Below are 56669 nucleotides of genomic sequence, written 5' to 3' on the forward strand. Positions count from 1 at the left end.
AGCGGCGGACCCAGTCCCCCGGGTAGGCGGGGGCGCCGATGCGCAGCAGTCGCCGCCCCATCGTGCGCCCCGCCTCGCGGATCTGGGCGGGGAGCGCCTGCGCGGTGACGAGCTCGTCCAGGTCCGCGACGGCGTCGAAATTCTCCGCCGCGTAGACCAGGCGGACCGCCAGCGCGTCCGTGAACGTGAGCTGCTGCTCCACGAACATCTCCAGCCAGGCGGCGAAGTCCTCCTCGCCCTCGACCCGGCCGTCGCTCATGTAGGTCTCCAGGCCCAGGGAGTGGCTGAAGGCGCCCGTGGGCAGCGCGGAGTCCGTCAGCTGCAGCATCCCCAGGAGGGCGACGCCGGACGGGACGCCCGGCGCCGCCGTGGAGGTGGTCCCGGCCATGTCAGTGGGTGTGCTCGGCATGGCGGAAGGGCACGTCCATGACGCGTTCCTGCCGCTCGTGGGGCACGTCGTGGGCGCGCAGGAAGTCCTCGACGGTGTGGTCGTACTGCACCACCATCGCGTCCCGGCCGAAGGGCCCGTCCGCGTCGAAGAACTGGGCCGGCAGGTGCCGGTTGCCCAGGCTGTGCGCCACGAACGCCATCTCGCGCAGCGATCGCGCCGAGATCACCAGCACGTCCGTGGACAGCACGCGCACGATCACGGCGTTGCCGCGCTCGCCCTCGTCGTCGACGGTCAGGATGTCGCCGTCCCGCAGGTCCGGGGACCCGGCGGGCAGACGCAGCCCGTACTCATTGCCGTGGTCGGTGCGCAGCCGCTGGATGCGCTTGACGAGGGCGGAGCCCTCGAGGTGCACCTGCTCCCGGTGGCGGTCGCCCACCAGGGTGGCGCCGGCGTCGTCGTGGACGTTGCCGAGGATCTCGGTGACGATCATGCGGTCCCCTCTCTCAGAACAGGAAGTAGCGCTGGGCCATGGGCAGGACGTCCTGCGGCTCGCACGTGACGGGCTCCCCGTCCACGCAGACCTCGTACGTCTCCGGGTCCACCTCGAGGCGGGGCGTCTCGCCGTTGTGGCGCATGTCCGCCTTGGTGAGGTCGCGGATGCCGTGCACGGCGCGGATGGTCTTCTGCAGCCCCAGGGCGCGCGGCACGCCGGCCCGGATGGACGCCTCGGACATGAAGGTGATGGCAGAGGTGTGCACGGCCTGGCCGTACGCGCCGAATGACCTGCGGTACCAGCGGGGCTGTGGCGTCGGGATGGAGCCGTTGGGGTCGCCCACGACCCCGTAGGCCATCTGCCCGCCCTTGATGACCAGGTCCGGCTTCACCCCGAAGAACTGCGGCTCCCACAGCACGAGGTCGGCGAACTTGCCGACCTCCACGGAGCCGACCGAATCGGCGATGCCGTGGGCGATGGCGGGGTTGATGGTGTACTTCGACACGTAGCGCTTGATGCGGTGGTTGTCCCCCGCGGTGCCCTCGTCCTCGGGCAGCGGGCCGCGCTGACGCTTCATGGAGTCCGCGACCTGCCACGTGCGGATCAGCACCTCGCCGACGCGGCCCATCGCCTGGGAGTCGGAGGAGGTCATGGAGAAGATGCCCATGTCCTGCAGGACGTCCTCGGCCGCGATGGTCTCCTGGCGGATGCGGGAGTCAGCGAAGGCCACGTCCTCCGGCAGGTCCGCGTTCAGGTGATGCGCCACCATGAGCATGTCCACATGCTCCTCGACCGTGTTCGTCGTGTACGGCAGGGTCGGGTTGGTGGAGGCGGGCAGGATGTTCGGATACTGCGCCAGCTCGATGATGTCCGGGGCGTGGCCGCCGCCGGCGCCCTCGGTGTGGAACGTGTGGATCACGCGGCCGTCGATCGCGGCGCGGGTGTCCTCCACGAAGCCGGACTCGTTGAGGGTGTCCGTGTGGATGGCCACCTGGACGTCGTACTCGTCCGCCACCTGCAGGGCGGTGTTGATGGACGACGGCGTGGCGCCCCAGTCCTCGTGGACCTTCAGGCCGATGGCGCCGGCACGGATCTGCTCGGCCATCGGGGAGATGGAGGAGCCGTGGCCCTTGCCGAGCAGGCCGAAGTTCATGGGCCAGTGCTCGAACGAGCGGAGCATGGTGTGGATGTTCCACTCGCCGGGGGTGATGGTGGTGGCCTTCGACGACTCGGAGGGACCGGTGCCGCCGCCGATCATGGTGGTCAGACCGGAGGAGAGCGCGGTCTCGATCTGGTCCGGGCTGATGAAGTGCACGTGGGTATCGATGCCGCCGGCGGTGAGGATCTTGCCCTCGCCGGAGATGACGTCGGTGGCCACCCCGATCACGATGTCTACGCCGTCCATGGTGTGTGGGTTGCCGGCCTTGCCGATGGCCACGATGTGCGCGTCGCGCACGGCGATGTCGGCCTTGTAGATGCCGGTCCAGTCGATGACCACGACGTTGGTGATCACCAGGTCGGGGACGCCGACGTCGCGGACGAGCTGGCTGTTCTGGCCCATCCCGTCGCGGATGACCTTGCCGCCGCCGAAGACGGCCTCCTCGCCGGGCGTGGTCAGGTCCTCCTCGACGACGGCGAACAGCTCGGTGTCCGCCAGGCGGATCGCGTCGCCGGTGGTGGGTCCGTAGAGGCTCGCATACTGCTCTCGGCTGATCTCGAAGCTCATGGTGTGTCCTCTCTGCGGACTCAGCGGGTCTCGTTGTCGAAGCCGGCGCGTTCCTTCAGCGGCGACGGGGCGTCGCCCGCGGCGGACTCGTGACGGGCCGGGGTGGCGGGAGCGGCGGGCGCGGCGTGGAGGCCGGCTGCCTCGTGGGGGTCGAGCGAACCGTCGACCATGTCCCGGAAGCCGTAGACGACGCGGTCGCCGCCGAGGGGGATGAGCTTGACGGTGGTCTCGTCGCCGGGCTCGAGCCGCACGGCGGTGCCGGCCGGGATGTCCAGGCGGCAGCCGAGGGCGGCCTGACGGTCGAAGTCGAGGGCGCGGTTGGCCTCGGCGAAGTGGAAGTGCGAGCCGACCTGCACGGGGCGGTCGCCCCGGTTGGTGACGGACAGCTCGACAGCCTCACGGCCGGGGTTGCAGACGACGGGGGCGTCGGCGAGGACGTACTCTCCGGGCTTCATGGTCTCCTCCTGGGTCCGGTTCAGCGGATGGGGTCGTGGACGGTGACGAGCTTGGTGCCGTCGGGGAAGGTCGCCTCGACCTGGACCATCGAGATCATGTCGGCCACGCCCTCCTGGACGTCGTCGACGGTGAGGATGGTGCTGCCCCAGCTCATGAGGTCGGCGACGCTGCGGCCGTCGCGCGCGCCCTCCATCAGCTCATAGGTGATGATCGCGATCGCCTCCGGATGGTTCAGCTTGAGGCCGCGCTGCTGGCGACGGCGCGCCAGGTCGGCGGCCACCACCACCAGGAGCTTCTCGAGGTCCTTGGGCTGCAGATGCATGTGTGCTCCTTCATGAGGTGTGCCCGGCGGGGTCGGAACGGCCCACGCACGGGCACATTTATACGCCTCGTTTCCTGGGAGGAAACCGAACGAGACTCTGAGAGGACGTCCACGTCAGAGCAAGAGCGCGGGAAATCCGGCGGCAGTGGGAGGCGGCTCACCCACCCCGGCGTCACCCCGGGCGCGACGACGGCCCCCACCTCAGCGCGGAGGTGGGGGGCCGTCGTGGTCGGCCGGGCCGGTCAGGCCTGGGCGAACCGGGCCTTCTGCGCCTCGAAGCGCTCGCGCACGACGGCGGGCAGCGACTCGCCGAACCGGCCGAGCCACTGCTCGATGAGCTCGTTCTCCTCGGCCCACTCCGCGGCGTCGACCTTGAGGGCGTCCTCGAGGTCCTCGGCCGACACCTCGATGCCGGACAGGTCGAGCGAGCCCGCGGCCGGCACGAGACCGATCGGGGTCTCCTCGGCCTCGGCCTTGCCCTCGAGGCGCTCCACGACCCACTTCAGGACGCGCGAGTTCTCGCCGAAGCCGGGCCAGGCGAAGCCGCCGTCGCGGTTGCGGCGGAACCAGTTGACCAGGTAGATGCGCGGCAGCTTCTCCGGGTCGGCCTTGCCGGACTCCCTGACCCAGTGGGCCAGGTAGTCGCCGGCGTCGTAGCCGAGGAACGGCAGCATGGCCATCGGGTCGCGACGCACGACGCCCACGGCACCGGCGGCGGCCGCGGTGGTCTCCGAGGAGAGGGTGGCGCCCTTGAGGATGCCGTCCTCCCAGTCGAAGGCCTCGGTCACCAGCGGAACGGTGGTCTTGCGGCGGCCGCCGAACAGGATGGCGTCCAGCTTCACGCCCCGCGGGTCGCGGTACTCGTCGGCCAGCATGTCCGTCTGCTCGATGGGCGTGCAGAACCGGGAGTTCGGGTGGGCGGCCGGGGTGCCGGACTCGGGCGTCCAGTCGTTGCCGCGCCAGTCGGTGAGGTGCTCGGGGACCTCGTCCGTCATGCCCTCCCACCACACGCCGCCGTCGTCGGTGAGGGCGACGTTGGTGAAGATGGAGTTGCCCTTGGAGATCGCGCGCATGGCGTTCGGGTTGGTGGACCAGCCGGTGCCGGGGGCGACGCCGAAGTAGCCGGTCTCCGGGTTGATCACGCGGAACTCGCCGTCCTTGCCGGCGCGGATCCAGGTGATGTCGTCGCCCAGGGTCTCGGCCTTCCAGCCCTCGATCGTGGGGTCGATGAGGGCGAGGTTGGTCTTGCCGCAGGCCGACGGGAAGGCGCCGGTGATGTGGTAGGACCGGCCCTCGGGGTTGGTCAGCTTGAGGATCAGCATGTGCTCGGCGAGCCAGGCCTCGTCCCGGGCCATCACGGAGGCGATGCGCAGCGCGTAGCACTTCTTGCCGAGCAGGGCATTGCCGCCGTAACCGGAGCCGAAGGACCAGATGGAGCGCTCCTCGGGGAAGTGCACGATCCACTTGGTCTCGTTGCACGGCCACGGCACGTCCTGCTCGCCCGGCTCCAGCGGGGCGCCCACGGAGTGCACGGCCGGCACGTAGAAGGCCTGCTCGCGGGACATCTTGTCCAGCACGTCCTGGCCGATGCGGGCCATGATGCGCATCGACAGGACCACGTAGGCGGAGTCGGTGATCTCCACGCCGTACTTCGGGTCCTCGGCGTCGAGGTGGCCCATCACGAACGGGATCACGTACATGGTGCGGCCGCGCATGGCGCCGGTGAACGCGTCGTCGAGGATGCCGTGCATCTTCGCCGGGTCCATCCAGTTGTTGGTGAAGCCGGCGTCCTCCTCCTTCTCGGAGCAGATGAAGGTGCGGTCCTCCACGCGTGCGACGTCGGCGGGATCGGAGAACGCGGCGAAGGAGTTGGGGAACTTGTCCTCGGCCAGGCGGGTCAGGGTGCCCGCCGCCACGAGCTCGTCCGCGAGGCGGTCGCGCTCCTCCTCGGAGCCGTCGACCCACTGGACGGAGTCCGGCTGCGTCAGCTCTGCAATCTGAGCGACCCACTCGCGCAGCTGGGCGTAGTCCGTGGGCGCGTCCGCCAGGGCGCGATCCGCGAACGAGGTGGTGGCGTTGTCAGCCATGGTGGAGAGTCCTCCCATTGGGGTCCGGGGCCGTTCCGTCCCGTCCACTCCGATGCGTGCACCGCCGAAGCGCGCACCACATCGTTGTGGCCGCACGGTCCTGCCATGGTACCCGAGCCCGGCTATCATGGCCGCGCCCCCGCCACACCCCCGACACAGACCGCCGCAGACCGTCGATTTGCACTTCGCCGGAGAGGTCCTGTAGTGTTCTACGAGTTCGAGCCGCTCCGGCGGATCGGATGATGCGCCCATAGCTCAGCTGGATAGAGCGTCTGTCTACGGAACAGAAGGTCAGGGGTTCGAATCCCTTTGGGCGCACGATCGGAAGGCCCCGCTCCTGCTGGAGCGGGGCCTTCGTCATGTCGGCGCGCCTCTGCCACGCGCGCCGCCGCGGAGGTCAGCGCCCCGGAACCACGAAGTGCGTCAGGGCGGCGTCGCGGCCGTCGAGCTCGGCCCACGGCTTCTCCACCCGGAACACCTGCATCCCGAGCGTCGGGTAGTGCTCGCTCATGCGCAGCGCCGCGTCCTGGTCCGAGTCCAGGCTCATCAGCCGCATGCCCAGCTCCTGCACCCACGGCATGTGGCCCACCACCAGCAGCCGTCGCGTGGTCTCCTCCGTCTCGTTGACGACGGCCAGGGCCCGCGCCGCGTCGGCGCCGTAGAGCCGCGGGTCCAGGTAGGGCGTGGGTGCCAGCTCGCCCAGGCGCTCGCACACCCACACGCACGTCTGACGGGTGCGCAGCGCATCGGAGCACACGACGGCGTCCGGGACGAGGTCGTGCTCGCGGAGCCAGTCGCCGGCGGCGGGCGCCTGGGCGTGGCCTCGCTCGGCGAGCGGGCGGGCATGGTCGTCGGCCGCGTCGGGCCAGCCGGCCTTGGCGTGCCGGAGGACGATCAGGGTCTTCGCGTCGGCGGTGCTCATGCGGCCAGGCTACGGCGACGGCCCCCGCTCGGGTGAGCGGGGGCCGTCGTCGGACACGGGCGGGCGCGGGTCAGATGCTGTACTCCGGCGCCGCCCACACGACCACCTCGGGGTGGCGGTAGAAGCGGTAGCCCTGGCCGCGCACGGTGCGCACGGTGTTCGCGAGGCGGCCGAGCTTGGCGCGCAGGCGGCGGATGTGCACGTCGATGGTGCGCTCGTTGGGCACCTCGTCGGCGTTGCGCCACAGGGCGTCGAGCAGCTCCTCGCGGCCGACGGTGCGCTCGCCGTTCTCCACGAGGTAGTTCAGGAGCTCGAACTCCTTGAAGGTGAGGTTCAGCGACTCACCGTCCAGCTGCACCTCGCGCCGGGACAGATCGATCAGCACACCGGGCTGGCGCGTGGACACGGGGGCCGGCGCCTGCGCCAGGTCGGGACGGGTGCCGCCCTGCACGGTCGGGTCGCCGAGCACCTGGCGCACGACCTCGATGTCGCGGCCCTCCGCGCCGGCGGGGGCCAGGGCGACGGCGGCGTGCGACTCCGCCCCGGGGACGAGGGACTCCACGTAGTGGCGCAGCTCATTGGCCAGCCGCGTGAGGGAGGTGCCGGCGGCCGAGGCGGCCAGCTCGTCCATGCCCACGTAGATGACGAACCCACGGGCCTCGTTCTCCCGGGCCACCGCCTGGGGACCCGGGATGCCGTTCGGCGCCAGGACCGGCGTCGGCGCCGTCTGGGAGTCGGGGGCGTCGGTGCCACCGGCCAGGCGCAGGCCTGCGCGGGCCTGGCCTCGGCGGGACATGCCGTCGGCCCGGCGCTGCGCGTTGCGGACGGAGATGTGCACGTATCCGGCGGACTGACCCATGGCCACCACTCCTCTTTCGGCTCATGGCCCCTCCACCGCTCGGTCGGTGCGGCGGACGAGGCGTCACATGACAAGAATGTGACTTCACCGAGGGGACTGGCAAGTAACGTTCGCACTTTTGTCTCATTATTTGAGAAGAAGAGTCCTGAATGTGCTCAACATCACTATTCGCGGATCGGAATAGTGTCGCGCCGTCGCTCGGCTCGCCCGCGTGACTCTCTCATTGTTCAACAGGTGGGAGCGCGCCGCAGGACCAATGAGTATGCGGAATATTTATGCAGGAGACTGCCAGGTTTTCCATGTGACGCCATGATGACGGGTCACAGCGGGTCGTGACGTCCACTAGATGGACGACACATTGGCGGCCCCGCTTGACGTCCCCGCCGGAGACGCTCCCGTGAGACGACCACGGCCCCCGCCGGGTGGGGGCGGGGGCCGTGGTCGTCTCGTGGCGGACGCGGAGGTCCGATCAGGTCATTCCGCCAGACCGTAGAGCCGGTCGCCGGCGTCGCCGAGGCCGGGGACGATGTAGGACCGCTCGTCCAGGCGCTCGTCGACGGCGGCCAGGTACAGGTCCACCTCGACGTCGCCCAGCGAGGCCTCCAACCGCTCGATGCCCTCGGGCGCTCCGAGCAGGCAGAGGCAGGTGACCCGCGCCGCGCCGCGCTGGTAGAGGAAGCGGATGGCCTCGATCAGCGTGCCTCCCGTGGCCAGCATGGGGTCCAGGACGAACACGTGACGCCCGGACAGGTCGGCGGGCAGCCGCTCCGCGTAGGTGACGATGTCCAGCGTCTCCTCATTGCGGGCCATGCCGAGGAACCCGACCTCGGCGGACGGCGCCATCTTGGTCATCCCCTCCAGCATCCCGAGCCCCGCGCGCAGGATCGGCACGACCAGCGGACGCGGGCGGGCCAGCCGGAAGCCGGTGGTCTCGGTCACCGGGGTCTCGATCCGCACCTCCTCCATGGCCACGTCGCGCGTCGCCTCGTAGGCGAGCAGCATCACGAGCTCCTCCGTGAGCTGCCGGAAGATCATGGACGGGGTCTTCTTGTCCCGCAGGACGCTGAGCTTGTGGGCCACGAGCGGGTGGTCGACGATGTGGACGCGCATGGCGCCCACGGTACCGCCCGCGCGCGCCCCTCCGCCCGTGCCCGCGCCCGCGGGGGCGCCGCCACCGCCGCTAGGCTGGCCGCGTGTCCGCCCCCGCCCCCTCCCCCGCGCCCACGGCCGAGCAGGAGCACGCGTGGATGGGCCTGGCACTCCGGGCCGCCCGCGCGGCCGGAGCGGCCGGCGACGTGCCGATCGGTGCCGCCCTCGTGGCCGGCGACGGGACCGTCCTGGCCGTCGTCGGGAACGAGCGCGAGCAGCACCACGACCCCACCGCCCACGCCGAGGTCCTCGCGCTGCGCCGCGGGGCGGAGCTGCGGGCCGCCGCCGGGGCGGGCGACGGCTGGCGCCTGACGGACTGCACCCTCGTGGTGACCCTCGAGCCCTGCCCCATGTGCGCCGGTGCGCTGCTGCTGGCCCGCATCCCGCGCGTCGTGTTCGGGGCGTGGGACCCGAAGGCGGGCGCGTGCGGCTCGGTGCTGGACGTGGTCCGCGACCCCCGCTTCAACCACCGGGTGCAGGTCCGCGCCGGCGTCCGTTCCGAGGAGAGCGCGGCGCTGCTGCGGGGGTTCTTCGCCGCCCAGCGCGACTGAACGCGCCCGCGCCCGACGACGGCGGGCGGCTGGTTTGGGCGCGCCGCCGCGGCTCGGGTAGGGTGTCCTGGTCTGGTGACGTGTCCGAGCGGCCGAAGGTGCAGCACTCGAAATGCTGTGTACGGTAACCCCGTACCGTGGGTTCAAATCCCACCGTCACCGCCAGATGTGAAGCCCGGGAGCCTCGTGCTCCCGGGCTTTCGCCATGCCGGGGCGGGTCCGGCCGCCGGCTCAGCGCGGCAGGACGGCGTCCAGGAACGAGGCCACCGCGGACCACGAGATGGTGGCGTGCACGGCGCTGGCCGGCACACCGTTGCGGAGCACCTCCGCGCTGCGGGTCTTCGCGGTCATCATGCCCAGGTCGTGGCCGCCCTCGGCCACCGAGTAGAACGCGGTGCGCAGTCCGGCGGCCTCGGCGGCCCGGTACAGCTCGAGGCTCTGCCCCCACGGGACCGTGACGTCCTTGCGCCCGTGGACGACCAGCAGGGGCGGCGAGTCCGGGCGCACGTGGGTGATCGGGGAGGCCAGCCGGGTCAGGCCGCCCGAAGCCAGGACCGGCACCCCCAGCATGTCCGACTTGGTGCTGCGGTCGTCGAGGTGGCAGTGCTTCAGCCGGTTCGCGCGGTTGTAGTCCGCGCACGCGCCCGGGAGCATCTGGCGGTTCATCGTCAGGAAGTCCGTGGGGCCGAAGAAGTCCACGATCGCCTGGACGCGGTCCTCCTCCGGGATCGCGTGGCCGCCGTCGGGCACCTCCCGGCCGGGCGGCGGCACCTGCTCCCGGTCCAGGTCCTGGCCACCCGTGAGGCCGGCCATGAGGGCGTTCCAGCCGCCCGACGACGAGCCGGCCACGGCCACCCGCCCCGCGTCCAGCTGCAGGCCCGGGGCGTTGCGCCGCACCCAGCGGACCGCCGCCGTCGCGTCCTCCACCTGGGCGGGGAACGTGCCCTGCTTCGAGCTGCGCACCGAGAACGCGGCGACGGCGTAGCCGTGCGGGACCAGGCCGCGGGCGACGTCGGCGCCGTCGCTGTAGCCGCGGTCGCTGCGCCAGCCGGAACCCGCGTTCCACACGAGGACCGGGAACGGCCCCTGGCCCGGCGGCCGGTACACGTCGATGCGTCCGGCGCGCCCGGGCAGGGCCGCGTACGTATGGCCGGTGGAGCTGCGCATGCCGTACAGGGCCGTCGCGTTGGCGCCCAGCGGCCCGGCGGGCGCGCCGGCCAGGTCGGTGACGACGGCCACCCCGCCCACCGCGAGGGCGCCGACCCCGAGGCCGAGCGCGGCGCGGCGGGACACCCGCGCAGAGCGAGCCGTCGACGTCATGGGCCCCCTTCCGGTGCGGGGCCGGGCACCCCGCCCCGGCGAGCGTAACCGAGCGGCGGGGGCCGACCCCCGTACCCTGTCCGCCGCCGGTGCGATCATGGGGCCATGTCTGTTCGGGTGCTGGCCATCGGCAAGAAGCATGAGGCGTGGGTCGTCGACGGGATCGACCGCTACGAGCGGCGCCTCAAGAGGCCCTACGACCTCTCGTGGCGCCTGCTGCCGCACTCCGCGCGGCAGGAGGAGGCGGCGCGCACGGAGGAGTCGGACCGGATCCTGGGCGCGGTCGGCGCGGACGAGCACCTGATCCTGCTGGACGAGCGGGGGCCGGCGTTCGACTCGCCGGGTCTGGCGCGGCACCTGCAGAGCCGGTTCGACGTCGGCGCCCCGGTGACGATGGTGATCGGAGGCGCGTACGGGGTGGACGCCCGGGTCCACGCCCGCGCGGACCGCGTCTGGTCCCTGTCCCCGCTCGTCTTCCCGCACCAGCTCGTGCGGCTGATCCTGGCGGAGCAGGTCTACCGAGCCCAGGAGATCTCCGCCGGCCGACCATACCACCACGCATGAGCGGGCCCGCGGAGACCGCAGCGGGCTCGGCCACGCCCGCGGCCGACGTCGTCCTGGGCCGGTTCACCGAGCCCACGCGCGCCTGGTTCACGGGCGCGTTCGAGGCCCCGACGCCGGCCCAGCTCGGCGCGTGGGACGCGATCTCCTCCGGGCGGCACGCACTGGTGATCGCGCCGACCGGCTCAGGCAAGACCCTCTCCTCCTTCCTCTGGGCGCTCGACTCGTTCGTGCGCGAGCCCGCCGCCGAGGGGACGGCGGCCACCCGCGTCCTCTACGTCTCGCCGCTGAAGGCGCTCGGCGTGGACGTGGAGCGGAACCTGCGGGCCCCGCTGGTGGGCATCACACAGACCGCCGCACACCAGGGCAGGCCCGTGCCGCGCGTCCGGGTGGGTGTGCGCTCCGGAGACACCCCGGCGGCCGAGCGACGGCGCCTGCAGCAGGATCCGCCGGACATCCTCATCACCACGCCCGAGTCGCTGTACCTCATGCTCACCTCGCAGGCCCGCGCGGCGCTGGCCGGGGTCCGCACGGTGATCGTGGACGAGGTGCACGCCGTGGCCGGGACCAAACGCGGCGCCCACCTGGCCGTCTCCCTCGAACGCCTGGACACCCTGCTGGACACGCCGGTGCAGCGGATCGGCCTGTCCGCCACGGTCGAGCCGGCCGCCGAGGTGGCCCGGTTCCTCGGCGGCACGCAGCCGGTGACGGTGGTGCGGCCCGCCTCGGCCAAGCGCTGGGACCTGACGGTCACGGTGCCGGTGCCGGACCTGACGGACCTCTCCTCCCCCGCCGCCGTCCACGACCTGGGCCCCGGCTCCTCGACGGGCGGGCTCGGCGACGAGGGCGCGGTGACGGGCGGGTCCATCTGGCCGCACGTCGAGGAGCGGATCGTGGACCTGGTGGCCGAGCGGCGCTCCACACTCGTGTTCGCCAACTCCCGGCGCCTGGCCGAGCGCCTCACCGGCCGCCTCAACGAGATCTGGGAGGCCCGCGCCGAGGCGGCCGCCGCAGCCGAGCACCCGGACGCCGTCCCCGGCTTCCGCACACCGGACCCGACCGGCTTCCACGGACCCGCCCAGGTGGCCGGGCAGACCGGCACCGGATCGGGCACCGTCTCCGACTTCGCCCGCGCCCACCACGGCTCCGTGTCCAAGGAGCAGCGCGCCATCGTCGAGGAGGCGCTGAAGACCGGCCAGATCCGCTGCGTCGTGGCCACGAGCTCGCTCGAGCTGGGCATCGACATGGGCGCGGTGGACCAGGTGATCCAGGTGGAGTCGCCGCCCTCGGTGGCCTCCGGTCTGCAGCGCGTGGGCCGCGCCGGCCACCAGGTGGGCGAGGTCTCCCGCGGCGTGTTCTTCCCCAAGCACCGGGGCGACCTCGTGGACACCGCCGTCGTGGCCGAGCGCATGACGGCCGGGCGCATCGAGTCGCTGCGGATCCCCGCCAACCCGCTGGACATCCTCGCCCAGCAGACCGTGGCCGCCGTCGCCGTCGCGGACCTGGACGCACAGGAGTGGTTCGACCTCGTGCGCCGGTCCGCGCCGTTCGCGACGCTGCCGTTCTCCGCCTACGAGTCCGTGCTCGACCTGCTGGCCGGCCGCTACCCCTCGGACGAGTTCGCCGAGCTGCGCCCGCGCATCCTGTGGGACCGGGAGAACGGCACGCTCGCCGCCCGCCCCGGCGCGCAGCGCCTCGCAGTCACCTCGGGCGGCACCATCCCGGACCGCGGCCTGTTCGGGGTGTTCCTGGCCTCCGACGGCGGCGCGGACGGCACCCCCGGCGGCGCGGCGGCCGGGGACACGGCCGAGTCGGCGGGCTCCGCGTCCGCGGGCTCGGCCCGCTCCGGCGGGCGCCGGGTCGGCGAGCTCGACGAGGAGATGGTCTACGAGTCCCGCGTGGGGGACGTCATCCTGCTGGGCGCCACGAGCTGGCGCATCGTGGACATCACCGCGGACCGCGTCCTGGTGCTGCCCGCCTACGGGCAGCCCGGCAAGCTCCCGTTCTGGCGGGGCGACGCCGCGGGCCGGCCGGCGGAGCTGGGCGACGCCGTCGGGCGCTTCCGCCGCGAGCTGGACGCGGACCCCGAGGCCGGCCGCACCCGCCTGGGGGCCGCGGGCCTGGACCCGTGGGCGCAGGACAACCTGCTGGCCTACCTGAAGGACCAGCGCGAGGCCACCGGGGTGCTGCCCACCGAGCAGACGCTCGTGGTGGAGCGGTTCACGGACGAGCTCGGCGACTGGCGCGTCGTGCTGCACTCCCCCTACGGCATGGCGGTGCACGCCCCGTGGGCGCTCGCGGTGGGGGCGCGGCTGGCGCAGCGGTACGGGCTGGAGACCGGCTCGGGCGCGGCGATGGCCGCCGACGACGGGATCGTGCTGCGCATCCCCCTGATGGACGCGGAGCCGCCGGGCGCGGAGCTGTTCGAGTTCACGGCCGAGGAGCTGGACGAGATCGTCACGGCGGAGGTCGGCGGGTCCGCGCTGTTCGCCGCCCGGTTCCGGGAGAACGCGGCCCGGTCCCTGCTGCTGCCGCGCCGTGATCCCGGGCGGCGGACCCCCCTGTGGCAGCAGCGGCAGCGGTCCGCGCAGCTGCTGGACGTGGCACGGAAGCACCCGCGGTTCCCCGTGATCCTGGAGACCGTGCGCGAGGTGCTCCAGGACGTCTACGACCTCCCTGCGCTCAAGGAGCTCGCGGGGCGGGTGTCCTCGCGGGCCGTCCGGCTCGTGGAGGTCACGACGACGGCGCCCTCGCCGTTCAGCCAGTCCATCCTGTTCGGCTACATCGCCCAGTTCATCTACGAGGGCGACTCCCCGCTGGCCGAGCGCCGCGCCGCCGCGCTCTCCCTCGACCCGGCACTGCTGTCCGAGCTGCTGGGCACGGAGGAGCTGCGTGAGCTGCTCGACGCCGAGGTCATCGCGGAGGTCGAGGCCCAGCTGCAGCGGCTCGCGCCCGACCGGCGCGCCCGCGGGACCGAGGGCGTGGCGGACCTGCTGCGCCTGCTGGGACCGCTGTCCGTGGCGGAGGCCGCGCGGCGCACACGCCCCGAGGGGGAGACGGAGGAGTCCGCGGACGAGGACGCCGTCGCCGGGATGCTGGCGGAGCTCGAGCGCGCCGGCCGCGCGTTCCGCCTGCGCCAGGACGGGGTCGAGCGGTTCGCCGCCGCCGAGGACGCCGCCCGCCTGCGGGACGCGCTCGGCACGCCGATCCCGCACGGAGTGCCCACCGCGTTCCTCGACCCGGTCGAGGACCCGCTCGGGGACCTCGTGGGCCGCTACGCCCGCACCCACGGTCCCTTCACCGCCGCTGAGGCGGGGGCCGCGCTGGGGCTGGGGGGCGCCGTCGTGCTCTCGGTGCTGCAGCGCCTGGCCACCGAGCGCCGCGTGAGCACGGGCGCGTTCCGGCCGGAGGGCACCCCCGGGGCCACCGGCCTGGACGCCGAGTGGTGCGACGCCGAGGTGCTGCGGCGGATCCGCATGCGCTCCCTCGCCGCGCTGCGCGCCGAGGTCGAGCCGGTGGACCAGGCCGCGTACGCCCGGTTCCTCGCCGACTGGCAGCACCTGCGGCCGCGGACGGGGCGCGACGGGGCCTGGCGGCCGCCGGCCACGCTCGAGGGCGTGGACGGGGTGGCCACCGTCCTGGACCAGCTGGCCGGCACCCCCTGCCCGCGAGCGCGTGGGAGTCCCTCGTGCTGCCCGCCCGCGTGCGGGACTACGCCCCCGCCCTGCTCGACGAGCTGCTGGCCACGGGCGAATACGTGTGGTCGGGCGTCGGGGAGGCCACCGGCAACGACGGCTGGGTGGCCCTGCACCCCGCCGACGCCGTGGACCTCACGCTGCGCCTGCCCGAGCCCGCGGAGGAGACACCGGCCGACGCCGCCCTGCGCGCGGCCGTGCTCGAGGTGCTCGCCGGCGGCGGGGCCTGGTTCTTCCCCCAGCTCGTGGAGCGGGTGCGGGCGGCGCAGGCGGCGGGCGACGACGGCGACGCGGGTGGCGCAGGCGGGGCGGGCGGCCCCGACCCGCACCGCGACCCGGCCGACCTGGCCCGCGGCCCCGCGGTGCTGGGCGCGCTGTGGGGCCTGGTGTGGGACGGCCGGGTCGGCAACGACACGTTCGCCCCTGTCCGCGGCCTGCTCTCGCTCGGCAAGACCGCGCACCGCACCGGCCGGCAGACGCCGCGGGCCCGCACCGCGCGGACGGGCGGGGCCGCGGGGGCGGCGGCCGGGCGCGGGCTCGGCGGGCGGCTGGCCGGGGTGCGCGGGCGGGGCCGGTACGCGGGGCTCACCTCGCCCGAGGGCGGCGCCCGGGGCTCGGCCGGCCTCACGGCGGGGACCGTCGGGCTCTCGGCCGCCGAACAGGCCCGCTCGGCCGGCCGCTGGTCCCTGCTGCCCGCCGCCGAGCAGGACCCCACGATCCGCGCCCACGCCACCGCCGAGCTGCTGCTGGACCGGTACGGCGTGATCACGCGCGGCTCCGTGGTGGCCGAGGAGGTCCCCGGCGGCTTCGCGGGGCAGTACCGGCTGCTCACCCGGATGGAGGACGCGGGCCAGGTGCGCCGCGGCCACTTCGTCGACGGGCTGGGCGGCGCGCAGTTCTCCACCGGCGCCGTCGTGGACCGGCTGCGCGGGTTCCAGCGGGACGAGGAGGACGCCGCCGTCGACACCGCCCCGCTCGCGCTCGCCCTGGCCGCGACGGATCCGGCGAATCCCTACGGCGCCGCGCTGGACTGGCCGTCCGTGCCGGCCGGGCCGGACGGCGTCGTGCCCACGGGCCATCGCCCGGGCCGGAAGGCGGGCGCCGTCGTCGTGCTGATCGCGGGGCGGCTGGCGCTCTACATGGAGCGCGGCGGGCGCACGCTGCTCGCGTTCACGGAGGATCCGGGCGAGCTGCGGGCCGCGGCGGAGGCGCTCGTGTGGGCGCTGCGGACCGGCCGCACCGAGCGGCTGAGCCTGGAGAAGGTCAACGGCGGGCCGGTGCTCGGCACGCCGCTGGCCGAGGCGCTGCTGGCCGCGGGGTTCTACTCGAGCCCGTCGGGGATCCGGTTCCGGAACTGAGAGCTCGACGCCGTCCGTCCGTCCGCAACGCGGGTTGAGTTGTCGCGGGTCCCGCCGTCGGACACCCGCGACAACTCAACCCGCATTGCCCGGGCGGCCCTGTCGCGGCGGCGGGTCCCGGGGGTAGGTTCGGCCCATGAGCATCGACGCCGCCCCGCCCGAGGACGTGGGCACCGCCCCCACGGGCACGTCTCCCGCCCCCGAGGCCCTCGAGGACTCCCTGCCGCACCCCTCGGACCCTTCCGTCACCCCGTTCCTCCTGTTCGAGGGTGACGCCGGTGCGGCCATGGACGCCTACCTCACCGCGTTCGTGGAGCACCTGCCGGTCACCGAGGTCCGCCGCGACCTCTTCGACGAATCCTCCCCGCGCGGCGCCGCTTGGGCGGGCAAGGTCCTGCACGGCGAGCTCGAGATCGCCGGCCAGCGGCTGCGCTTCTTCGACTCCTTCACCCCGCACGGGTTCACGTTCACCCCGGCCATCAGCCTGTTCGTCGAGCTGCCGGACGCCACCGCGGTGGACGCCATCCACGACGCGCTCCTCGCCGGCGGCGGCCGTGACTGCATGCCGCCCGACGACGACGGCTTCTCCCGCCGCTTCGCATGGGTCGGGGACCGCTTCGGCGTGACCTGGCAGCTCAACGCGGCCTGAGCCGGTGACGGCCCGTGCCTGAAGGCGACTCCCTCGTCCGCGTCGCGCACCGGCTCCGCCCCGTGCTCGAGGGCCGGGTCCTGACGCACGCGGATCTGCGCGTGCCCCGCCACGCCACCGCGGACCTGACCGGCTGGACGGTGGCCGAGGTCCTGCCGCGCGCCAAGTACCTGCTGATGCGGCTGACCCCGCCCACGGCCCGCCCCGGGGCCCGTCCGCTCACCCTGATCTCGCACCTGAAGATGGAGGGCCGCTGGCTCGTCTCGGCCATCGACGCCCGGTGGGGCGCCCCCGCCTGGCAGGTGCGGGCGGTGCTGGAGACGGCGGAGCACCGCGTGCTCGGCGCCCAGCTGGGCCTGCTCACCCTCGTGCCCACCGCCGACGAGGCCGCCGTCCTCGGCCACCTCGGCCCCGACCTGCTGGACCCGGCCTGGGACACGCCCGACGACGGCGCCGCGCTGCTCGCCGAGGGCGTGCGGCGGCTCACGGCCCGGCCCGAGCGGCCGGTCGGCCTGGCCCTGCTCGACCAGCGGCTCGTCTCCGGGATCGGCAACATCTACCGCTGCGAGACCCTCCTGCTGGCCGGCATCGACCCGCACCGGCCGATCGGCGAGGTCGAGGACGTCGCCGGACTCGTGCTGCTCGCCCGGGACCTGCTGCGCGCCAACGTCCCGCCCGCCGCCCCCGCCACGGGCGCCCGGCGCCGGACCACGGGCGTGCGTCCCAACCCGGGGCGACCCTTCGGGGTCGAGGTGCTGGTCCCGGCCGGTCCGTCACCCGGCACGGCACCCGGCCGGACACCCGGCACGGCACCCGGCCGGACGCCGTCGTACTGGGTCTACGGGCACGACCGCACCCCGTGCCTGCGCTGCCGCGGCCCCGTCCGCCAGGAGGACTACGGCTCCCCCGAGGACGACGCGCGGCGGCTGTGGTGGTGTCCGCACTGCCAGCGCTGACCCGGACGCACCCGAACGGTGGCCGCGTGTCCTCCCCGCTCCCTACGCTGAACCTGCCCCGACCCGAGGAGAAGTCATGGCCGACCCGTTCCCGAAGGACCCGGAGGGCGCCGTCGTCGCGCTCGTGCTGGCCGGCGGCACCGGCGGCCGCCTCACGCCGCTCACCGCGGCCCGCGCCAAGCCGATGGTGCCGCTGGCGGGCCAGTACCGGCTGATCGACGTCGTCCTGTCCAACCTGACCCACTCGCGCCTGCGGGACGTGTGGGTCGTGGAGCAGTACCGCCCCTTCACGCTGAACCAGCACCTGGCCGGCGGCCGGCCGTGGGATCTCGACGGCACCCGCCACGGCCTGCGGCTCCTGCCCCCGCGCAGGGCCGCGCCGAGGAGGGCTTCGCCCGCGGCAACGGGCACGCGATCGCCCAGCAGCTGCCGCTGCTGGAGCAGTTCGGCGCCGAGACCGTCGTGGTGCTCTCCGCCGACCACCTGTACCAGCTGGACCTGCGCCCCGTGCTGGCCGAGCACGCCCGCTCCGGCGCCGAGCTCACCGTGGTCACCACCGAGACGGACGAGGACCCCTCGCGCTTCGGCGTCGTGCAGGTGGACGACGACGGTGCCGTGACCGACTACGCCTACAAGCCGGAGGACCCGGCGGGCACGCTCGTGGCCACCGAGGTGTTCGTGTTCGACGTCGCCGCGCTCTCCGAGGTGGTCGGCGACCTCGTGGCGGGCGAGGACGAGGCGGCCACCAAGGACGAGGGCGAGACCGATGAGGACGGCGACCCCGTGGGCTCCTCCCTCGGCGACTACGGGGAGAGCATCATCCCGGCGTTCGTGGCGCGGGGGCGCGTGCGGGAGCACCGCCTCGTCGGGTACTGGCGGGACATCGGCACCCTGGACGCGTACGTCCGCGCCCACCGGGAGATCCTCGACGGCACCGGCCTGGACGTCGCTGCCGAAGGCTGGCCGCTGCTGACCAATCCGCACGCCGCTCCGCCGGCCTGGGTCGCCCCCGAGGCGACCGTCACCGGCTCCCTGCTCAGCCCCGGCTGCCGGATCGCGGGCGAGGTGACCGACTCGGTCGTGGGCCCCAGCGTGGTGGTCGAGGCCGGCGCCGTGGTGCGCGGGAGCATCCTGCTGGGCGAGTGCACGGTGCCCTCGGGCGCGGTGCTGGACACGGTGATCGCCGACGTCGGCGCCGCCATCCCGGCCGAGGGCGCCACGGGGCGCGCGGAGCCGGCCGACGAGGTCGTGGTCCTCGAGCCGGGCGAGCGCGGGCCCGCCTCCTCGGACGAGACCACCGGTTCGGGCGCCCCCGTCAGGGACTGATCGGCCGCGCCCTCCGGACCGGCCCGCCGGCCCGGTCTGCGGCGAGCACGGCCAGCTCCAGCATCAGGCGTCCCCGCGGGTCCTGCAGGCTGCACCCCGTCAGCTCCACCAGGCGCTTGGTGCGGTAGATGACGGTGTTGCGGTGGCAGATCAGGTCCTCCGCGGCGAGGGTCGCGGAGCCCGAGCGGCGCAGCAGCGCCCGCAGGGTCTCCATCAGAGTGGCGCGCTGGTCCGCGGGCAGCGCCCGGAGCGGTCCCAGCACCTCCTCCACCAGCAGCGCGGCGACCTCCGGGCTGGACTCCAGCAGCACCTCCGGCAGCCGATGGGAGGCCCAGGCGAGCCGCCGCTCGCCCGGCGGGAGCGTGTGCGCCGCCCGCGTCGCCAGCCGGAACGCCGCCGCCGTCTCGGGGATCCCCTGCCGGGCCCAGGCCACTCCCACCTGGCCCTCGACCAGCGGGCCCAGCGCCTCCGTGAGCCATTCCTCGTCCGTCGAGGGAGGCTCGACGACACCGTAGAGCGCCCCCTCGCGCACAGCCCAGCGGGACGTCGCCCCGAGTCGCCCCATGCGGTCCTCGGGGTGATGGAGCACGTCGCTCCCCGGGTCCTCGGCGAGGGCGACGACGCAGGCGAGGGGGGCGGTCGCCCGGACGCCCAGGATCTCCTCGGCCTGCTCCGCGTAGACGGGGTCCGCGCCCTTCCCCTCCAGCAGCCCGGCCAGGCAGTCCTCCTGACGGCGCAGGTCGCGCAGGGTGAGGCGCGCGGTCTCCCGCCGGTAGGCGGCGCTGAGGACCTCGCCCGTGACGCTCAGGTCCTCCCACAGCCGGCGCCCCGCCTCGAGGAGCTCCTCGGTCGTGATGTCGAGCCTGCCCTCGCGGACCCGCCGTCCCAGCTCCTCCCAGAGCAGCCGGTTGCCCGAGGTGTAGGTGGAGATCACGGTCTCCAGGGGCACCCCCTGGCGGGCGCGCTCGACGCCGGTGGCCCGCCACGTGTCGACCAGGCGCCCTCCCGCGCCCTCCCCGGAGGGCACGCCGGCCAGGCCCCGCAGGCCCCGACGGACGTGCTCCCGCGTGCTACGACGCAGCCTGGCCCGCAGCTCCGGCGTGGACCACGCCCCGCCCTGGTCGCCGCCCAGCGTGGCGGCGGCGATCTCGTCGGCGATCCGGTCGGCGTCCTCCAGCAGCGCCGACCAGGCCTCCCGCAGACGGCGCTCCGCGTCCCCGGACTCCTCGGGGACCCCTGCCTCCTGCACCATGCCGTCCTCCTCGCCGCCCCCGCCGGCGGCGTCCGGCCGGGCGGGACTCGTGTCCTGGCTGCACAACCGACTCTGTGCTCCGTGCCCATAGTGCCACTGTGGCGCCGGTCATACGGTGGGCGGAGACCTCGTCCGCACCCGGACCCATCCCACCCGAGCCCCCCCAGAGGAGCCGACATGAGCGAGACCCGCTCGGGCGTCCTGCCCGACCACGACATCTACCTCCTCGACGACGAGCTGACGGAGGAGCAGCGCGAGGTGCGCGACCGCGTCCGCGCGTTCGTCGACGCCGAGCTCATGCCCGTCATCAACGACTACTGGGAGCGCGCCGAGTTCCCGTTCGAGCTCGTGCCCAAGCTGGCGGAGCTGAACGTGGCGGGCACCGTCATCGAGGGGTACGGCTGCCCCGGCATGAGCCGCATGGCCGGAGCCCTGGTGTCGATGGAGCTGGCCCGCGGGGACGGATCCTTCAACACCTTCTTCGGGGTGCACTCCGGGCTGGCGATGGGCTCGATCAACGCTTTCGGCTCGGACGAGCAGAAGGAGCGCTGGCTGCCCCGGATGGCCCGGATGGAGATGATCGGCGCCTTCGCGCTCACCGAGCCCGACCACGGGTCCGACTCGGTGGCCCTCGAGACCACCGCCCGCCGAGAGGGCGACACCTGGGTGCTCGACGGCGCGAAGCGCTGGATCGGCAACGCCTCCTACGCCCACGTCATCGTCATCTACGCCCGCGACGTGGCCGACGGCCAGGTGAAGGCGTTCGTGCTGGAGCGGGAGCCGGACACGGAGTTCCCCGCCGGCTTCGAGCCGACCGTGATCACCGGCAAGATCGGCAAGCGCGCGATCCTCCAGCCGGACATCGTGATCTCCGGCCTGCGCATCCCCGAGGCGGACCGGCTCCCCGGTTGCTCCTCCTTCAAGGACGTCAACCGCGTCCTGAGCACGACCCGCGGCGGCGTGGCCGTCGAGACGCTCGGCCACGCCGTCGCCGCGTACGAGGCCGCCGTCGCCTACGCCGGGCAGCGCGTCCAGTTCGGCAAGCCGATCGCCGGCCACCAGCTGGTCCAGGGGCAGCTGGCCACCATGCTGGCCGACGTCACCAACATCAAGCTCACGTGCTTCCGCCTCCTGGAGCTGCAGGACCAGGGTCGCCTGACCGGCCCGATGGCCTCGCTCGCGAAGATGTCGGCCGCGCGCCAGGCCCGCCGGGTGACCTCCATGGCCCGGGACATCCTGGGAGGGAACGGGCTGCTGCTGGAGAACCACGTCGCCCGCCATCTGACGGACATGGAGGTCGTCTACACTTACGAGGGCACCGACTCCATGCAGTCGCTGATCGTCGGCCGCGCCATCACCGGCGTGTCGGCCTTCGCCTGAGACCTCCCCGCCCTCTCCCCGCCCCCCTTCCCGAAGGAGCACCACCATGCCTGAAGCCGTCATCGTCTCCGCCGTCCGCTCCCCCATCGGCCGCGCCCGCAAGGGGTCCCTCCGCGACCTGCGCGCCGACGACATGGCCGCCCAGATGGTCACCGCCGCCCTGGACCGGGTCCCCGAGCTGGACCGCGCCGAGGTCGAGGACCTCATCCTGGGCTGCGGCGCCCCCGGCGGGGAGCAGGGCGGCAACCTCGGCCGCGTGGTCGCGGTCTTGGCCGGCCTGCCCTCCGTGCCCGGCACCACCATCACCCGCTTCTGCTCATCCAGCCTGCAGTCCACCCGCATGGCGTTCCACGCCATCCGCGCCGGGGAGGGGGACGTGTTCGTCTCCGCCGGCGTCGAGTCGGCCAGCCGGCTGGACCGCGGCGCCTCCGACGAGGACACCCGCAACCCGGCGTTCCGCTCCGCGTGGGAGCGCTCGGCCCGCCGGGCCGAGGGCGACGCCCCCGTGTGGACGGACCCCGCCGAGGAGGGCGAGCTGCCGGACGTCTACATCGCCATGGGCCAGACGGCTGAGAACGTGGCGCAGCTGCGTGGCGTCTCCCGCCAGGCCCAGGACGAGTACGCCGTGCGCTCCCAGCAGCTCACGGAGAAGTCCCAGGCCTCCGGCTTCTGGGACCGGGAGATCTCCCCGCTCGTCCTGCCCGACGGCATCCGGGTCACCCGGGACGACAGCCCGCGCGCGGGCACCACGCTCGAGGCCGTTTCCCAGCTGAACCCCGTCTTCCGGCCCGACGGCACCGTCACCGCCGGCAACGCCTGCCCCCTCAACGACGGCGCCGCGGCGCTCGTCGTCATGAGCGACACTCGCGCCGCCGAGCTGGGGCTGACCCCGCTCGCCCGGATCGTGTCCACGGGCCTCTCCGCCCTCTCTCCCGAGATCATGGGCCTGGGCCCCGTGGAGGCGTCCCGGCAGGCGCTGGCGCGGGCCGGGATGAGCATCGACGACGTCGACCTCGTGGAGATCAACGAGGCGTTCGCGGCGCAGGTGCTCCCCCTCCGCCGAGGACCTGGGGATCCCCCTGGACAAGCTCAACGTCAACGGCGGGGCAATCGCGCTGGGCCATCCCTGGGGTATGACCGGAGCCCGGATCACCGCCACCCTGCTGAACTCGCTGCGCGAGCACGACAAGCACATCGGCCTCGAGACCATGTGCGTCGGCGGCGGCCAGGGCATGGCGATGGTCATCGAGCGCCTGTCCTGAGTCCTTCCCGCCCCGTCCGCACCCGCACCCGCACCGACCCTCCCGGAGGAACCCCATGACCGAGCCCCGCATCGCCGTCGTCACCGGAGCCGCGCGCGGCATCGGCGCCGCCCTGGCCCGACGCATGGCGGAGGACGGCTTCGCCGTCGCCGCCGTCGACCTCTCGGCCGAGGCGTGCGCCGACGTCGTCGGGCAGATCGAGGAGGCCGGCGGGACGGCCCGCGCCTTCGCCGCCGACGTCGCCCGGGAGGAGTCGGTCGCCCAGGTGATGGACGCCGTCGTCGCCGAGCTGGGTGCGCCCGCCGTGCTGATCAACAACGCGGGCGTGCTCCGGGACAACCTGCTGTTCAAGATGAGCGCCCAGGACTGGGACACGGTGATGGACGTGCACCTGCGCGGGCACTTCCTCATGACCCGCGCCGCCCAGCGCCATATGACGGAGCAGGGGTGGGGGCGGATCGTGAACATCTCCTCCACGTCCGCGCTGGGCAACCGGGGGCAGGCGAACTACGCCGCGGCCAAGGCCGGGATCCAGGGCTTCACCAAGTCCGTCGCTATCGAGCTGGGCCGCTTCGGGATCACGGTGAACGCCATCGCGCCGGGCCTGATCGAGACGGACATGACCCGGGCCACCGCCGAGCGGATCGGCGTCCCCTACGAGACGTACGTGGCCAAGGCGGCGGAGCAGATCCCCGTCGCCCGCACCGGCACCCCCGAGGACATCGCCGCCGCGGCCTCCTTCTTCGCCCGCCAGGAGGCCTCCTTCATCTCGGGCCAGGTCCTCTACGTGGCCGGCGGACCCAAGGCCTGAGCCCCCCACGAGGAGAACGCCATGCAGACCTTCGACGGACTGGACGAGTTCGAGCGGGCCGTGGGCACCCACCTGGGCCACAGCCGCTGGCGCACCGTCACCCAGGAGCAGGTGGACCTGTTCGCGGACACGACCGACGACCACCAGTGGATCCACGTGGACCCCGAGCGGGCGGCCCGGGGACCCTTCGGCTCGACGGTCGCCCACGGCTTCCTCACCCTCGCGCTGCTGCCCTCGATGGTGCGGGAGATCTACCGGGTGGAGGGGATGGCCATGGTCGTCAACTACGGATCGGACCGGGTCCGCTTCCCCATCCGACCCCCGTCGGCGCGCGCATCCGCGCCGGCGCCGAGCTCACCCGCCTGGACCGCGGCCCCCAGGGGGCGCTGGCCATGGTGACCACCACCGTGGAGATCGAGGGAGTGGCGAAGCCGGCCTGCGTGTCGGACTCGCTCTTCCTCCTCCGCCCGGGAAAGGACGCGTCATGACGTTCAACATCTCCGTGCTCCTGCGCGAGAGCGCCGCCGAGCACCCGGACCGCCCCTGCGTGATCCTGGGCGACCGTGCCTGGATCTACGCGGAGGTGGACGCCGCCGCCGACCTGGTGGCCGCGAACCTCAGCGGGCTGGGCCTGGCCCCGGGCACCTCGGTGGCGGTGCAGCTCCCGGACATCCCGCAGTTCCTGTTCGCCTACTTCGGCCTCGTCCGTGCCGGCTTCGTCATGGTCCCCCTCAACCCCCTGCTGACGCCGCGCGAGATCGCCCATCACCTGTCCGACTCGGACACGGCCGTGCTCATCACCGTGGATACGGCGGCCGAGGCGGCGGTCAAGGGCGCGGCCCAGGCGGGCGGGTCCGACGGCGGTCCGACGGTGTACGTGGTCTCCACGGGCGCCGGGGAGCGGCCCGCGGGGACCCGGGACTTCGCGGAGCTGCTGGCCCCCGGCCCCTCGGTGGACATGGCCCCCACCCAGGCCGACGACACCGCGGTGATCATCTACACGAGCGGCACGACCGGCCCCCCCCAAAGGCGCCGAGCTCACCCACTTCGGCATCTACATGAACACGACGGTCTCCGGCGCGCGCATCCCGATCCGGCCCGACGACGTGGTCCTGGCCGTGCTGCCCTTCTTCCACGTGTACGGGCTCACGAGCGTGCTGAACATCTGCGTCCGCCACGCCTGCACCATGGTCCTGCTCCCCCGCTTCGACGCCGCCGCCGCGCTCGACCTGGTGGAGCGCCACGGGATCACCCGCATCTCCGCCGTGCCGACCATGCTGATCGGCATGGTGGAGGACCCCGACACCGGGCGGGACCTCTCGTCCGTGAGCCAGGTGGTCTCCGGAGGCTCGGCCCTGCCCCAGGAGGTGCTGCGGCGCTTCGAGGCGAAGTTCCCGCGGGCGACCATCCTGGAGGGGTACGGCCTCTCCGAGTCGACCAGCTCGGTGGCGGTGAACGTCTCCCGGGAGGAGCGCCGCGTCATGTCCATCGGCAAGCCGCTGTGGGGCACCGAGTGCCGCGTGGTGGACGCGGAGGGACACCTGCTCGGCCCCGGGGAGGACCAGGTGGGGGAGCTGCTCTTCCGCGGCCCCACCATCATGAAGGGCTACTACCGCAACCCCGAGGCCACGGCGGCCACCCTCGTGGACGGGTGGCTGCGCACCGGGGACATGGGGTACCGGGACGAGGACGGGTTCATCTACGTGGTGGACCGCAAGAAGGAGCTCATCCTCCGCGGCGGGTACAACGTGTACCCCCGCGAGGTGGAGGAGGTCATCGCCACGCACCCGGCGGTCTCCGAGGTGGCCGTGGTGGGGCGTCCGCACCCCTCCCTCGGCAGCGAGGTGGTGGCGGTCGTGAGCACCCGGCCGGGCATGAGCGTGACCCCGGCGGGGGTCATCGAGCACGCCAAGGTCTCCCTGGCGGCGTACAAGTACCCGCGCGAGGTGGTCGTGGTGGACAGCCTCCCCAAGACCGCCACCGGCAAGATCCGCAAGCGGGACCTGGCGACCACGCTGGCCGAGCCGGCCTCCCCCGAGTCGCACTCCGCGACGCCGTAGCCGCCCGCGACGACGGCCGCGCTTCCCTGTCCTCCCCTCCTGGGAGAATCGGGAACGTGGCCGTCCCCTCCCCCCTTCCCCTGCGTAACGGCGTCAACGCGACCCGCCTGCGCCTGCCCGCCTCCGGACCCTGGGCGTCCGTCCAGGAGTACGTCCTGGACCGCTTCGGCCACGTGGACCCGGACGGCATCCGGCGGCGCTTCGCCTCCGGGCAGGTCGTGGCCGCGGACGGCGCCCCCATCCCGGCGGACACGCCGCTCGGCGTGCACGACGACCTCTGGTACTACCGGGACGTCCCCGACGAGGCCCCGCTGCCCGTGACGCACACGCTCCTGCACCGCGACGAGCACCTCGTGGTCATCCACAAGCCGCACTTCCTGCCCACCACCCCGGGCGGCCGCTTCGTCCAGGAGACCGCGCTGGTGCGGCTGCGCAACGAGCTCGGCCTCGATGACCTCGTGCCCCTGCACCGGCTCGACCGGGCGACGGCCGGCGTCGTGATGTTCTCCGCGAACCCGGCCACCCGCGGCGCCTACCACCTGCTCTTCGAGCGGCGGGCCGTGGCCAAGACCTACGAGGCCGTGGTGCTCCTGCCGGAGGCCCCCGACGACGGCGCCCGTCGCCCCGGCGCCCCGGCGGACCCCGTCCTGGGGCGGTTCCCGCTGACCGTGCGCAGCCGGATCCGAAAGGACAAGGGGATCCTGCGCTCCGTGGTGGAGGAGATCCCGCCGGCCGCCTCGGGACGCCGGGCGGGCGCGCCGGTGCGGATCCGGCGGTCGAACCGGCCCCACGCCGGGGCGAACGCCGAGTCCCGGGTGGAGCTGCTGGGCGTCGGCGTCTCCGCCGGGACGCTGGCGGGGCGGCGCGTGGCGCACCTGCGGCTCACCCCGCGCACGGGGCGCACCCACCAGCTGCGCATCCACCTGGCCGCCCTGGGCCTGGGCATCGCGTTCGACCCGTTCTACCCGGACCTGCTCGACCTCGCCCCGGACGACGTCACACGGCCCCTGCAGCTGCTCTCCCGGTCGCTGCGCTTCACGGACCCGGTGACGGGCGAGGAGCGGGAGTTCACCTCCCCCGCCGAGCTGCAGGAGCGACCGCGGTGACAGGCGGGGACCCGGCCGCCCTGATGGACGCGCTCGGAGCGTGGTTCCACCCGCTCACCGCGCTCCTCGTGGCCCTGGACGCCCCGATCCCGCCCGTCCCGTCGGAGGTGGTGGTCATCGGCTCGGGGGCGCTCGCGGCCGAGGGCCGGGTCTCCCCCGTGGCCGCGGTGCTGGCGGCGTGGCTGGGCTGCTGGGCCGGGGACGTCGGCCTCTACGCGCTGTTCCGCCACGGCCTCGCCGACCGCCTGGACCGCTGGGCGTGGTGGCGGCGGATCCACCGGGGGATCCGGAGCCTGCTGGTGCGGGTGGGCCCGGCGGGCAGCCTGGCGGGGCTGTCCGTGCTGCGGTTCGTCTCGGGCGGGCGGACGGCGTCGATGGCGGCGGCCGGGATCGGCGGGATCCGCTGGCCCGTGTTCCTGTGGCTGTCCGGGGCAGGCTCGCTCGCGTGGTCCGGGTCCATGGTGGGGCTCGGCTGCATCACCGGCCGGGCCACCGGCCTGCCGTGGTGGGCGTCCGCGGTGGTCGGCATGGTGTTCGGTACCCTTGCAGGGTTGATGATCGCGGGGATCATGGCCCACCGTCGCCGGGGCCGGAAGGGGTGAGCATGCAGGACGCGTCCTCCGAGTCCCGCGCCGCCCTCGAGCGCCTCCGGGGCGCCTCGGCGCCCCGTCCCGACGACGACGCGACGCGTGCCCCCGCCGCGCGCCCCCGCCGCGCCCTGGCCGCGCCCGGGGAGATCTCCCGCCGCGATCTGCGCCGTCACGAGCGCGCCCTGCGCTCGGGCCGACCCGAGACCGCCGCCGAGCGCCGCGTGCGCGAGGACCGCCGCGCGGACGTGCACCGCGCCATGGACCGCCTGCGCACTCCGGGCGCTCCCGCCGAACAGCGCCCACGCCGGGACCTCAGCGAGATCCTGGACCGCCTCGGCAGCCCGGACCTCGCCCGTTTCGCCGATCCGCTCGTCGGCACGGTCGAGCGCATCCTCCCCGCCCCGGGGCGGGACCCGGAGAAGGCCGCGGAGGCCGCACGTCGCCGCGCTGCAGCCGAGGAGCGCCTGCGAGCCGGCCGGGAGCGCGCCGCCGAGGCCGCCCGTCGCCGGGCCGCCGAGCACGAGCGGCTCGTCGCCGAGGCCGCCGCCGCGGCCCAGGCCCGCGATGCCGCCCAGGCTCGCGACGCCGCCGCCCTCCAGGCCCGCCTCGACGAGGAGGCCCGCCGGGCCCAGGCCGCGCGGGTGGCCCGCCGCCGCCGCGAGGAGGAGAAGCAGCGCCGTCGGCGTGAAGCCGATCGGCGCCGTCGGGTGGCGGCCGAGGAGAAGGCCCGTGCCGCCGTCGAGGCGGAGGCCCGCCGCCGGGAGCGGGAGGAACGGCGCCGCCGGGAGGCGGAGGTCGCCGCCGAGCGCGCCCGAGTGCAGGCAGAGCGGCGGGCCCGCGAGGAGGCCGCGCTCGCCGAGCGGGAGCGGCTGCGGCTCGAGGCGGAGGCGGAGGCGGAGCGCCGTCGGCAGGCGGCCGAGGCCGAACGCCGTCGCCTCGAGGCCGAACGCGTCGAGGCCGAGCGGCGCCGTCGGGCCGAGGAGGCCGAGCGGCGCCGTCGCGAGGCGGAGGAGGCCGCCCGCCTCGAGGCCGAGCGACGTCGTCGCCAGGCCGCACGCGTCCGCGCCCACACCGTGCTGCACGCCGAACGCGCCCTCGCCCAGGCCCGGCTCCTCGAGGACCGCGCCCGGGAGGCCGAGCGCCGTGCGGCGGAGGACGCCGCCCGCCGCCGTCGCGAGCACGAGGAGCGGGAGTCCCGCGCGCTCGCCCGGGCTGCGCGCGAGCTCGAGGGCCCCGAGGTCTTCCCGGCCGCCGCCGACCGGCCGCTGCTGTCCGACCCGGAGGAGCGGCTCACCGATGAGGAGCTGTTCGCCCGGGCCCGGGTGGCCCTGCCCGAGTGGCGGCGGCGGCAGCGGCTCTCCACGAAGGCGCAGGCAGTCCAGGCCGAGGCCACCGCCCACTCCTCGGCGGGGCCGGTCACGGGCGCCCTTCCCCTGATCCCCGGCTACACCCCCGCCCCGCCCGAGGAGCCGGCCGGCTCACCGACCCGCGCGGACCGGCGCGGCCAGACGCTGCTGACCGTCGCGTGGGCGCTGTTCGTGCTCTCCGGTGCGTGGGGCCTCGGTCTGGCCGGCCGCGTCCCGGGGCTCGGCGCCCTCGATGCCGGCGCGTACCCGCTCACCGCCGACGGCCGACACGGCCCCGGCGCGAGCGTGTTCGGGCTGTCCCCGCTGCACCCGGCGATCTGGCCGGTGCTGTGGCTGCTGACCGGGATGTACGTGCTCCGGCAGTGGGGGCCTGGCCAGGGCGCGTCGCCGCGGCACCGCCGCATCCGGGGCGCGGTCGCGGGGACCCTGCTGGCGCTGGCGCTGTGGTTCCCCCTGGCCGTCCTGGCCCCCGGGGGCCTCGACGTCGTCCCGTGGCTGCTCGCCCTGGTCCTCATGCTCCGTGTGGTCCGGCGGCTCGGCGCCCGCCCGGCGGCCCGCCGCCTCGCACGGGTGGCCGAGGACGGCGCGCTCGGCGTGCTGCTGGGCACCCTCCTCGCCGGCGCGCCCACTGCGGTGGGCGCCGCCCTCCACGCCTGGGGCGTGCACGTCGACTGGTTCCCGACCGAGCTGCTCGCCCTGCTGGTGCTGATGGCCCTGCTGCTGGCGGCCCTGCGCCTCGTGCTCGGTGGGCGCGGCCGCCTGGGTGTGGCCCTGGGCATGGCCTGGACCCTGCTCTGCCTCGCCCTGCCCCGCCTGCTGCCCAGCCCGCTCGGGGCGCAGCAGAGCGCATGGGTGGGTCTCGCGGCCGCCTTCGGGGCGCTCCTGCTGGTCACGGCCGCGGCCGTGCGCCGCTCCTGGGCCCGCCAGATCGAGCGCGACGCCGCCCGCCGGCCGCACCCGGCCGGCGCCTGAGCCCGGCCCCGTTCAGCGCCCGGGCCCAGCGGGCACCGGGACCCACCGACCGCCGTCGCGCCGGAGCACGTCCAGCCGGCCCGTCACGGCGACGCCGGACACCGCCTCCGCCATCCGCCGCGCCACCTCGGCGGCCTCGGCGTCCTCGCCGGCCCGGTGCGAGCCGTGCACCGTGAAGCGCAGCACGATCCGCGGGACGCGCGCCACGACCTCGATGTCCTTGGCCGCGAGCACGTGCGAGGCCTGGACGGCCGCCTCGGCCAGGTCCATGACCTCGTCGGGCCGGTGGCCGGGCAGGAGGTCGCCGATCTGCAGGCGGGCACGGTAGGAGGGCATGGGCCCAGGGTAGGGGTGGCCGCAGCAACGGTGACGACTTCCCTCGTCGCACGGGCCGGGCCCCTTCCGCCCGCCGCGGACGCGTGCCCTCCCGTGTCCGGACCCGCTCGTAGGGTGGGGCGCATGACTCAGACCGCCACCCCGCAGACCGACGCCCCCGCCGTGCCCGCGATCTTCGAACCGATCGAGATCAACGGCGTGCGCGTGCGCAATCGCCTGATCCTGCCGCCGATGTGCCAGTACTCGTGCGAGGCGCGCGACGGCGTCCCGCACGGCTGGCAGTTCCAGCACCTGGGCGCCCGCGCGGCCGGCGGCTTCGGGATCGTGGTGGCCGAGGCCACCGCCGTCACACCCGAGGGGCGCATCTCCCCGTGGGACACCGGCCTGTGGAACGACGAGCAGCGGGACGCGTGGGCGCCGATCGCCGAGTACATCGCCTCCGAGGGCGCCCTGCCCGCCATCCAGCTCGGCCACGCCGGCGCCAAGGCCTCCACCGTCCCCATGCACCCGGGCGCGCCCGCCGGGCAGCCGATCCTCGAGGGCCCCGACTCCTGGGAGACCCTCTCCCCCTCCGGCGTGGCCACCAACTCCATGGAGATCCGCACCCACGCGATGCGGGTGGACGAGATCCGGGAGACCGTCCAGGCCTTCGCCGACGCCGCCGAGCGCGCCGACCGTGCCGGCTTCGGCGCCGTGCAGCTGCACGCCGCCCACGGCTACCTCATCCACCAGTTCCTCTCGCCGCTGACCAACACCCGGACCGACGAGTACGGCGGGGACTTCGAGGGCCGCACCCGCTTCCTCAAGGAGGTCGTGGCGGCCGTGCGCGAGGTGTGGCCCGCGGACAAGGTCCTCGGCATCCGCATCTCCGGCTCGGACTGGATCGAGGGCGGCTGGAGCATCGAGGAGACCGTCCGCCTGGCGCAGGAGCTGCAGGGGCACGTGCACTGGTTCGACCTGTCCTCCGCGGGCATCGGCGACACCTACGAGGGCCCCCAGGGCCCGGGCTATCAGGTGCCGCTGGCCACCGCCGTGAAGGAGGGCACCGAGGGGATCGTGGTGTCCGCCGTCGGCTCGCTGACCGGCGCCGAGGAGGTCGCGGCCGTGGTGGACGAGGACCGCGCCGACGCCGTCTGCGTGGGCCGCGCCGCCCTGGCGAACCCGAACTGGCCGACCGCGGCCGCCCTCGCGCTCGACGTCCCCTCGGAGCAGGTGCCGATGGCCCGGCAGTACTTCCGAGCCAAGTGGTGAGCGGAACACGCGGGACCCGGTGTGCCCCCGGCGCGGAACTCCGGTAGAACAGAACCATGAGCGTGCGCACCCCCGACCCGAATCCGGGCTGGCTGTCCGACGAGGACCTCTACGAGGCCCGGCGCCGGCTGCCCATGGTGTATGTGGAGGCCATCCCGGTGCGGCTGGACTCCCTCGGCTACGTCACCGAGATCGGCCTGCTCTACGTGGCGGACGAGACCGGTACGTTCCAGCGGACGTTCGTCTCCGGCCGTGTCCAGTATCGGGAGACCATCCGCGCCGCGCTGATGCGCCACCTGGAGAAGGACCTCGGCCCGCTCGCCTTCCCGCAGCTGCCGCCGTCGGTGGTCCCCTGCACCGTCGCCGAGTACTTCCCGGCGCCGTCCGAGACCGGGCTGACGGACGACCGCCAGCACGCCGTGGCCCTGGTCTACGTGGTGCCGGTGACGGGTGAGTGCCAGCCGCGCCAGAACGCGCTCGAGCTGACCTGGCTCACCCCCGAGGAGGCCCTCGGCGAGGACATCCAGGCCGAGTTCATCGGCGGCCGCGGGGACCTGGTGCGCCAGGCCCTCGCCCACGTGGGATGGGGGCGCTGAGCATGGCACCGGTCGTCGGCGGCTACCTCCGCCATCTGAAGTCCCAGGACGTGCAGCCCGGGGACAGCTTCCTGACCCGCCGCGGCGAGCCCGCCCCGCCGGTGGCCTCGACCCGGGTGATGCGGGACGACTTCGGCACCCCCGCGCTCGTGATCGCCACCCTCGAGGGCGGCCGCGAGGTCAAGATCGCCCACGGCTCCGTGATCCGGGTCCGCACGGACCGCCCGGAGGAGCGCAGGGCCGTCCCGGACACCACCTTCTCCCCCGTGGACGCGGGCTCCCCGAGGAGCGGATCGTCGCCGTCGGCAAGCGCCACCTCGAGGACACCGAGCTGACCGCCACCGCGGCCCGGCTCTCGCACGGGTTGAACCTGCGCTCCGGCTCCCAGCTGGAGGACGTGTTCGGCATGGCCGAGCGGCTCTACCTGCTGCACGAGGACACCGAGGGCACGCTCGCTACCCTGGGTCTGCTGACGAACCTGCCGTGGGACGGGGCCGTGGGGCGGTGGAAGTCCATCCAGGCCGCGCTGTCCCTGGCGTCGCTGATCCTGCGCGAGGAGGGCGAGCACATCGCCGCCGCCAACCTCGGCCGGCGCCTGCTCGAGGCGGACGAGGTCCCCTCCGAGCCGGGCCGGGCGGCCCGGGTGCTCGAGGTGCGCCAACGCCAGCTCAACGAGCCGCCGCTCTACGACCGGGAGATCTCCCGCGCCCTGCAGGCCCGCGACGCCGAGGCCGAGTATCAGTGGCGCCGCGCCCGGTTCGACCAGCTGCTCTACCTGCGCGCCCGCGGCGGCTCGGAGACGCTCACGGACGCCGACCTGGATTCCCGGATCGCCCGGGAGCTCGGCACGCTGCGCACCCTCGCCGACGAGCTCGAGGCGAAGGCCGCCACGCGCCGGTGAGGCCCAGCCGCGGGACGGGCGTCGGGAGCCGGCCCCGTCCCCGGTGACACGCCCTCCGGGGTCCGGCTCGTGTGGCGCACCTCACTCTCCAGCCCCTGCCGGGGCTATGCTCCCGGCATGACCGGCTCCGCACCCGCCCAGCTCCGCCCCCTCCGCGCCACGGACGCGCCCGCCGTCCTGGCGGCCTTCCACGCGGGCACCGTCGGCATGGCCGATCCCGCAGAGGTCACCGACGACGCCTCCGCCCGCGCCTACGTCGACGGACTGGTCCAGGCGGAGGGGACGGACGCCGTCGCCGTGGTGGAGCGCGGGACGGACACGCTGATCGGCCTGGTCGCCGTCGTGCGCGACGAGGCGCACGGCACCGGCGCGCTCACCGCCTGGCTGCATCAGGGCTGGCGCGGGGACGCGATCATGTCGCGCGCGGCGACCACCGTGACGGACGCCGAGCTGGCCGAGGGCGGCCTCGAGCGGATCGAACTGGCCCACCGGGCGGACAGCCCGACGGCGGGGGCCGTCGCCCGGGCCGCCGGGCTCCGTCACGAAGGCACGCAGCGCGGCCGCCTCCGCGCGGGCGGGCGGCGGCTCGACGTGCACCTCTACGGCCGGCTGGCCGCGGACCCGCTGCCCGAGGAACGCGTCCGTCCCCTGCCGTGGGCCTCCGACGCCCGCCCCTGGGCCGACCGCTGACCGCGACCCGCCCCCGACGACGCCCCACGACGCCGTCACGCCCTCCCGGCCCGATGCCCCGCTAGTCTGCCGAGATGACCACCCCGACCGGCGCCGTCCCGAGCCCGCACCCTCGGCCGTTCCTCCTCGTCCAGACACGCCCCGAGGACGACGCCGCGGCCGCCGAGGTCGAGGCCGTCGAGCGGCTCGGCGGCTACTCGGAGGGCCGGCTGCGCGTGCTGCGCCTGGACCGCGCGGTGCAGCAGCCGGCCGCGGCCGACGGCCTGGACTGGGAGGCGGAGCTCGCGGACGTCGCCGCCGTGATCCTGCCCGGCAGCCCGTTCACGGGCACCGATCCCGAGGAGACCAAGTCCCCCGTGCAGCGCGCCGTGGAGGCGGAGCTGGGGCGGATGCTCGACGTCGTCCGGCGCCGAGACCTGCCGTTCCTCGGCTGCTGCTACGGCGTCGGCACACTGGGCCGGCACGCCGGCGGCGTCGTGGACAACGCCCATGGCGAGTCGGCCGCGCCCGTCGAGGTCACGCTCACCGACGAGGGCGTCGCCGATCCGCTGCTGGCCGGGGTGCCGCGCACGTTCGCGGCGTACGTGGGCCACAAGGAGGCGATGAGCGCGCTGCCGCCCGGCGCGGTGCTGCTCGCCGCGGGCGCCGACTGTCCCGTGCAGATGTTCCGGCTCGGCACCCGCCAGTACGCCACCCAGTTCCACCCGGAGCTGGACCAGGCCGGGATCCTCGAGCGCCTCGAGATCTACTGCGACCACGGGTACTTCGCCCCGGGCGAGTACGAGCCCACGGTGGCGGGGCTGGCCGCCGTCGACCCCGAGCACCCGCGCCGGATCCTGGCGAACTTCCGCACGCTGTTCGGCTGAGCCGCCCGGCCCACCCCGTAGCGTGGCCGCATGGACACGCACCGCGCCACCGCTTCCCTGCCCTGGATCGACGGCCCCGCCGTGCGCGCCGCCCTGAGCCCGCGCGCCGCCGTCGACGCGCTGGAGGCGGCCCTCGCCGCCGGCCTGGACCCGGAGGCCGACGCCCCCCGCACCCGCGTGGCCACCGCCGCCGGGCAGCTGCTGCAGATGCCCTCGACGCGCGGGACCGAGGTCGGCACCAAGCTGGTCACCCTCACGCCGGACAACCCGGAGCGCGGACTGCCCGTCATCCAGGGCGTCTACGTGCTGTTCGGCGCCCCGGGCGCCCCCGGCCAGGCCCCGCGGGCCGTGCTGGACGGCGTCGAGCTCACGGGCCTGCGCACCTCCGCGGTGTCCACGCTCGGGGTGCGGCTGCTCGCGGACGCCTCGCCCCGGCACCTGGTCGTGTTCGGCACGGGCGTGCAGGCGTGGGAGCACGCGCTCACGTTCCAGGACGTGTTCGGGCTGGAGCGGGTGTCCGTGGTGGGCCGCGACGCCGACCGGGCCGCCGCCCTGGCCGCGCGCATCGAAGCGGAGCTGGGCGTGACCGCGAGCACCGCGGACTCGGAAGCCGTGGCGGAGGCGGACGTCGTGGTGACGTGCACGGCCGCGACGGCCCCGCTGTTCGACGGGACGCTCGTGCCGGAGCACGCGACGGTCGTGGCGATGGGCTCGCACACCACGGACGCCCGCGAGACCGACGACGCCCTGGCCCGCCGCGCGACCGTGGCGGTGGAGTCGCGGGACTCGGCCGCCCGCGAGGCCGGCGACGTCACCCTCGCGATCGACTCCGGCGCCCTCGCCGGGATCGAGGACACGGTGACGCTGGCCGAGCTCGTGGCCGGGACCGCGCGTCGTCGGGAGGGCGCGCCCGCCCTGTTCGTCACCACCGGCATGCCCTGGCAGGACCTGGTGGTGGCGAGCGCGGTGGCGCGGGAGGTGCTGGGCTGAACCGGGGCGGCCGGGTCCAGCTGCCGGACTGAGGGCGTGTCCCGGCGGCTGACGGCGAGGAGGACGAGGGCGCCGGCGAGCCCGACCAGATTTCTCGCCACGAGCGGGGCGAGGCCGGCCTCCGCGGTGTCGGCCCAGTCGAACACGCCCCGTCTGGATAGAGTGACTCGCGCCACCCTCTTCACTGCAAGGCAGGACACATGATCGACGCACCCCTCGCCCAGCTCGCTGAGACGTACGCCCGTGACGCGCGGCTCGCCTCCACGAGCGGGGTCTCCGCCGAGCCGGAGGCGCAGCTGACGGTCCCGGTCTCCGAGTTCCTGCGCGCGTTCTCCTCCGTCACCGGGCTTGGGGACCTCAGCCTGCTGCGAGAGGCCCAGCTCGACGGCGTGCGCCCGGACTTCGCCGCCCTGATCGACGGTCGCCCCTGCGGATGGGTGGAACTCAAGGCACCCGGCCACACGGTCATCGGAGAGAAGTGGCGCGGCCGGGAGAAGGGCCAGTGGGACCTGCTCTCCCAGCTGGACGCGCTGCTCGTCTCGAACGGAGACGAGATCGCCCTCTATGTCTCCGGCTCCCTTGTGGACACCGCGTTCCTGCCCATCGACGGCGTCGCAGGCTGGGACGCAGACCGCCTGCGCACCGTCCTGGAACAGTTCACCCTGGCCCAGCCCCGGCCGATCACCCGAGTGGGCCAGCTCGCGGACCGCCTGGCCCCGCTGGCCCGCTTCCTTCGAGAGCGCCTCCAGGAAGGCCTGTCCAACAACTACCGCTCGGTGCGGGAGGCGAAGGCGGCCTGGGACCACACGGTGCACCACACGACCACGGACGCCCAGTTCGCGGGCGACGTCGCCCAGGTGGTGGCCTACTCCATGGCCATCGCCGGTCTCTCCGGCCAAGCGGACCGGAACGCCGACGGCGTGGTGACGCTCGAGGAGGCCAAGCACGCCTTGGAGACGGCCCACCGCAATGTTCTGGCGGCGTCCCTCGGACCGATCATCGGCATCCCGGCGCTCATGGAGTACATCGCCCCGGAGGTCGGGGCCATCATGCGGCTGGTGTCCAGCATGGACGTGGCCGCCATCGAGCGCTCCACGGACTCCCGTGGTGAGCCGTGGCTGTGGTTTTACGAGGACTTCCTCCAGCGCTACGACCCGGCCGCCCGTAACCGCGCGGGTGTCTACTACACGCCGATCAGTGTGGTGCAGTGCCAGGTGCGCGTGGTGGACGCGCTGCTGCGGGAACGTTTCGGTCAGACCCTGGGCTTCGGTGCCCCCTCGGTGGTGACGCTGGACCCCGCGACGGGCTCCGGCACCTACCCGCTGGCGGTCATCGACCGCGCGGAGGCAGCGGCCCGGGAGGAACGCGGCCCGGCGGGGGTGGCCCAGGTGGCCAAGAACCTCACGAAGAACCTGCTGGCCTTCGAGCTGCTGCCCGGCCCATACTCGGTGGCGCACCTGCGCATCGGCCAGCGGCTCGCTGAGGCGCAGGGTCACGCCTTCCAGGCGGAGGAGATCGGCGTGTACCTGACGGACACCCTGGAGGACCCCTCGGCGGGCATGGCGGAGGGGCTATTCGGCGACGCGCGGGTCCTCGCCGAGGCCGCCGAGGCGGCCCGCCGGATCAAGCGGGACCGGCGCATCACCGTGGCCATCGGCAACCCGCCCTATGACCGGGTGACCTCCGGCACCGGCGGCTGGGTGGAGCACGGGGACGGCGAGGACGCGCTGTTCGACGACGTGATCGGCCCCGCCCAGGAGCAGGGAGTGATCTTCTCCGCCCAGGCCTCGCTGTACAACCTGTACGTGTATTTCTGGCGGTGGGCCATCTGGAAGGCGTTCCAGCAGGACCCCGGGGACCAGGCGATCATCTCCTTCATCACGGCGTCCTCGTGGCTGACCGGCCCGGCCTTTGTGGGTCTGCGCGATCTGGCCCGTCGGACGGCCAGTGAGATCTGGGTGATGGACCTGGGCGGCGAGGGCCGCGGGGCACGCCAGGAGGAGAACGTCTTCGACATCCAGACCCCGGTGGCAATCGTGACCTTGGTGCGCACCGGCAAGGCCGCCCGGGAAGCGTCCGTGTACTACCGGCGCTTCCGGGGCACGCGCGCGGAGAAGTTCGCGGCCCTGGACGAGGTGGCCCGGTTGGATCCCGACGACGGCACATGGGAGTGCCTGCCCGGTGGGGCGGGCGACCCCTTGGCACCGGCCAGCGGCGGGGAGGACTGGGCGGCGATGCCCGCCCTGGCGGACCTCTTCCCCTGGCAGCAGCCCGGGATCAAGTACAACCGCGCCTGGCCCGTGGCCCCGGATCAGGACACTCTGCAACGGCGGTGGCGAGAGCTGTTGGCTGACCCGTCCGCGGACGCCCGTGCGGAGAAGTATGTGACGGGCCACTCTGGGCGCACCATCCACACCGCCGTGAGCGGCCTGACCCCCTTGGCGGCGCTGCCCGCCGACGCTGAGCACCGGCCGATCACACGGGTGGCGTGGCGCTCCTTCGACCGCCAGTGGACCTTCGACGATCCTCGATTGATCAACTTGGAACGCCCCGCTTTGTGGCAGGCGCTCTCGGACCGCCAGCTGTTCTTTGTCTCCCCCAAGACGGCCCGCATCAGCGGTGGCCCCGCCGTGACCGTGGCGACGGCGGTGCCAGATCTGCACTACTTCGTCGGCTCCTACGGCGGCAAGGACGTCATCCCCCTCTACCGGGACGCTGAAGCCGCCCAGCCCAACGTCACCGGCGGGCTGCTCCCGCTGCTGGGGGAGCGCTACGGCCGAGAGGTCACGCCGGAAGACCTGGCCGCCTACGTCATGGGCATCGCCGGCCATGACGCCTACGTCCAGCGGTTCGACGAAGCCCTCGAAGGCAGCCCCGTCCGCGTGCCGCTGACGGTCGACCCGGCCCTGTTCGCCCGTGCCGTGGAGCTGGGTAAGCGTCTGCTGTGGCTGCAGACCTACGGGGAGCGGTTCACTGGTGTAGACCGCCCCGCCGGCCGCGTACCCCGCATTCCTGGCCTGGGTTGGGAAGCCCCCGTGACGGCCTTGCCTGCCTCCCCGCGGGCCGTGTCCTACGACCCTGCAACCCAGCGGCTAAAGGTGGGGGACGGCGTCGTCACCGGCGTGAGTCCGGAGGTCAGGGCCTTCGCCGTGTCCGGCATGAACATCCTGGACAAGTGGCTCGGCGCCAGGACGGCCACCGGCATCGGCCGCGCCGCCGGCAAGGCAGCCACCCCGCTGGACCGTATCCGCCCCACCGAGTGGGCAGACGAGTGGAACGACGAGCTGCTCGATCTGCTCCGAGTGCTGACCGAGACCGTGTCACTGGGCGGTGACCAGGCAGACCTCCTGGACGAGATCCTCGCCGGAGACCTGATCCCGGCGAACGAACTCCCCGAACCGACCCCGGCCGAACGGAAGGTTCCCAAGACGATCAAGCGGGACCCCGGTTCCGAGCAGCGTGGGATGTTCTGAACGCCGGAGACGACGGAGGGGCGAGACCTATGCGCATCTGTTACCTGGACGAGTCGGAACAGCAACAGGACGGGGTCTACTACATCGGAGCCCTCGTGGTCACCGCTGAGCAGATTCGCTCCATCGACCGGGACCTCGATGCTCTGCATGCCCGACTCCACGAGGCGCACCCGGGCTCGGTCCCGGCCGGTCTTGAGTTCCACGGTCATGCCATATTCCAGGGAAAGGAGGGCTGGGCGGAACTGAAACCGGGCGTACGGGCGTGGGCGAGTCAGAAAGCGGTGGAACTCATCTGCCGTCACTCACCGTGGTTCGGCCTGCAAGGAGTAGACGTCGACGGACTCCGTCGACGTCGCGGCTGGGAGGCCGCAGAACCTCACGTCGTTGCCTCCAGTCATCTCCTCAACCGCGTCCACCGGCACAGTCGGTTGGTCTCTGAAGGACTCCTAGTCATCGCCGACGACCACCACCTCCGCGAGGACAGCAGGACCGCGTACCACCGGATGCGTTCGAGAGCCGTGCAAGGGCTGAGCGATGGAAAACTTCACCACCTGTTGGACACGATGTACTTCGGCCCGTCCAACCGCAGTCGCTTGCTGCAGGCCGTGGATATGCTCACCTACTTCGAGCAGCGGAGGCGCCACATCCAGGAGGATCACCGGGAGGCGGCGCGTCGCATGAAGAACATCGGTGCCTCACTCGATTCGGTACTCGAGCATTCGTACGTATGGCGGCCCTGACCCAAAGACACACGAAGCCCCCGCACTGAGGCGGGGGCTCGGTTGGACGGAAGACGCCTTACGGCGCGTCCCGTGTTGACTATCGTACCCCTCCCACCACTCCAGGGACAGTGCCCGTCCGTCTCCATGACTACCCTGAACCTATGCCCTCCCCCGAGTCGCCCTCGCCCCCATCCCAGCAGGCCCCCGCGCATCCCTCGCAGTTCGGCTTCGAGGTGACGCACCGGCTGGAGACCGGCGGCGCGGACGGCGCCCCGCTCGGGCGTACCGGCGTGATCACCACGCCGCACGGGCGGATCCAGACGCCGGCGTTCATCCCCGTCGCGACGCAGGCCTCGGTGAAGGCGGTGCTGCCCGAGTCCATGGCGGAGCTCGGCGCGCAGGCGCTGCTGGCCAACGCGTATCACCTGTACCTGCAGCCCGGTGACGACCTCCTGGACGAGGCCGGCGGCCTCGGCGCGTTCATGAACTGGCCCGGGCCGACCTTCACGGACTCGGGCGGCTTCCAGGTGATGAGCCTCGGCTCGGGCTTCAAGAAGGTCATCGACATGAAGGGCCCGGGCGCGCCCGAGGGGCAGGGCGCCGACGACGCCGTCGCCCCCGGCAAGGAGCGCCTGGCCAACGTCGACGACGACGGCGTCTGGTTCAAGTCCCACCTCACCGGGGACCGGCACCGGTTCACACCGGAGGTGTCCGTGGGCATCCAGCACAACCTCGGCGCGGACATCATGTTCGCGTTCGACGAGCTGACCACCCTGCACAACTCCCGCGGCTACCAGGAGGAGGCGCTCGAGCGCACCCGCCGCTGGGCCCAGCGCTGCCTCGACGAGCACGCCCGCCTCACCGGGGTCCGTGCTTCGCGGCCGTACCAAGCGCTGTTCGGCGTGATCCAGGGCGCCCAGTACGAGGACCTGCGCCGCAAGGCCTGCCGCGACCTCGCGGCGATGCGGGCCGAGTTCCCGGCCGCGGGGGAGCTCGACGGCGTGACGTCCGGCTTCGACGGCTACGGCGTCGGCGGGGCCCTGGAGAAGGAGAACCTCGGGACCATCGTGGGCTGGTGCGCGCAGGAGCTGCCCGAGGACAAGCCGCGCCACCTGCTCGGCATCTCCGAGCCCGATGACCTGTTCACCGCCGTCGAGAACGGCGCCGACACCTTCGACTGCGTCTCCCCCACCCGTGTGGCCCGCACCGGCGCGTTCTACACCCGCGACGGGCGCTACAACCTGCCCGGGGCGAAGTACCGCCGCGACTTCGGGCCGCTGGACCCCGAGTGCGACTGCTACACGTGCGCCCACTACTCGCGCGCGTACCTGCGGCACCTGTTCAAGGCGAAGGAGATGGTGGCGCACACGCTCCTCTCCATCCACAACGAGCGGTTCACGGTCTCGCTCGTGGACCGGATCCGCGCGGCCATGCAGGATGGCACGCTCGCCGAGCTCAAGGCCGAGACCCTCGGCCGGTACTACGCCCCGAAGGGCTGAGGGGTGCTGGGTGCGCCGGCACGCTGCGGGGGGAGCCAGCACGCTGCGACGGGCGCGAGCCAGACGTTTCTGCTGTTCTGAGGGGGCTGTCACGACCGATTCGTCTGGCTCGGCGCCGCTCGGACGCGTGGAAGACGTGAGCCAGACGATTCAGCGGCTCCTGCACAGGGCCGCCGGCCCGGCTCGCCCTCCACGGCCCTCGCGGTCGCGGCACCGGGTCCGCCCGTGGAAGGGGACGCTGGCGGCATGGTCGCCCCTCCTCCGCACGACGACGCCGCCCCCGGCCCCGTCTTCCCGGTCGCCGCGGGGCTGCAGGCCGGTCTGACGGCCTCGCAGCTGCGCGGCCCCCGGTTCGACGCCCCGCAGCACGGGCTGCGGCACACCGCCGGGGGTCAGCCCTCACTGGCCGACGTCGTCCGCGCCCTCCAGCGGACGAACCCCGGCACCGCGGCCACCCACGCCACCGCCGCTCGCCTCTGGGAGATGTGGCTGCCGCGGCAGTGGGAGCGCGGCCCCATCCATCTGGCGCGCACGCGGGCCGAGGGCGGGGCGCCGCGCCGCAGCGGCGTCGTCGGGCATGAGCTGCACCCGCAGGACCCCGTGCTGGTGCGTGCCGGGGTGCGGATCACGACGCCGGCCGCCACCTGGGCGGCGCTGGCGCAGCTGGGTCTGCCGTTGGCCGACGTCGTCGCCGCCGGGGACAGCCTGCTGCAACGGGCTGACGGCCCGGCGGGCCGACGTCGTCCCGGCGACCATCCACGGTGCACCGTGCGTGATCTGGAGGCGGAGGTGCTGCGGGTGCGCGGGAGGCGAGGGACGCGGACCCTGCGAGCGGCCCTGCCGCTGCTCAGGAACGGCGCGGATTCGAGGGCCGAGACGCTCCTCCGACTGGCGCTGACCGACGCGGGTGTGCCGGAGCCGGAGGTGAATCCGCTGCTGATGCTGAGCGACGGGTCCACCGTCCGGCCGGACCTGGTGTGGCGGGAGGCCCGCGTCTGCGTGCAGTACGAGGGCGATCATCACCGGACGGACCCGCAGCAGTGGCGCCGTGACATCGAGCGCGACCGCCGGATGCAGGCCGAGGGGTGGATCGTGCTGCGCGTGACCGCCAGCGTCTTCACTCGGCGCGGTCTCGACGCCCTGCTGCGCGACCTCGCCGCCCACCTGCGGCTCCCTCTGCCTGCGTGAGCCAGACGAATCGGCCGCCGAGCCAGACGAATCGGCGGCAGGGGGCGTGCGCACCAGCAGAAATCTCTGGCTCACGCCGCCGCCCCCGCTCGCGTCATCTCACACGAACGCGCCGACCCCCGTGATCTCGCGGCCGATGATCAGCCCCTGCACGGTCTCGGTGCCCTCGTAGGTGTGGATCGCCTCGATGTCCGCGAAGTGGCGGGCCACCTCGTTCTGGATGAGGATGCCGTTGCCACCGAGCAGGTCGCGCGCGTTCGCGGCGATGGACCGCGCGGCGCGCGTCGCCGAGTACTTGGCCATGGACGCCATCGGCCCGGTGAGCCGGCCCTCGTCCTCGAGCCGGGTCGCGCGCAGCACGAGCAGCTGCACCTGGGTGAGCTGGGAGAGCATCTCGGCCAGACGGGTCTGCACGCTCTGGGCGGCGGCCAGCGGCCGGCCGAACTGGACGCGCTGCCCCGCGTACTGCACCGCCGCCTCGTAGCAGCCCATGGCCTTCCCGAGGGCGGACCACGCCACGCCCACGCGCGTGGCGAAGAGGACGCGGGAGGTGTCCTTGAAGGAGCGGGCCTCGGGCAGGACGTCGGCGTCGGGCACGAACACGCCGTCGAGGGTGATGTGGGCCTGGTCGATGGCCCGCAGCGCGACCTTGCCCTTGATGACCTCGGCCGTGTAGCCCTCGGACTCCTGGCGCACGATGAACCCGCGGACCTTCTCGTCCTCGGCGCTGCGCGCCCACACGACGGTCACGCCGCCGGCGGCCCCGTTGCCGATCCACTTCTTGTGCCCGTGCAGCCGCCAGCCGCCGTCGACGCGCTCGGCGCGGGTCTCCAGCGAGACCGAGTCGGAGCCGTGGGTCGGCTCCGTGAGGGCGAAGGCGCCGTAGAGCTCGCCGCGCGCCATGGCCGGCAGGTGCTCGGCACGCTGCTCCTCGCTGCCGCACAGCTGGATCGAGCGCATGGCCAGACCGCCCTGCACGCCCGTCATCGTGGCGATCGAGCCGTCCAGGCGCGAGAGCTCCATCATGGCCAGGCCCGCGGCCACGCGGGAGAGGTCGGGCAGCCCGTCCACGGGGACGCCGTCGCGCAGCAGGTCGGCCTGGCCCAGGCGGGCCACGAGGTCCAGCGGGTACTCGTGACGGTCCCACGCCTCCCGGATCCGGGGCAGCACGTCCGGCTCGAGCGCGAAGGCGCGGGCCCGACGCCACACGTCCTTCTCGGCGTCGGAGACGTCCGCGAGGGCGAGGTAGAAGTCGGTGTCCAGCGGTGTGGCGACGTCGTACTCGGGCTCGACGGTGGGCAGGGTCTCGGTCATGGTGGCCTCCCGGGCGGGGTCGGAGAGATGGGTGTGTCCGCCATCACCCTACACCAACTGACACGCCATCTCACAGAATCAGACGCAGTCTCACCTCCTCTCCGCGCCCGTGGCACCATGGCCCGCATGACGACGCCCGCCGAGGACACCCTCACCGCCCTGATCCACCTGCTGGACCGCGAGGGCTACGACGCCGTCACGGCCGACCAGCTCGCCCGCCAGGCCGGCATGAGCCGGGCCAGCTTCTTCCGCCACCTCGGCGGGAAGGAGGAGGTGGTCTTCGCCGACCACGCGGCGCTGCTCGCCCGCCTGGACGACTTCCTGCGCGGCACCTCCCTCGGCGTGCGGGAGGCCCTGGAGGAGGCGGTCCTCCAGGTCTTCCGGCATCACACCGCCGATCCGGACCGGGCCCGGGCGCGCTCCCGCCTGCTGCGCGGCTCCCAGGCGCTGCGCACGCGCGAGCTGCTCACCTCGCACCGCTACACGGAGCTGTTCTCCGGCTGGCTCGCCACGGCCCTGCCGGACACGCCCGCGCGCGGCGGGGTCGCCGTCGGGCTGGCGGCGGCCGTGGTGGCCGTCCACAACCGCGCCCTGCGGGCGTGGCTCCACGCCCCGGCCGACGACGCCGAGGCCGGCCTGCGCGCGGACCTCGCGGAGGTCATCGCGCGGCTCACGGCCGAGCCGGCCGAGGCCGAACGAACGCTCGCCGCCGTGCGCCGACTCGTGGGCTGACGCCCCGCCCTCAGCGGCCGGCGACCTGCGCGTTCTCCGCCCCGAACGCGGGCGGGTAGCGGAACTCGCCGGCCGGCACCTCGGCCCCGTCCTGGAGCGTGAGGACCTGCAGCGCCTCGGGCTGCCGGGCGAAGGCCGCGTGCACGCCGTGCTCGGAGGCCCGGTGGAAGCCGAACTTCGCGTAGTACTCGGGCCAGCCGTAGACCACCACGACCTCCTCGCCGTCGGCCTGCGCCTTCTGCAGCAGGGCGTTGACGAGCGCGGTGCCGGCGCCCTCGCCCTGATGCTCGGGCAGGACGCCGTGAGGGGCGAGGGCGAGCACTTCGGCGTCGTCGATGTGGGCCCGGACCAGGGTGCCGTAGCCCATCGGGTCCGACTGCAGGTCCGTGCCGGGGATCGCGGCCGTCATGGCCACGAGGGAGTACTGGGGCAGCCAGCCCTCCGCGCCGCCGGCGAGCTCCTCGACGAGGTCGGCCTCGGCCGTGGACGCGAAGGCGAGTTCGGCGATCTGGCGGACGGCGCGGCGGTCCGCCGGATCGTCGTGATCGGCCTCGCGGGTGGACCAGCGGTGACCGAGATCCTGGCCGGCGGGGACGTAGGCGGCGCGGTAGCCGGGGGTCTGGATGCTGTTCTGCTCGGCGCTCATGCGCTCACCGTAGCCAGGGTGTGACCCCGGATACAGGGACGGCGCCCTGCGTCACGCTCGTGACGCGGGCGCCGTCGCCTCCTCCGGCCGGGGGCGGGCTCAGTCGATCTGCAGCTCGCCCATCGGGCCGAAGCCCTCCGCACCGACCTGCTCGGAGATGATCTGGGGCGTGCTCGCCAGCAGCGGGCGCATCGCGTCCAGGCCCTCCTGGAAGTGCGGGGACGCGACGTGGGCCTGCGCACCCTCGTCCGTGAACCCCTCGAGCAGGAAGTACTCGTTCGGGCCGCCTTCCACCGGGCGGTACCACTCGAAGAACAGGTTGCCGGGCTCGGAGCGCACGTCCGCGGTGTACTTCGCGACGGCGTCCATCCACTCGTCGGCACGCTCGGGCTGGACGGTGAACTTCAGGTTGATGAGGATCATGCCGTCCATTCTGGTCCACCCGGCACGGCCGCGGCACGGCCTCGCGTCCGCCGCGCGCGGAACCGCCGGGCCAGCAGCCACAGGCCCACGACGACGGCGACCACCAGCACGGCGACCAGCACCGGCAGGAACAGCGCGGCCGCGACGAGGCCGGCCGCCGAGACGTCCTCGGCCGCCGAGAGCACGGGCGCGGCGGCCCCCACCGTGACCGTGTCGGCTCCCACGACCGTCTGGACGACGTCGTTGACCGCGTCCACCCCGGGGATCTTGTCCGCGACGAGCTCGAGCGCGAGCAGGGCGCCGAGGATCCAGAGGGAGGCGTCGGCGGAGAGCCACGTCCACCCCGCGGGCAGGTCGACGAGCCCCGTGAACCGGTCCAGCAGACCCAGGGCGAGCAGGGGGATGTAGGCGTTGAGCCCGGCCGAGGTGGCCAGGCCCGTGCCGGTGAGGAACTCGAGCACGTCCGTCCCCGTCCTTCGCGGGTCGCTCGGGGCGCCCGGGCGGACGCTCCGGGTCCGAGGACCCTCGTTCCCCGGTGAACACCGCCGGCCGTCGGGCGCTTCCCGTCCGGGGTCGGTCCTACCATGGGCGCATGCCCCAGACCGCTCACTCCCCCCAGCACTCCGCCTCCGCCCCCGCGCTCGCCCTGACCATCGCCGGGTCCGAGGCCACCGGCGGCGCCGGCGCCCAGGCCGACCTCAAGACGTTCCAGGAACTCGGCGTCTTCGGCATCGTGGCGCTGACCTGCATCGTCTCCTTCGACCCGGAGGACGACTGGAACCACCGCTTCTTCCCCGTGCCCACCGAGATCCTCCAGCAGCAGCTCGACGCCATCCAGGGCGACTACCCGGAGCGGCTGCGCACCGTGAAGCTGGGCATGCAGGGCTCCCCGGAGGTCATCCGCACCTCGGCCGCGGCCCTGCGCCGCGCCGAGTGGGACCACGTGGTCCTGGACCCCGTGCTCATCTGCAAGGGCCAGGAGCCGGGCCACGCCCTGGACACGGACCAGGCGCTCAAGGCCGAGCTGCTGCCGCTGGCCACCTTCACCACCCCGAACCACTTCGAGACGGAGCAGCTCTCCGGCATGACCGTGCGCTCGGTCGAGGACCTGACGGCGGCCGCTCGGCGCATCCACGAGATCTCCGGCGCGGCCGTCCTGGCCAAGGGCGGGATGCACCTGCCCGGCCCGGACGCCGTGGACGTGTTCGTGGACGGGGACACCGTGGAGGTGCTCTCCGCCCCGAAGATCGGCCAGTCCGGCGTCTCTGGTGCGGGCTGCTCGCTCGCCGCCGCCGTCACCGCCGAGTTGGCCAAGGGTGCCACCACGCTCGAGGCCGCGCGCCGCGCCAAGGAGTTCGTGCGAGCCGGCATCGCGCAGGCGGTGGAGGGCCGCACGCCGTTCGCCGCCCTGTGGCAGGGCGGCCTGCGCTCCGCTTGAGCGCGCACGTGGGCCGCTGACTCGTCCTGAGCCGGGCGGTGCGCCACACTGGGGGCATGAAGCTCCCCTCCCCGCCCCTTCCGCCCCCGGCGAGGTCCACCACTCGGCGTCGTCCGTTCCCGTCGACGGCGTCGAGGCCGTCTTCCCCGCGCTGCGCCAGCGCGCCCTCGCCCCGGGCGGCCGGCTCTACGGGCTGGCGGCGGCGGCCGCGGTCGGCGGGCTCACCCTGCTGGATCCGCACGCCCGCCGAGGGCGCGAGCGTCGGGCCCTCGCAGAGCTCGAGGCCGCCGTCAGCGGCACGGTCCTCGCGGCCGAGACCGCCAACGCCCTCCACACCGCCGCGATCGCCGACGGCGAGGTGGCCCCCTCCCCCGCCGCGCGTGCCCTGCGCGGGCTCGGCGGGCTGGCCGTCGGCGGCGCGGTCGCGGCGGTCACGCTGCGTGCCACCGGCCTGAACGACCGGATCGACGGTGCCCTGGTGCGCGGGCTCCAGCGGGTCGGCGTCCCCGCCCCGCGCGTCGCGCTGGCCGCAGCGGCCTCCCTGGCGATGCTGCTGGCCAACGAGGACGCCCGCCGGACCCGCCGCGACGCCGTCGAACTCGCCGTCACCGGACCCGCCGGCCTGGACGAGGACCCGGTCGACGAGGTCGAGCCGGAGGCCACCGCCGAGCTGCCGGTCGAGGTGCGCGTGCTGCTCGAGACCCTGCTCGACCCGGCGCTGGCCGAGGGCCGGGACCTGCCCGGGGCTGAGGCGCTGCGCTCCCAGCTGCCGCACGCGCGCACCGTCGCATCGGTGGCCGAGGCCATCCGTGAAGCCGGCGAGGTCCCGGACTGGGTGCCGCTCGTCGTCCAGACCGACGACGTCCGGCGCGCGGTGCCGAACGACTGCGTCTGGCCCGTCCGCGGCCGCTTCGCCTCCGGATCCGCCGGAGGACACGAGCTCGAGCTGCGCCTGCAGGTGATCGACGGGGAGATCGGCGCCCTGACGGTGACCCTGCCCGCGGACGCCGAGGCGGACAGCGACGCCTGGGACGCGTTCCAGGAGATCGAGTCCTTCCCCGGCGTCGAGGACCTGGCCTTCCACGTGGACGGCGACCGGCGCGCCTGACCGGGAACTCTCCCGGGGCCCGTCCAGCCCGGCCCACTACAGTGGGGACCCGCCCGACGTCGTCGATCCCCCTCCCGGAGAGTTCCCGCCATGACCACCCCCGCCCCGGTCGCGTCCGCCGCCCGTGCCCGTCGCCGCGCGGCCCGTTCCGGCCCCCGCCCGCAGCTGCGCATGGGACTGAACGGGTTCCTCGTGGCCTGGCTGCTGCCCAACCTCGTGATGGCCGCCGTGGTGGCGATCCTGGCCGTGGTCCCGGGCCTGCAGGCCTTCGGCAGCCTGACACCGCTGCTGACGGTGGTCGGGGTCGCCGGGCTGGTGGTGGGGCTGCCGCTGTGCCTGCTCGTGAACTGGGCGTTCCGGCACGTGCTCAACCAGTGGGTCCACGTGCTGGCATACGCGCTGATCGGCATGCTCTACGGCCTGGTGGTGCTCACGCAGGGCGCTGCGGGCATCCTGCCGATGCTCATCCCGGTGATCGGCTTCCCGGCCGCCGTGCTCATGGCCCTGGGCCGGACGGCGGCCCGTCCCCTCGTCCGCACGGTCACCCCGGAGCCGTCGCCCGCCGAGCCGGCCTGAGCACGCCCGACAACGAGAAAGGACGATGGCCGGATGGCCATCGTCCTTCTCGGAACCGCGTCCGGGGCCCGCATCCCCTCAGGCATGTATCCCGGCTCGTGATTCGCACTGTGCACCGTCTCAATGGGGCATGACCCACTCTAGGAGGGACGACGGCGCCCCCGACAGTGGCGGAAGGTGCAGACTTTCGGGCCCTGATGTGATGCAGGTCACATGGGTCTGGTCCGCCGCTGCGACGGCGTCGGCCTCGTCAGACGGACCGGGGGAGCACCGCGCGCACCCGCCACCCCCAGCCCCCCGGCCCGGCCTCGATCGTGCCGCCGAAGGTGGCCACGCGATCCCGCATGGAGTTCAGGCCCACACCGGAGGAGTTCCACTGCGGCGGGCCGGACCGCTCGGTGACGGTGTTCTCCACCTCGAGCACCACGTCCGGCCCCGCGTCGCGGAGTTCGATGCACACGCGCGCGCCCTCGCCGGCGTGCTTGGCGACGTTCGTGGTGGCCTCCTGGAGCACCCGGTGCAGGGTGGAGCGCACGGAGATCGGCATCGCGTTCTGGTCGCAGCGGACGTCCGTCTCCACCGTCATTCCGAGACTGCGCAGCTCCTCGGCCAGTTGGGCCACGGACAGCACCGGATCCGCGGACGTCGCCCCGTCCGCGCCCCCCGCGGCGCCCGGCTCACCGCTCGGGTCCACGATCCCGTCCTCCTGGAGGATGGAGAGCATGCGCCGCAGGTCCCGCAGCGCGTCCTTCGCGGAGTCCCCCACCACGTCCAGCACGCCCTGAGCCGCCTCCGGGGCGCCGAGGTAGCGTGCCGTCCGAGCCTGCATCGAGATGATCGTGAGGTTGTGCGCGACCACGTCGTGCAGGTCGCGGGCCAGGGAGCGACGCTCGGCCTCGGCGGCCAGCCGGGCCCGCTCCTCCGCCTCGAACACCCGGCGGCGATCCCGCTCCCGCCGGGCCAAGCTCTCGCGGATGAAGAGCCCGCCGCCGAGGCCCATGGACATGAGCAGCAGGATGAACCACGTCGCGTTCGACTGACCCACCGCGAACGGCTGGGCGACGCCCCAGGTCAGTGCCAGGACGGCGGCCGTGACGACGAACCCCCAGGAACGGGCGGTCGCCGCGACGGCCCCGAGGACCACGGGCGCGACGACGGCGAAGAGCACCTCGGAACCGCCGACGACGGTCGCGACGGCCCCGGGCAGGAGCAGGGCGAAGCCCACCGTGCTGCGCCACCACTGGGCGAGGAAGGCGCTGGTCGCCGACGCGATGGCGATCCCGTCCAGGACCGGGATGGCGCCGTGGCCCGGGCCGAACAGACCGATGTCGGACGCGGTCGAGGCGAGCAGGAACGCCGACCCGAAGGCGAGATAGACGCGGCTCAGCGGCGCCGCGGCCCAGAACGCGCGCCACCGCAGGCTGCGCGCCTGACGCCACGCCGAAGAGCGGCGCGCCCGGGAGGGCGCGCCGCTCCGGACGGAGGGGGTCGATGGGCTCGAATCAGGCATCGGGGGCGGACCGCCCCGGGGTCAGTCGCACCAGATGCCGAAGTGGCGGCACGTCCACTCCGCAGTGCCTTTGCCGAGGCCCAGGGTCGTGACGACGTCGTCCTCGGCCGAGGCCGCCGAGGCGGCGGCGGCCGGAGCGCCGACGAGGGTGGAGGCGAGCAGGAGAGCGGAAGCGAGGAGAGCGCGAGTCTTCATGGCCCCAGTATGTATGACGCCCGTCACAAATGGTGCACGCCGCGCACAGGCCGCGCCGCGGCATGGCGCAGATGACGGCCGGCGGGCACCCCGGCCTCGCCCCGACGCCGACAAGGTGGCATGCGCCACAGCACCGGTTACGCTGACGTGCGTGTCCGAAGAGCTGCGCATCCTGATCGCCGACGACCAGCCGCTCATGAGCGGCGCGCTCCGCGTGCTCGTCGACTCTGCCCCCGGCATGACCTGCGTGGGTGTGGTCGCCAACGGCGTCGAAGCCGTGGAGGCGTGCGCCGCCATCGAGCCGGACGTGGTCCTGATGGACATGCAGATGCCCCTGATGGACGGGGTGGAGGCCACACGCCGGATCAAGGACACCCACCCCGCGATCCGGGTCCTGGCGATCACCACGTTCACGTCCGAGGACTACCTCGTGCCGGCCCTGCGCGCCGGAGCGGGCGGCTACCTCCTCAAGGACGCGGAGCCGCCGGCCATCCTGGGCGCCATTCAGGCCGTCCATCGCGGCGAGTCCGTGCTCTCCCCCGCCGTGGCGACCAAGCTGCTCGCCTCGATCGAGCGGGACCGGCCGACGGTGGGCCCCACCTCGGTGCAGCCCGGCAGCCCCGACGGCTCCGACCTCACCGAGCGGGAGCTGGGCGTGCTGCGGCTGCTGGCCAGGGGTCAGTCGAACCCGGAGATCGCCGCGAACCTCTTCGTCTCCGAGTCCACGGTCAAGGCCAACCTCACGCGGATCATGGCCAAGCTGGAGGTCCGCGACCGCGTCCAGCTGATCATCCGGGCGGCCCAGCTCGGGCTCGTCACCCTCGCCCTGGACTGAGCGCGGCGGGGTCAGCCGCGGGCCGCGATCTCGTTGCGCCGCGTGTTGAGGTCCTTCAGGACTTGCATCCCGTGCTCCACCACCGGGTCCGCCTCGGCCAGGAGCGACTCCTTGGCCGGCCCGTAGGCGAGGTCGGCGAACGTGCCGTTCTCCGGGTCGAGGGCCCGGATCTCCTGCTGCACCAGGCGCACCTGGTCCAGGCCGGCCGCGTACTCCACCGCTCGCTCGTCGATCTTCGTCAGGGACGCCTCCGCGTCCTCCGGGATCTGCTCCAGGGCGAACTGGGCCTCGTAGAGCCGGTTCTGGTACGTGCAGGGCTCCTCGATGTCGTAGAGCCCCACGCCGCGACCCACGGCCTCCTGATTGGCCTGGGCGATCTCCTCCGCCAGGCGCTTGCCGACGGCGACCTCCGTGGGGGCGGCCATGCCGGCCTCCGCCATGGCCACGTTGACGGTGCCGCCGCCGATCGAGATGACCGCGCTCTCCATCCCCTCGGGCGCGCCCTCGTCCGAGGTGGTCATGCTCGCGGTCGCCCCCTGCGGGAGCCGATCACGCAGCCAGGAGTAGGACTCCTCCCCCATGCAGAGGTTGGGGCCGACCTTGAGGCCCTCCGGGTTGCGGCCCGCGCTCGTGACGCCGGCGAGGACCACGGTCCGCTCGGTGCCGCCTTGGTTCACCACCACGGTGTTGCCGTCCAGCACGGTGACGATGTCCACGCGGGCGGCGTCGGCGGCCACGCCGCGGAGGACGGTGACGATGCCCAGCAGGAGCAGGACGGCGGCGACGGCGAGGAAGACCAGCAGCCCATTCAGGGGGACCCGGGCACGGGCGGCGACGTGAGTCATGCGGACTTCCTGCAGGTGGACGGCGGGACGGGGGGCCGCGACGACGGCCCGGAGCCCGAGTCTAGCGAAGGGCCCCGGGACCGCCGAGCGGCGGGCCGAGGGACGGCTGCGTCGGGCTCAGCGCTCCCGGCGGTAGAACGGCGTGGCCACCACGGTGAACGGCTCGCCGCGGCCGCGCAGGTCCACCTGCAGGGACGTGCCCTCGGCGGCCACGTCGCGGCGGACACGGGCCAGGGCGATGGGGTGTCCGAGGGTCGGGCTGGGGGCGCCCGAGGTCACCTCGCCCACCCGCTCGCCGGACTCGTCCAGCACGGCGTAACCGTGCCGGGCGGCACGCCGACCCGCGCCCTGCAGCCCCACGAGGACCTCCTCGACGTCGTCCCTGCCGACCAGCGCGGACCGGCCGACGAAGTCGGCCTCCTTGCTCGCGGGCACCGCGAAGCCGACGCCGGAGGCGTGCGGCTGGTGCCCGGTGTCCAGCTCGTTGCCGTAGAGCGGCATGCCCGCCTCGAGGCGCAGCGAGTCCCGCGAGGCGAGCCCGCACAGCGTCAGCTCCACGCCCGCCTCGTCCGCGGCCGAGAGCATCGTGTTCCACACGGCGGAGCCGCGGTCGCCGGCCTCGGCGGTGGAGGCGGCGGGCAGGAACAGCTCGAAGCCGTCCTCGCCGGTGTAGCCGGTGCGGGCGACGACGGCGGTGACGTCGCCGGCGTCCGTGGGCACGGTCAGGGTCAGGTGGCCGTAGTACTTCAGCTCGGCCAGCTGCGCCGCGGCCTCCGGCATGGCCCGGGCGAGGATCTTCTCGGCCTGCGGGCCCTGCACGGCCACGAGGGCGGTGGTCGAGGACTCGTCCTCGACGACGGCGTCCCAGCCCGAGGCTCGCTGGTTCAGGGCGGTGTGGACCGCGGCGATGTTGCCGGCGTTGGGCACCACCAGGTAGTCGGGCTCGGAGCCGGCCTCGCCGTCGTCCATCCGGTAGACGATCGTGTCGTCCAGGATGGTGCCGGCGTCCGTCAGGCACAGGGCGTACTTGGCGCGGCCGGGCTTCAACGTGGAGAGCACGCTCGAGAGGGCGTGGTCCAGCATGGCCCCGGCCTCCGGGCCGGTGACCCGGATCTCGCCCATGTGGGAGAGGTCGAAGAGGCCGGCGGAGGTGCGGACGGCCTTGTGCTCGGCCAGCTCGGAGCCGTACTTCAGGGGCATGTTCCAGCCGCCGAAGTCCGTGAACGTGGCGCCCGCGGCCTCGTGGACCGGGTGCAGCGGGGAGTTGCGCGTCGAATCGCTCATGGGGGTGATCCTCTCAGTCCTCGTCGGCGGTGTCGGCCACGGCGCCCTCGAACGCCTCGGGCGGCGGGCACGAGCACACGAGGTTGCGATCGCCGTAGGCGCCGTCGATGCGGCCCACCGGCGGCAGGTACTTGTCCAGACGCAGGCTCGGCACCGGCGTGCCCGCCTGGGCGCGCGAGTAGGGGCGATCCCACTCGTCGGCCATCAGGACGTTGAGGGTGTGCGGGGCGCGACGCAGGACGGAGTCCGCCACGGTCTCCGGGGTGACGGCGGTGATCTCGGCGTGGATGGCCTCCATCGCCTCGATGAACCGCTCGATCTCCTCGAGGTCCTCGGACTCGGTGGGCTCCACCATGAGCGTGCCGGCCACGGGGAACGCCAGGGTGGGGGCGTGGAACCCGTAGTCGATGAGGCGCTTGCACACGTCCTCGGCGGTCACGCCCGTGCGGGCCGTGAGCTCGCGCAGGTCGAGGATGCACTCGTGCGCCACGAGGCCGTCGTTGCCCGTGTACAGCGTCGGGTAGAGGGGCGCGAGGCGGCGGGAGATGTAGTTGGCGCCCAGCAGCGCGTGCGCGGTGGCGGAGCGCAGGCCCTCGGCGCCCATCAGGTGGATGTAGGCCCAGGAGATGGGCAGCACGCCGGCCGAGCCGTGCGGGGCCGCGGTCATCAGGGCCTCGCGGGAGGGCAGGTACGGCACGAGGTGCTCGCCCACCGCCACGGGGCCCACGCCCGGGCCCCCGCCGCCGTGCGGGATGCAGAACGTCTTGTGCAGGTTCAGGTGGGAGACGTCTCCGCCGAACTCGCCCGGCTGGGCCAGGCCCACGAGCGCGTTGAGGTTGGCGCCGTCGATGTACACCTGGCCGCCCGCGGCGTGCACCGTGGCGCAGACCTCCTTGACGTCGGCGTCGTAGACGCCGTGCGTGGAGGGGTAGGTGATCATGATGGCCGCGATGCGGCCCTCGTTCGCCGCGATCTTGGCGTCCAGGTCGGCGGCGTCGATCGTGCCGTCGTCGGCGGTGGCGACGACGACGACCTTCAGCCCCGCCAGCACGGCCGAGGCCGCGTTGGTGCCGTGGGCGGAGGCCGGGATCAGGCAGATGTCCCGCTCGCCCTCGCCGCGGGCCAGGTGGTACTGGCGGATGGCCCACAGGCCCGCGAACTCACCCTGCGAGCCGGCGTTCGGGGCCACCGAGACGCCCGCGTAGCCGGTGATCTCGGCGAGCTTGGCCTCCAGGTCCGCGATCAGGAACCGCCAGCCCTCGGTCTGGTGGTCGGGCGCGAACGGGTGGATGGAGCAGAACTCGGGCCAGGAGATGGCCTCCATCTCCGCGGTGGCGTTGAGCTTCATGGTGCACGAGCCCAGCGGGATCATGGTGCGGTCCAGCGCCAGGTCGTAGCCGGAGAGGCGGCGCAGGTAGCGCAGCATCTTCGTCTCCGAGTGGTGGGTGTTGAACACCGGGTGCGTCATGAACGCGGAGGAGCGGCGCAGCGACTCCGGCACGGCCGGGGTGGCCACGGCGCCCTCGTGCGCGGAGGCCGGCAGGGAGCCCGCGTCCAGGCCGAACGCCGTCAGGACGGCCACGAGGTCGGCGTCGACGGTGGTCTCATCGGCGGCAATCCGCAGGGTGTCCGCGTCCACCAGGCGCAGGTTCACGCCGTTCTCCTCGGCGGCCTGCAGGACCTGCTCGGCCCGGCCGGGCACGCGGACGGTGACCGTGTCGAAGAAGTGCTCCTCGGCGACCTCGACGCCACCGGCCCGCAGCGCCTCCGCCAGGCGGACGGCCTGGGCGTGGGCGTGGCGCGCGATGCGGGCGATGCCCTGGGGGCCGTGGTAGACGGCGTACATCGAGGCGACGATCGCGAGCAGCGCCTGGGCGGTGCAGATGTTGGAGGTGGCCTTCTCGCGCCGGATGTGCTGTTCGCGCGTCTGGAGGGCGAGGCGGTAGGCGGGCTTGCCGGCGTCGTCGTGGGAGACGCCCACGAGGCGGCCCGGCATGCTGCGCTGCAGGCCCTCCTTCACGGCCATGTAGGCGGCGTGGGGGCCGCCGAAGAACAGGGGCACGCCGAAGCGCTGCGTGGAGCCGACGGCGATGTCCGCGCCCTGCTCCCCGGGCGGGGTGATCAGGGCGAGGGAGAGGATGTCCGCCGCGACGGTCACGAGGGCGCCGGCCTCCTTGGCCTGCGCGATGACGGCGGCGTGGTCGTGGATGCGGCCGGAGTCGCCGGGCTGCTGCAGCACGACGCCGCACAGGCCCTTCTCCTCGACCTCGGCGCGGACGTCCTCCGGGATGCCTGCGGAGAGGTCGGCCACGCGCACGTCGATGCCCACGGCCTCGGCGCGCAGGCGCACCACGGAGAGGGTCTGCGGGAAGAGGTCCGCGTCGAGGAGGGTGACGCCGTCGGTCCTGCGGCGGTTGGCGCGGTGCATGAGGAGCACGGCCTCGGCGGCGGCGGAGGCCTCGTCCAGCAGAGAGGCGTTGGCGATGTCCAGGCCGGTGAGGTCCTGGACCATCGTCTGGTAGTTCAGGAGGGCCTCGAGGCGGCCCTGGGAGATCTCCGGCTGGTACGGCGTGTAGGCCGTGTACCAGGCCGGGTTCTCCAGCACCTTGCGGAGGATGACGCCCGGGGTGACGGTGTCCGAGAAGCCCTGCCCGATCATCTGGGTCTTCATGACGTTGCGGCCGGCGATCTCGCGCAGCTGCTCCAGGACCGCGGACTCGGTCAGCGGGGCGGGCAGCTCGAGGGGCTTCGGCTGGCGGATGCCGGCGGGGACGGCGGTGTCCACGAGGGCCTCGAGCGAGTCGTAGCCCAGGGTCTGCAGCATGTGCTCGACGTCCGCGGGGCGCGGGCCGATGTGGCGGGCCACGAAGGGGGCCGAGGCGGTGTCCTTGGGCTCGACGCGCTCGTGGGGCAGCGCGGTCGTGCTCTCGGTGGTCTGGGGGCTGGTCACGGGGTACCTCCGGGGGGATCCTGCCGTGGTCACGGCGTGGGTCTGCTCCTCCCCGCTCTGTCATGGACCTGAGAGTTTCCGACGCCCGGGTGGGCGGCTTGCACCGTCGGTGGTCTCGGTCCGGACGCGGGCGCGACGGAGTGAGACGCTTTCCAGAGCGCCTGACCCCACGCGGTACGGATGCCTGAGAGATTCCCGGGGAGGGTTTGCTCCTTCGGCGGCCTGCTCACGCGGCCGGCCGGGGCAGGACGCGCGCCGACGCTCTCCCGCGCGGGGCATGCGGCGTGCCGCCAGTATCCCACACGTGTAGGCCGCGTCACAGGGCGACCGGGAGGGGCCGGACGGGGCGTGTCGAGGTCTTTCGTTGATGAAACGGCGGCGTGTCGAAGCGCTTTCGTTCAGGAAACGGGTGACGGGAGGAATGACTCAGTCGCATGCCGTCGGCTCACGACAGTCGGTAAGGGACGTCATTCGGCGGCGCGCGTCATCGCCGGGCCTCAATCCCACAGCCCGGCAAGCCCGCCCAGCTGGTAAACCGCGAGCCCGATGACGACAAGACAGACAAGCCCTCCCAGGGCGTTGGCCAGTGGGCCGTTCCGATGCGAGCCCATCAGCCGACGACTGTTCATCACGACCATCAGGAATACGGCCACGATGGGCAGGAGAAGCCCGTTCGCCGC

Annotated in this window: 48 protein-coding genes, 2 tRNA genes, 6 pseudogenes and 1 riboswitch (2 of these 57 cut by a window edge); of the genes and pseudogenes, 34 read left to right on the top strand and 22 right to left on the bottom strand. The window is 73.7% G+C overall.

From position 1 onward, the window contains the following. The 6 genes from POD19_RS01625 to POD19_RS01650 all read right to left on the bottom strand — a co-directional run. A protein-coding gene (locus POD19_RS01625) for an urease accessory protein UreF (RefSeq protein ID WP_100056466.1) crosses the window boundary here: on the bottom strand, positions 1–388 show its 5' portion. It extends 329 nt beyond the left edge of the window; only the first 388 of its 717 coding nucleotides appear in the window; its start codon is at positions 386–388; the stop codon falls past the left edge of the window. A gap of 1 nt (position 389) precedes the next feature. Then, entirely contained in the window at positions 390–881 is a 492-nt protein-coding gene (gene ureE / locus POD19_RS01630; protein WP_100056465.1) for an urease accessory protein UreE, read from the bottom strand. A gap of 13 nt (positions 882–894) precedes the next feature. After that, positions 895–2610 carry an urease subunit alpha gene (ureC, locus tag POD19_RS01635; RefSeq protein ID WP_100056464.1) on the bottom strand — a complete coding sequence of 572 codons (1716 nt, stop codon included), beginning with the start codon at positions 2608–2610 and terminating at the stop codon, positions 895–897. A gap of 20 nt (positions 2611–2630) precedes the next feature. Beyond that, entirely contained in the window at positions 2631–3065 is a 435-nt protein-coding gene (locus POD19_RS01640) for an urease subunit beta (protein ID WP_098093639.1), read from the bottom strand. A 20-nt stretch (positions 3066–3085) separates the two neighbouring features. Next, on the bottom strand, positions 3086–3388 hold the full coding sequence (locus POD19_RS01645; RefSeq protein ID WP_002854142.1) for an urease subunit gamma: 303 nt from the start codon (positions 3386–3388) through the stop codon (positions 3086–3088). A 242-nt stretch (positions 3389–3630) separates the two neighbouring features. Then, positions 3631–5475 (bottom strand): phosphoenolpyruvate carboxykinase (GTP), encoded by a 1845-nt coding sequence (locus POD19_RS01650; protein ID WP_049147908.1) that lies wholly within the window; start codon positions 5473–5475, stop codon positions 3631–3633. Positions 5476–5719: 244 nt separating this feature from the next. On the opposite strand from POD19_RS01650, the gene POD19_RS01655 reads away from it, so the two are divergent. After that, positions 5720–5793, top strand: a tRNA-Arg gene (locus POD19_RS01655). A gap of 79 nt (positions 5794–5872) precedes the next feature. On the opposite strand, the gene POD19_RS01660 is transcribed toward POD19_RS01655, so the two are convergent. The 3 genes from POD19_RS01660 to upp all read right to left on the bottom strand — a co-directional run bounded on the left by POD19_RS01660 (position 5873) and on the right by upp (position 8366). Next, positions 5873–6397 carry a SixA phosphatase family protein gene (locus POD19_RS01660; RefSeq protein WP_002854135.1) on the bottom strand — a complete coding sequence of 175 codons (525 nt, stop codon included), beginning with the start codon at positions 6395–6397 and terminating at the stop codon, positions 5873–5875. Between the two features lie 70 nt (positions 6398–6467). Further along, entirely contained in the window at positions 6468–7256 is a 789-nt protein-coding gene (locus POD19_RS01665; RefSeq protein WP_036316068.1) for a winged helix-turn-helix domain-containing protein, read from the bottom strand. Positions 7257–7730: 474 nt separating this feature from the next. After that, positions 7731–8366 carry a uracil phosphoribosyltransferase gene (gene upp, locus POD19_RS01670; RefSeq protein WP_010079486.1) on the bottom strand — a complete coding sequence of 212 codons (636 nt, stop codon included), beginning with the start codon at positions 8364–8366 and terminating at the stop codon, positions 7731–7733. Positions 8367–8449: 83 nt separating this feature from the next. On the opposite strand from upp, the gene POD19_RS01675 reads away from it, so the two are divergent. Then, positions 8450–8956, top strand: coding sequence for a nucleoside deaminase (locus tag POD19_RS01675; protein ID WP_049147909.1), 507 nt, complete (start codon positions 8450–8452; stop codon positions 8954–8956). A gap of 74 nt (positions 8957–9030) precedes the next feature. Next, positions 9031–9121: transfer RNA gene (locus tag POD19_RS01680), tRNA-Ser, on the top strand. A 66-nt stretch (positions 9122–9187) separates the two neighbouring features. Here POD19_RS01680 and POD19_RS01685 read toward each other — a convergent pair. Then, positions 9188–10276, bottom strand: a complete 1089-nt coding sequence (locus POD19_RS01685) for an alpha/beta hydrolase (RefSeq protein WP_049147910.1) — start codon at positions 10274–10276, stop codon at positions 9188–9190. A gap of 105 nt (positions 10277–10381) precedes the next feature. Between POD19_RS01685 and POD19_RS01690 the strand changes: the two genes are divergently transcribed. The 6 genes and pseudogenes from POD19_RS01690 (at position 10382) to POD19_RS01715 (ending at position 18821) form a co-directional block, all read left to right on the top strand. Further along, entirely contained in the window at positions 10382–10840 is a 459-nt protein-coding gene (locus POD19_RS01690; protein WP_170721451.1) for a 23S rRNA (pseudouridine(1915)-N(3))-methyltransferase RlmH, read from the top strand. Continuing rightward, positions 10837–15890: pseudogene (locus POD19_RS01695) on the top strand (ATP-dependent helicase). Before POD19_RS01690 ends, POD19_RS01695 begins: the two are co-directional and overlap by 4 nt. A 136-nt stretch (positions 15891–16026) precedes the next feature. Further along, entirely contained in the window at positions 16027–16539 is a 513-nt protein-coding gene (locus tag POD19_RS01700; protein WP_069941965.1) for a VOC family protein, read from the top strand. 14 nt (positions 16540–16553) lie between these two features. Further along, positions 16554–17495 carry a DNA-formamidopyrimidine glycosylase family protein gene (locus POD19_RS01705; RefSeq protein WP_144818566.1) on the top strand — a complete coding sequence of 314 codons (942 nt, stop codon included), beginning with the start codon at positions 16554–16556 and terminating at the stop codon, positions 17493–17495. A 76-nt stretch (positions 17496–17571) separates the two neighbouring features. After that, positions 17572–17760 (top strand): annotated as a pseudogene (locus tag POD19_RS01710) (sugar phosphate nucleotidyltransferase); the annotation flags it as partial. 56 nt (positions 17761–17816) lie between these two features. Next, entirely contained in the window at positions 17817–18821 is a 1005-nt protein-coding gene (locus POD19_RS01715; RefSeq protein WP_340309277.1) for a sugar phosphate nucleotidyltransferase, read from the top strand. Here the strand turns inward: POD19_RS01715 and POD19_RS01720 are convergent. Continuing rightward, the gene (locus POD19_RS01720) at positions 18811–20073 is read right to left on the bottom strand and encodes a PucR family transcriptional regulator (protein WP_020627988.1); all 1263 of its coding nucleotides are present in this window, start codon (positions 20071–20073) and stop codon (positions 18811–18813) included. The two genes, POD19_RS01715 and POD19_RS01720, sit on opposite strands and share 11 nt — an antisense overlap. A 177-nt stretch (positions 20074–20250) precedes the next feature. Between POD19_RS01720 and POD19_RS01725 the strand changes: the two genes are divergently transcribed. The 10 genes and pseudogenes from POD19_RS01725 to POD19_RS01765 all read left to right on the top strand — a co-directional run bounded on the left by POD19_RS01725 (position 20251) and on the right by POD19_RS01765 (position 29621). Continuing rightward, on the top strand, positions 20251–21453 hold the full coding sequence (locus POD19_RS01725) for an acyl-CoA dehydrogenase family protein (protein WP_036316076.1): 1203 nt from the start codon (positions 20251–20253) through the stop codon (positions 21451–21453). A gap of 46 nt (positions 21454–21499) precedes the next feature. Continuing rightward, positions 21500–22715 (top strand): annotated as a pseudogene (locus tag POD19_RS01730) (acetyl-CoA C-acetyltransferase). Positions 22716–22770: 55 nt separating this feature from the next. After that, positions 22771–23526 carry a 3-oxoacyl-ACP reductase FabG gene (gene fabG, locus POD19_RS01735; RefSeq protein ID WP_020625413.1) on the top strand — a complete coding sequence of 252 codons (756 nt, stop codon included), beginning with the start codon at positions 22771–22773 and terminating at the stop codon, positions 23524–23526. Between the two features lie 21 nt (positions 23527–23547). Further along, complete coding sequence (locus POD19_RS01740) at positions 23548–23925, top strand: MaoC family dehydratase (protein ID WP_340309278.1); 378 nt, start codon at positions 23548–23550, stop codon at positions 23923–23925. Between the two features lie 85 nt (positions 23926–24010). Further along, positions 24011–24487, top strand: a pseudogene (locus POD19_RS01745) (AMP-binding protein); the annotation flags it as partial. 73 nt (positions 24488–24560) lie between these two features. Next, positions 24561–25127: pseudogene (locus POD19_RS13000) on the top strand (AMP-binding protein); the annotation flags it as partial. Positions 25128–25196: 69 nt separating this feature from the next. Continuing rightward, positions 25197–25586: an AMP-binding enzyme gene (locus POD19_RS13005; RefSeq protein WP_228070618.1), complete on the top strand. Its 390-nt coding sequence runs from the start codon at positions 25197–25199 to the stop codon at positions 25584–25586. 56 nt (positions 25587–25642) lie between these two features. Beyond that, a complete protein-coding gene (locus POD19_RS01755; RefSeq protein WP_060775809.1) occupies positions 25643–26692 on the top strand; it encodes a pseudouridine synthase in 1050 nt (349 codons plus the stop codon). Further along, a complete protein-coding gene (locus tag POD19_RS01760; protein WP_144818570.1) occupies positions 26689–27294 on the top strand; it encodes a DedA family protein in 606 nt (201 codons plus the stop codon). The genes POD19_RS01755 and POD19_RS01760 overlap by 4 nt, the downstream gene beginning before the upstream one ends. Positions 27295–27296: 2 nt before the next feature. After that, positions 27297–29621, top strand: a complete 2325-nt coding sequence (locus POD19_RS01765; protein WP_136940049.1) for a hypothetical protein — start codon at positions 27297–27299, stop codon at positions 29619–29621. A 12-nt stretch (positions 29622–29633) separates the two neighbouring features. Here POD19_RS01765 and POD19_RS01770 read toward each other — a convergent pair whose 3' ends face one another. Continuing rightward, positions 29634–29957, bottom strand: coding sequence for a hypothetical protein (locus tag POD19_RS01770; protein ID WP_044659057.1), 324 nt, complete (start codon positions 29955–29957; stop codon positions 29634–29636). Positions 29958–30080: 123 nt separating this feature from the next. Here POD19_RS01770 and POD19_RS01775 point away from each other — a divergent pair, with 123 nt between their 5' ends. The 10 genes and pseudogenes from POD19_RS01775 to POD19_RS01820 all read left to right on the top strand — a co-directional run bounded on the left by POD19_RS01775 (position 30081) and on the right by POD19_RS01820 (position 42133). Further along, a complete protein-coding gene (locus POD19_RS01775; protein ID WP_044659058.1) occupies positions 30081–31208 on the top strand; it encodes an oxidoreductase in 1128 nt (375 codons plus the stop codon). 56 nt (positions 31209–31264) lie between these two features. Beyond that, positions 31265–31804 (top strand): NUDIX hydrolase family protein, encoded by a 540-nt coding sequence (locus tag POD19_RS01780; RefSeq protein ID WP_036316089.1) that lies wholly within the window; start codon positions 31265–31267, stop codon positions 31802–31804. A 2-nt stretch (positions 31805–31806) separates the two neighbouring features. Continuing rightward, positions 31807–32705: pseudogene (locus POD19_RS01785) on the top strand (DUF6707 family protein). Between the two features lie 117 nt (positions 32706–32822). Next, a complete protein-coding gene (locus POD19_RS01790) occupies positions 32823–33395 on the top strand; it encodes a GNAT family N-acetyltransferase (RefSeq protein ID WP_144818572.1) in 573 nt (190 codons plus the stop codon). Positions 33396–33469: 74 nt separating this feature from the next. Then, positions 33470–34261 (top strand): glutamine amidotransferase, encoded by a 792-nt coding sequence (locus POD19_RS01795; protein WP_020628272.1) that lies wholly within the window; start codon positions 33470–33472, stop codon positions 34259–34261. A 30-nt stretch (positions 34262–34291) separates the two neighbouring features. Beyond that, the gene (locus tag POD19_RS01800; protein WP_020628271.1) at positions 34292–35251 is read left to right on the top strand and encodes an ornithine cyclodeaminase family protein; all 960 of its coding nucleotides are present in this window, start codon (positions 34292–34294) and stop codon (positions 35249–35251) included. A gap of 200 nt (positions 35252–35451) precedes the next feature. Further along, the gene (locus tag POD19_RS01805) at positions 35452–38724 is read left to right on the top strand and encodes a type ISP restriction/modification enzyme (protein WP_205800318.1); all 3273 of its coding nucleotides are present in this window, start codon (positions 35452–35454) and stop codon (positions 38722–38724) included. A gap of 29 nt (positions 38725–38753) precedes the next feature. After that, the gene (locus POD19_RS01810; protein WP_020624828.1) at positions 38754–39464 is read left to right on the top strand and encodes a DUF3800 domain-containing protein; all 711 of its coding nucleotides are present in this window, start codon (positions 38754–38756) and stop codon (positions 39462–39464) included. Positions 39465–39607: 143 nt separating this feature from the next. After that, positions 39608–40945, top strand: a complete 1338-nt coding sequence (gene tgt, locus POD19_RS01815; protein ID WP_144818574.1) for a tRNA guanosine(34) transglycosylase Tgt — start codon at positions 39608–39610, stop codon at positions 40943–40945. A 246-nt stretch (positions 40946–41191) separates the two neighbouring features. Further along, a complete protein-coding gene (locus tag POD19_RS01820; protein WP_069941307.1) occupies positions 41192–42133 on the top strand; it encodes an endonuclease domain-containing protein in 942 nt (313 codons plus the stop codon). A 99-nt stretch (positions 42134–42232) separates the two neighbouring features. Here the strand turns inward: POD19_RS01820 and POD19_RS01825 are convergent, their stop codons facing one another. Continuing rightward, complete coding sequence (locus POD19_RS01825) at positions 42233–43447, bottom strand: acyl-CoA dehydrogenase family protein (RefSeq protein ID WP_340309279.1); 1215 nt, start codon at positions 43445–43447, stop codon at positions 42233–42235. A 126-nt stretch (positions 43448–43573) separates the two neighbouring features. Between POD19_RS01825 and POD19_RS01830 the strand changes: the two genes are divergently transcribed. After that, positions 43574–44179: a TetR/AcrR family transcriptional regulator gene (locus POD19_RS01830; RefSeq protein WP_036341145.1), complete on the top strand. Its 606-nt coding sequence runs from the start codon at positions 43574–43576 to the stop codon at positions 44177–44179. A 10-nt stretch (positions 44180–44189) separates the two neighbouring features. Here POD19_RS01830 and POD19_RS01835 read toward each other — a convergent pair whose 3' ends face one another. The 3 genes from POD19_RS01835 to POD19_RS01845 form a co-directional block, all read right to left on the bottom strand. Further along, positions 44190–44825, bottom strand: coding sequence for a GNAT family N-acetyltransferase (locus POD19_RS01835; RefSeq protein ID WP_070709611.1), 636 nt, complete (start codon positions 44823–44825; stop codon positions 44190–44192). A gap of 99 nt (positions 44826–44924) precedes the next feature. Further along, a complete protein-coding gene (locus tag POD19_RS01840) occupies positions 44925–45248 on the bottom strand; it encodes a putative quinol monooxygenase (RefSeq protein WP_010079505.1) in 324 nt (107 codons plus the stop codon). After that, positions 45245–45709, bottom strand: coding sequence for a DUF4126 domain-containing protein (locus tag POD19_RS01845; protein WP_044659066.1), 465 nt, complete (start codon positions 45707–45709; stop codon positions 45245–45247). The genes POD19_RS01840 and POD19_RS01845 overlap by 4 nt, the downstream gene beginning before the upstream one ends. A 131-nt stretch (positions 45710–45840) precedes the next feature. Between POD19_RS01845 and POD19_RS01850 the strand changes: the two genes are divergently transcribed. The 3 genes from POD19_RS01850 to POD19_RS01860 all read left to right on the top strand — a co-directional run bounded on the left by POD19_RS01850 (position 45841) and on the right by POD19_RS01860 (position 48370). Continuing rightward, positions 45841–46686 carry a hydroxymethylpyrimidine/phosphomethylpyrimidine kinase gene (locus POD19_RS01850; RefSeq protein WP_020624820.1) on the top strand — a complete coding sequence of 282 codons (846 nt, stop codon included), beginning with the start codon at positions 45841–45843 and terminating at the stop codon, positions 46684–46686. Between the two features lie 358 nt (positions 46687–47044). Next, positions 47045–47794: a hypothetical protein gene (locus POD19_RS01855; protein ID WP_340309280.1), complete on the top strand. Its 750-nt coding sequence runs from the start codon at positions 47045–47047 to the stop codon at positions 47792–47794. Positions 47795–47884: 90 nt separating this feature from the next. Continuing rightward, positions 47885–48370: a hypothetical protein gene (locus POD19_RS01860; RefSeq protein ID WP_020624818.1), complete on the top strand. Its 486-nt coding sequence runs from the start codon at positions 47885–47887 to the stop codon at positions 48368–48370. A 250-nt stretch (positions 48371–48620) separates the two neighbouring features. Here the strand turns inward: POD19_RS01860 and POD19_RS01865 are convergent, their stop codons facing one another. Beyond that, complete coding sequence (locus POD19_RS01865) at positions 48621–49880, bottom strand: sensor histidine kinase (RefSeq protein WP_078025375.1); 1260 nt, start codon at positions 49878–49880, stop codon at positions 48621–48623. Between the two features lie 21 nt (positions 49881–49901). Further along, positions 49902–50075: a hypothetical protein gene (locus POD19_RS01870; protein WP_002856694.1), complete on the bottom strand. Its 174-nt coding sequence runs from the start codon at positions 50073–50075 to the stop codon at positions 49902–49904. A 151-nt stretch (positions 50076–50226) separates the two neighbouring features. On the opposite strand from POD19_RS01870, the gene POD19_RS01875 reads away from it, so the two are divergent. Continuing rightward, positions 50227–50910, top strand: coding sequence for a response regulator (locus POD19_RS01875; RefSeq protein WP_002856693.1), 684 nt, complete (start codon positions 50227–50229; stop codon positions 50908–50910). Between the two features lie 11 nt (positions 50911–50921). On the opposite strand, the gene POD19_RS01880 is transcribed toward POD19_RS01875, so the two are convergent. The 4 genes from POD19_RS01880 to POD19_RS01895 form a co-directional block, all read right to left on the bottom strand. Next, on the bottom strand, positions 50922–51755 hold the full coding sequence (locus POD19_RS01880) for a thermonuclease family protein (RefSeq protein ID WP_340309281.1): 834 nt from the start codon (positions 51753–51755) through the stop codon (positions 50922–50924). 117 nt (positions 51756–51872) lie between these two features. Next, complete coding sequence (gene gcvT / locus POD19_RS01885) at positions 51873–53039, bottom strand: glycine cleavage system aminomethyltransferase GcvT (protein ID WP_070708769.1); 1167 nt, start codon at positions 53037–53039, stop codon at positions 51873–51875. Positions 53040–53052: 13 nt separating this feature from the next. Next, the gene (gene gcvP / locus POD19_RS01890; RefSeq protein ID WP_070708770.1) at positions 53053–55989 is read right to left on the bottom strand and encodes an aminomethyl-transferring glycine dehydrogenase; all 2937 of its coding nucleotides are present in this window, start codon (positions 55987–55989) and stop codon (positions 53053–53055) included. 162 nt (positions 55990–56151) lie between these two features. Beyond that, positions 56152–56268, bottom strand: a riboswitch (glycine riboswitch). 218 nt (positions 56269–56486) lie between these two features. Continuing rightward, positions 56487–56669, bottom strand: partial view of an Nramp family divalent metal transporter gene (locus POD19_RS01895; RefSeq protein ID WP_080694971.1) — the 3' portion only. Its footprint extends 1089 nt past the window's final position; only the last 183 of its 1272 coding nucleotides appear in the window; its start codon lies beyond the right edge, outside the window; it ends in the stop codon at positions 56487–56489.

This window comes from Micrococcus sp. GPGPB33, assembly GCF_037853785.1.
Classification (GTDB): Bacteria; Actinomycetota; Actinomycetes; order Actinomycetales; family Micrococcaceae; genus Micrococcus; species Micrococcus luteus.

Bases quoted from the DNA above. Each gene is read 5' to 3' on its own strand.
- ureE (WP_100056465.1), bottom strand. From the start codon at position 881: ATGATCGTCACCGAGATCCTCGGCAACGTCCACGACGACGCCGGCGCC.
- ureC (WP_100056464.1), bottom strand. From the start codon at position 2,610: ATGAGCTTCGAGATCAGCCGAGAGCAGTATGCGAGCCTCTACGGACCC.
- POD19_RS01640 (WP_098093639.1), bottom strand. From the start codon at position 3,065: ATGAAGCCCGGAGAGTACGTCCTCGCCGACGCCCCCGTCGTCTGCAAC.
- POD19_RS01645 (WP_002854142.1), bottom strand. From the start codon at position 3,388: ATGCATCTGCAGCCCAAGGACCTCGAGAAGCTCCTGGTGGTGGTGGCC.
- POD19_RS01650 (WP_049147908.1), bottom strand. From the start codon at position 5,475: ATGGCTGACAACGCCACCACCTCGTTCGCGGATCGCGCCCTGGCGGAC.
- POD19_RS01660 (WP_002854135.1), bottom strand. From the start codon at position 6,397: ATGAGCACCGCCGACGCGAAGACCCTGATCGTCCTCCGGCACGCCAAG.
- POD19_RS01665 (WP_036316068.1), bottom strand. From the start codon at position 7,256: ATGGGTCAGTCCGCCGGATACGTGCACATCTCCGTCCGCAACGCGCAG.
- upp (WP_010079486.1), bottom strand. From the start codon at position 8,366: ATGCGCGTCCACATCGTCGACCACCCGCTCGTGGCCCACAAGCTCAGC.
- POD19_RS01685 (WP_049147910.1), bottom strand. From the start codon at position 10,276: ATGACGTCGACGGCTCGCTCTGCGCGGGTGTCCCGCCGCGCCGCGCTC.
- POD19_RS01690 (WP_170721451.1), top strand. From the start codon at position 10,382: ATGTCTGTTCGGGTGCTGGCCATCGGCAAGAAGCATGAGGCGTGGGTC.
- POD19_RS01700 (WP_069941965.1), top strand. From the start codon at position 16,027: ATGAGCATCGACGCCGCCCCGCCCGAGGACGTGGGCACCGCCCCCACG.
- POD19_RS01720 (WP_020627988.1), bottom strand. From the start codon at position 20,073: ATGGTGCAGGAGGCAGGGGTCCCCGAGGAGTCCGGGGACGCGGAGCGC.
- POD19_RS01725 (WP_036316076.1), top strand. From the start codon at position 20,251: ATGAGCGAGACCCGCTCGGGCGTCCTGCCCGACCACGACATCTACCTC.
- fabG (WP_020625413.1), top strand. From the start codon at position 22,771: ATGACCGAGCCCCGCATCGCCGTCGTCACCGGAGCCGCGCGCGGCATC.
- POD19_RS01740 (WP_340309278.1), top strand. From the start codon at position 23,548: ATGCAGACCTTCGACGGACTGGACGAGTTCGAGCGGGCCGTGGGCACC.
- POD19_RS13005 (WP_228070618.1), top strand. From the start codon at position 25,197: ATGGGGTACCGGGACGAGGACGGGTTCATCTACGTGGTGGACCGCAAG.
- POD19_RS01765 (WP_136940049.1), top strand. From the start codon at position 27,297: ATGCAGGACGCGTCCTCCGAGTCCCGCGCCGCCCTCGAGCGCCTCCGG.
- POD19_RS01770 (WP_044659057.1), bottom strand. From the start codon at position 29,957: ATGCCCTCCTACCGTGCCCGCCTGCAGATCGGCGACCTCCTGCCCGGC.
- POD19_RS01775 (WP_044659058.1), top strand. From the start codon at position 30,081: ATGACTCAGACCGCCACCCCGCAGACCGACGCCCCCGCCGTGCCCGCG.
- POD19_RS01780 (WP_036316089.1), top strand. From the start codon at position 31,265: ATGAGCGTGCGCACCCCCGACCCGAATCCGGGCTGGCTGTCCGACGAG.
- POD19_RS01790 (WP_144818572.1), top strand. From the start codon at position 32,823: ATGACCGGCTCCGCACCCGCCCAGCTCCGCCCCCTCCGCGCCACGGAC.
- POD19_RS01795 (WP_020628272.1), top strand. From the start codon at position 33,470: ATGACCACCCCGACCGGCGCCGTCCCGAGCCCGCACCCTCGGCCGTTC.
- POD19_RS01800 (WP_020628271.1), top strand. From the start codon at position 34,292: ATGGACACGCACCGCGCCACCGCTTCCCTGCCCTGGATCGACGGCCCC.
- POD19_RS01805 (WP_205800318.1), top strand. From the start codon at position 35,452: ATGATCGACGCACCCCTCGCCCAGCTCGCTGAGACGTACGCCCGTGAC.
- POD19_RS01810 (WP_020624828.1), top strand. From the start codon at position 38,754: ATGCGCATCTGTTACCTGGACGAGTCGGAACAGCAACAGGACGGGGTC.
- tgt (WP_144818574.1), top strand. From the start codon at position 39,608: ATGCCCTCCCCCGAGTCGCCCTCGCCCCCATCCCAGCAGGCCCCCGCG.
- POD19_RS01820 (WP_069941307.1), top strand. From the start codon at position 41,192: ATGGTCGCCCCTCCTCCGCACGACGACGCCGCCCCCGGCCCCGTCTTC.
- POD19_RS01825 (WP_340309279.1), bottom strand. From the start codon at position 43,447: ATGACCGAGACCCTGCCCACCGTCGAGCCCGAGTACGACGTCGCCACA.
- POD19_RS01830 (WP_036341145.1), top strand. From the start codon at position 43,574: ATGACGACGCCCGCCGAGGACACCCTCACCGCCCTGATCCACCTGCTG.
- POD19_RS01835 (WP_070709611.1), bottom strand. From the start codon at position 44,825: ATGAGCGCCGAGCAGAACAGCATCCAGACCCCCGGCTACCGCGCCGCC.
- POD19_RS01840 (WP_010079505.1), bottom strand. From the start codon at position 45,248: ATGATCCTCATCAACCTGAAGTTCACCGTCCAGCCCGAGCGTGCCGAC.
- POD19_RS01850 (WP_020624820.1), top strand. From the start codon at position 45,841: ATGCCCCAGACCGCTCACTCCCCCCAGCACTCCGCCTCCGCCCCCGCG.
- POD19_RS01860 (WP_020624818.1), top strand. From the start codon at position 47,885: ATGACCACCCCCGCCCCGGTCGCGTCCGCCGCCCGTGCCCGTCGCCGC.
- POD19_RS01865 (WP_078025375.1), bottom strand. From the start codon at position 49,880: ATGCCTGATTCGAGCCCATCGACCCCCTCCGTCCGGAGCGGCGCGCCC.
- POD19_RS01870 (WP_002856694.1), bottom strand. From the start codon at position 50,075: ATGAAGACTCGCGCTCTCCTCGCTTCCGCTCTCCTGCTCGCCTCCACC.
- POD19_RS01880 (WP_340309281.1), bottom strand. From the start codon at position 51,755: ATGACTCACGTCGCCGCCCGTGCCCGGGTCCCCCTGAATGGGCTGCTG.
- gcvT (WP_070708769.1), bottom strand. From the start codon at position 53,039: ATGAGCGATTCGACGCGCAACTCCCCGCTGCACCCGGTCCACGAGGCC.